Origin of the sequence: Paraflavitalea pollutisoli (assembly GCF_029360705.1) — a bacterium.
GTDB lineage: Bacteria > Bacteroidota > Bacteroidia > Chitinophagales > Chitinophagaceae > Paraflavitalea > Paraflavitalea pollutisoli.
The window spans coordinates 519,042-576,712 of the sequence record NZ_JARKMX010000004.1 but is presented as its reverse complement, the minus strand read 5'-3'; the positions used below and the strand labels follow the sequence as shown (position 1 = coordinate 576,712).

The 57,671-nt window shown below is 51.0% G+C and carries 46 protein-coding genes (2 of these 46 cut by a window edge); 14 read left to right on the top strand and 32 right to left on the bottom strand.

Going from position 1 to position 57,671, the window contains the following annotated elements; genetic code table 11:
- From P2W70_RS12205 to P2W70_RS12195, 3 genes are all read right to left on the bottom strand, one after another.
- Positions 1-1,581, bottom strand: the 5' portion of a protein-coding gene (locus P2W70_RS12205; RefSeq protein WP_276481743.1) for a TonB-dependent receptor. It extends 789 nt beyond the left edge of the window; 1,581 of the gene's 2,370 nt are visible here — the first part of the coding sequence; its start codon is at positions 1,579-1,581; its stop codon lies off the left edge, out of view.
- A 177-nt stretch (positions 1,582-1,758) separates the two neighbouring features.
- Positions 1,759-2,559, bottom strand: coding sequence for a LytR/AlgR family response regulator transcription factor (locus P2W70_RS12200; protein ID WP_276481742.1), 801 nt, complete (start codon positions 2,557-2,559; stop codon positions 1,759-1,761).
- Positions 2,537-3,568, bottom strand: a complete 1,032-nt coding sequence (locus P2W70_RS12195; RefSeq protein ID WP_276481741.1) for a sensor histidine kinase — start codon at positions 3,566-3,568, stop codon at positions 2,537-2,539. The genes P2W70_RS12200 and P2W70_RS12195 overlap by 23 nt, the downstream gene beginning before the upstream one ends.
- A gap of 335 nt (positions 3,569-3,903) precedes the next feature.
- Here P2W70_RS12195 and P2W70_RS12190 point away from each other — a divergent pair, with 335 nt between their 5' ends.
- Positions 3,904-5,934: a hypothetical protein gene (locus tag P2W70_RS12190; protein ID WP_276481740.1), complete on the top strand. Its 2,031-nt coding sequence runs from the start codon at positions 3,904-3,906 to the stop codon at positions 5,932-5,934.
- 99 nt (positions 5,935-6,033) lie between these two features.
- Here P2W70_RS12190 and P2W70_RS12185 read toward each other — a convergent pair whose 3' ends face one another.
- Positions 6,034-6,630, bottom strand: coding sequence for a nitroreductase family protein (locus P2W70_RS12185; RefSeq protein WP_276481739.1), 597 nt, complete (start codon positions 6,628-6,630; stop codon positions 6,034-6,036).
- Positions 6,631-6,846: 216 nt separating this feature from the next.
- Here P2W70_RS12185 and P2W70_RS12180 point away from each other — a divergent pair, with 216 nt between their 5' ends.
- Positions 6,847-8,115, top strand: coding sequence for a retropepsin-like aspartic protease family protein (locus P2W70_RS12180; RefSeq protein WP_276481738.1), 1,269 nt, complete (start codon positions 6,847-6,849; stop codon positions 8,113-8,115).
- Positions 8,116-8,126: 11 nt separating this feature from the next.
- On the opposite strand, the gene P2W70_RS12175 is transcribed toward P2W70_RS12180, so the two are convergent.
- Complete coding sequence (locus P2W70_RS12175; RefSeq protein WP_276481737.1) at positions 8,127-9,665, bottom strand: hypothetical protein; 1,539 nt, start codon at positions 9,663-9,665, stop codon at positions 8,127-8,129.
- Between the two features lie 471 nt (positions 9,666-10,136).
- Between P2W70_RS12175 and P2W70_RS12170 the strand changes: the two genes are divergently transcribed.
- Positions 10,137-10,997 (top strand): hypothetical protein, encoded by an 861-nt coding sequence (locus P2W70_RS12170; RefSeq protein WP_276481736.1) that lies wholly within the window; start codon positions 10,137-10,139, stop codon positions 10,995-10,997.
- Between the two features lie 81 nt (positions 10,998-11,078).
- On the opposite strand, the gene P2W70_RS12165 is transcribed toward P2W70_RS12170, so the two are convergent.
- From P2W70_RS12165 to P2W70_RS12135, 7 genes are all read right to left on the bottom strand, one after another.
- A complete protein-coding gene (locus P2W70_RS12165; RefSeq protein ID WP_276481735.1) occupies positions 11,079-13,640 on the bottom strand; it encodes a TonB-dependent receptor in 2,562 nt (853 codons plus the stop codon).
- A 251-nt stretch (positions 13,641-13,891) separates the two neighbouring features.
- Positions 13,892-14,416, bottom strand: coding sequence for a hypothetical protein (locus P2W70_RS12160; RefSeq protein ID WP_276481734.1), 525 nt, complete (start codon positions 14,414-14,416; stop codon positions 13,892-13,894).
- Between the two features lie 136 nt (positions 14,417-14,552).
- The gene (locus P2W70_RS12155; RefSeq protein WP_276481733.1) at positions 14,553-15,128 is read right to left on the bottom strand and encodes a DUF4256 domain-containing protein; all 576 of its coding nucleotides are present in this window, start codon (positions 15,126-15,128) and stop codon (positions 14,553-14,555) included.
- Between the two features lie 30 nt (positions 15,129-15,158).
- A complete protein-coding gene (locus P2W70_RS12150; RefSeq protein WP_276481732.1) occupies positions 15,159-15,536 on the bottom strand; it encodes a DoxX family protein in 378 nt (125 codons plus the stop codon).
- Positions 15,523-16,011, bottom strand: coding sequence for an SRPBCC domain-containing protein (locus P2W70_RS12145; RefSeq protein WP_276481731.1), 489 nt, complete (start codon positions 16,009-16,011; stop codon positions 15,523-15,525). Before P2W70_RS12145 ends, P2W70_RS12150 begins: the two co-directional genes overlap by 14 nt.
- Positions 16,012-16,018: 7 nt before the next feature.
- Positions 16,019-16,342, bottom strand: coding sequence for an ArsR/SmtB family transcription factor (locus P2W70_RS12140; protein WP_276481730.1), 324 nt, complete (start codon positions 16,340-16,342; stop codon positions 16,019-16,021).
- 280 nt (positions 16,343-16,622) lie between these two features.
- Positions 16,623-18,848 (bottom strand): NHL repeat-containing protein, encoded by a 2,226-nt coding sequence (locus P2W70_RS12135; protein ID WP_276481729.1) that lies wholly within the window; start codon positions 18,846-18,848, stop codon positions 16,623-16,625.
- Between the two features lie 210 nt (positions 18,849-19,058).
- Between P2W70_RS12135 and P2W70_RS12130 the strand changes: the two genes are divergently transcribed.
- Positions 19,059-19,820 (top strand): LuxR C-terminal-related transcriptional regulator, encoded by a 762-nt coding sequence (locus P2W70_RS12130; RefSeq protein WP_276481728.1) that lies wholly within the window; start codon positions 19,059-19,061, stop codon positions 19,818-19,820.
- Between the two features lie 108 nt (positions 19,821-19,928).
- On the opposite strand, the gene P2W70_RS12125 is transcribed toward P2W70_RS12130, so the two are convergent.
- Both P2W70_RS12125 and P2W70_RS12120 read right to left on the bottom strand, forming a co-directional pair.
- Positions 19,929-22,064 (bottom strand): elongation factor G, encoded by a 2,136-nt coding sequence (locus P2W70_RS12125; RefSeq protein ID WP_276481727.1) that lies wholly within the window; start codon positions 22,062-22,064, stop codon positions 19,929-19,931.
- Between the two features lie 160 nt (positions 22,065-22,224).
- Positions 22,225-22,596 (bottom strand): hypothetical protein, encoded by a 372-nt coding sequence (locus tag P2W70_RS12120; RefSeq protein WP_276481726.1) that lies wholly within the window; start codon positions 22,594-22,596, stop codon positions 22,225-22,227.
- A gap of 334 nt (positions 22,597-22,930) precedes the next feature.
- Here P2W70_RS12120 and dnaG point away from each other — a divergent pair, with 334 nt between their 5' ends.
- Positions 22,931-24,916: a DNA primase gene (dnaG, locus tag P2W70_RS12115; RefSeq protein ID WP_276481725.1), complete on the top strand. Its 1,986-nt coding sequence runs from the start codon at positions 22,931-22,933 to the stop codon at positions 24,914-24,916.
- 6 nt (positions 24,917-24,922) lie between these two features.
- Here dnaG and P2W70_RS12110 read toward each other — a convergent pair whose 3' ends face one another.
- Together P2W70_RS12110 and P2W70_RS12105 are read right to left on the bottom strand one after the other, a co-directional pair.
- The gene (locus P2W70_RS12110; RefSeq protein ID WP_276481724.1) at positions 24,923-26,176 is read right to left on the bottom strand and encodes an NAD(P)/FAD-dependent oxidoreductase; all 1,254 of its coding nucleotides are present in this window, start codon (positions 26,174-26,176) and stop codon (positions 24,923-24,925) included.
- A gap of 69 nt (positions 26,177-26,245) precedes the next feature.
- Positions 26,246-26,869, bottom strand: coding sequence for a hypothetical protein (locus P2W70_RS12105; RefSeq protein WP_276481723.1), 624 nt, complete (start codon positions 26,867-26,869; stop codon positions 26,246-26,248).
- A 170-nt stretch (positions 26,870-27,039) separates the two neighbouring features.
- Between P2W70_RS12105 and P2W70_RS12100 the strand changes: the two genes are divergently transcribed.
- Positions 27,040-28,128, top strand: coding sequence for a serine hydrolase domain-containing protein (locus P2W70_RS12100; RefSeq protein ID WP_276481722.1), 1,089 nt, complete (start codon positions 27,040-27,042; stop codon positions 28,126-28,128).
- A 43-nt stretch (positions 28,129-28,171) separates the two neighbouring features.
- Positions 28,172-29,563 carry a WG repeat-containing protein gene (locus tag P2W70_RS12095; protein ID WP_276481721.1) on the top strand — a complete coding sequence of 464 codons (1,392 nt, stop codon included), beginning with the start codon at positions 28,172-28,174 and terminating at the stop codon, positions 29,561-29,563.
- Between the two features lie 428 nt (positions 29,564-29,991).
- Here P2W70_RS12095 and P2W70_RS12090 read toward each other — a convergent pair whose 3' ends face one another.
- From P2W70_RS12090 to P2W70_RS12075, 4 genes are all read right to left on the bottom strand, one after another.
- A complete protein-coding gene (locus P2W70_RS12090) occupies positions 29,992-30,954 on the bottom strand; it encodes a hypothetical protein (protein WP_276481720.1) in 963 nt (320 codons plus the stop codon).
- 68 nt (positions 30,955-31,022) lie between these two features.
- Positions 31,023-32,681 (bottom strand): hypothetical protein, encoded by a 1,659-nt coding sequence (locus tag P2W70_RS12085; protein ID WP_276481719.1) that lies wholly within the window; start codon positions 32,679-32,681, stop codon positions 31,023-31,025.
- A gap of 2 nt (positions 32,682-32,683) precedes the next feature.
- Complete coding sequence (locus tag P2W70_RS12080) at positions 32,684-33,196, bottom strand: hypothetical protein (protein WP_276481718.1); 513 nt, start codon at positions 33,194-33,196, stop codon at positions 32,684-32,686.
- Positions 33,197-33,318: 122 nt separating this feature from the next.
- Positions 33,319-33,903, bottom strand: coding sequence for a hypothetical protein (locus P2W70_RS12075; protein ID WP_276481717.1), 585 nt, complete (start codon positions 33,901-33,903; stop codon positions 33,319-33,321).
- 208 nt (positions 33,904-34,111) lie between these two features.
- Between P2W70_RS12075 and P2W70_RS12070 the strand changes: the two genes are divergently transcribed.
- The gene (locus P2W70_RS12070; RefSeq protein ID WP_276481716.1) at positions 34,112-34,321 is read left to right on the top strand and encodes a hypothetical protein; all 210 of its coding nucleotides are present in this window, start codon (positions 34,112-34,114) and stop codon (positions 34,319-34,321) included.
- A 58-nt stretch (positions 34,322-34,379) separates the two neighbouring features.
- Here P2W70_RS12070 and P2W70_RS12065 read toward each other — a convergent pair whose 3' ends face one another.
- The 3 genes from P2W70_RS12065 to P2W70_RS12055 form a co-directional block, all read right to left on the bottom strand.
- The gene (locus tag P2W70_RS12065; protein ID WP_276481715.1) at positions 34,380-34,802 is read right to left on the bottom strand and encodes a VOC family protein; all 423 of its coding nucleotides are present in this window, start codon (positions 34,800-34,802) and stop codon (positions 34,380-34,382) included.
- A 118-nt stretch (positions 34,803-34,920) separates the two neighbouring features.
- Positions 34,921-35,685 (bottom strand): response regulator transcription factor, encoded by a 765-nt coding sequence (locus P2W70_RS12060; RefSeq protein WP_276481714.1) that lies wholly within the window; start codon positions 35,683-35,685, stop codon positions 34,921-34,923.
- 1 nt (position 35,686) lies between these two features.
- Positions 35,687-38,869, bottom strand: coding sequence for a ligand-binding sensor domain-containing protein (locus tag P2W70_RS12055; protein ID WP_420832393.1), 3,183 nt, complete (start codon positions 38,867-38,869; stop codon positions 35,687-35,689).
- A 147-nt stretch (positions 38,870-39,016) separates the two neighbouring features.
- Between P2W70_RS12055 and P2W70_RS12050 the strand changes: the two genes are divergently transcribed.
- The 5 genes from P2W70_RS12050 to P2W70_RS12030 all read left to right on the top strand — a co-directional run bounded on the left by P2W70_RS12050 (position 39,017) and on the right by P2W70_RS12030 (position 49,159).
- The gene (locus tag P2W70_RS12050; RefSeq protein WP_276481712.1) at positions 39,017-40,501 is read left to right on the top strand and encodes a glycoside hydrolase family 43 protein; all 1,485 of its coding nucleotides are present in this window, start codon (positions 39,017-39,019) and stop codon (positions 40,499-40,501) included.
- 97 nt (positions 40,502-40,598) lie between these two features.
- The gene (locus P2W70_RS12045; protein ID WP_276481711.1) at positions 40,599-41,699 is read left to right on the top strand and encodes a glycoside hydrolase family 88/105 protein; all 1,101 of its coding nucleotides are present in this window, start codon (positions 40,599-40,601) and stop codon (positions 41,697-41,699) included.
- A 31-nt stretch (positions 41,700-41,730) separates the two neighbouring features.
- The gene (locus tag P2W70_RS12040; RefSeq protein WP_276481710.1) at positions 41,731-43,563 is read left to right on the top strand and encodes a sulfatase family protein; all 1,833 of its coding nucleotides are present in this window, start codon (positions 41,731-41,733) and stop codon (positions 43,561-43,563) included.
- 292 nt (positions 43,564-43,855) lie between these two features.
- Complete coding sequence (locus P2W70_RS12035; RefSeq protein ID WP_276481709.1) at positions 43,856-47,128, top strand: SusC/RagA family TonB-linked outer membrane protein; 3,273 nt, start codon at positions 43,856-43,858, stop codon at positions 47,126-47,128.
- Positions 47,129-47,155: 27 nt separating this feature from the next.
- Positions 47,156-49,159, top strand: coding sequence for a RagB/SusD family nutrient uptake outer membrane protein (locus P2W70_RS12030; RefSeq protein WP_276481708.1), 2,004 nt, complete (start codon positions 47,156-47,158; stop codon positions 49,157-49,159).
- A gap of 146 nt (positions 49,160-49,305) precedes the next feature.
- Here the strand turns inward: P2W70_RS12030 and P2W70_RS12025 are convergent, their stop codons facing one another.
- Genes P2W70_RS12025 through parS form a run of 3 tightly spaced genes read right to left on the bottom strand, consistent with a single transcriptional unit; the run spans position 49,306 to position 50,947 of the window.
- Entirely contained in the window at positions 49,306-49,959 is a 654-nt protein-coding gene (locus P2W70_RS12025; protein ID WP_276481707.1) for a hypothetical protein, read from the bottom strand.
- A 35-nt stretch (positions 49,960-49,994) separates the two neighbouring features.
- Positions 49,995-50,453, bottom strand: coding sequence for an RES family NAD+ phosphorylase (locus tag P2W70_RS12020; protein ID WP_276481706.1), 459 nt, complete (start codon positions 50,451-50,453; stop codon positions 49,995-49,997).
- A complete protein-coding gene (parS, locus tag P2W70_RS12015; protein ID WP_276481705.1) occupies positions 50,453-50,947 on the bottom strand; it encodes a type II RES/Xre toxin-antitoxin system antitoxin in 495 nt (164 codons plus the stop codon). The genes P2W70_RS12020 and parS overlap by 1 nt, the downstream gene beginning before the upstream one ends.
- A gap of 295 nt (positions 50,948-51,242) precedes the next feature.
- Here parS and P2W70_RS12010 point away from each other — a divergent pair, with 295 nt between their 5' ends.
- Positions 51,243-52,292 carry a sensor histidine kinase gene (locus P2W70_RS12010; RefSeq protein WP_276481704.1) on the top strand — a complete coding sequence of 350 codons (1,050 nt, stop codon included), beginning with the start codon at positions 51,243-51,245 and terminating at the stop codon, positions 52,290-52,292.
- An 11-nt stretch (positions 52,293-52,303) separates the two neighbouring features.
- On the opposite strand, the gene P2W70_RS12005 is transcribed toward P2W70_RS12010, so the two are convergent.
- The 6 genes from P2W70_RS12005 to pnp all read right to left on the bottom strand — a co-directional run.
- On the bottom strand, positions 52,304-52,831 hold the full coding sequence (locus P2W70_RS12005) for a class IV adenylate cyclase (protein ID WP_276481703.1): 528 nt from the start codon (positions 52,829-52,831) through the stop codon (positions 52,304-52,306).
- Positions 52,832-52,952: 121 nt separating this feature from the next.
- Positions 52,953-53,417 (bottom strand): hypothetical protein, encoded by a 465-nt coding sequence (locus P2W70_RS12000; RefSeq protein ID WP_276481702.1) that lies wholly within the window; start codon positions 53,415-53,417, stop codon positions 52,953-52,955.
- A gap of 166 nt (positions 53,418-53,583) precedes the next feature.
- The gene (locus P2W70_RS11995) at positions 53,584-54,393 is read right to left on the bottom strand and encodes a M48 family metallopeptidase (RefSeq protein ID WP_276481701.1); all 810 of its coding nucleotides are present in this window, start codon (positions 54,391-54,393) and stop codon (positions 53,584-53,586) included.
- 161 nt (positions 54,394-54,554) lie between these two features.
- The gene (gene plsY / locus P2W70_RS11990; protein ID WP_276481700.1) at positions 54,555-55,223 is read right to left on the bottom strand and encodes a glycerol-3-phosphate 1-O-acyltransferase PlsY; all 669 of its coding nucleotides are present in this window, start codon (positions 55,221-55,223) and stop codon (positions 54,555-54,557) included.
- Between the two features lie 81 nt (positions 55,224-55,304).
- Positions 55,305-56,132, bottom strand: a complete 828-nt coding sequence (gene prmA, locus P2W70_RS11985; protein WP_276481699.1) for a 50S ribosomal protein L11 methyltransferase — start codon at positions 56,130-56,132, stop codon at positions 55,305-55,307.
- 107 nt (positions 56,133-56,239) lie between these two features.
- Positions 56,240-57,671: the 3' portion of a polyribonucleotide nucleotidyltransferase gene (gene pnp / locus P2W70_RS11980; protein WP_276481698.1), read on the bottom strand. It continues 740 nt past the right edge of the window; 1,432 of the gene's 2,172 nt are visible here — the last part of the coding sequence; its start codon lies beyond the right edge, outside the window; the stop codon is at positions 56,240-56,242.

Sequence of the window (57,671 nt, the reverse complement as noted above, 5' to 3'; positions counted from 1 at the left end):
CGGCTGCTGCTGGTGGTGCATGCAATAACTGAGGGTGATGGTTTGATTGGACGCCAGCTGGTAACTCAACGAAGCCCGAGGCTCGATTGCCGATGTCTCATTCATACCGTACCAGATGCCATGCAGGCCTGCATTGAGCGATAGCTTTTCCGTAAAGCGGTATTTGCCCTGCACGTACGGCTGCAACAACCAGGCATTGCCATCATAATCACGAACCGTTTCCCAATCGGGTCGGTCCTCACGCGTCAGCATCTTCGTATTGAGCCCGATCAACTCGGCCAGCATCCCCCCACGCAACGTAAAGCGGGTATTGATCTTAGAATTGATGAAAGAGGAGAAACGCAGGCCGGTATTGACGGTCGATTGGTCGGTCATGTACTGCCTTTCGGGCTGCCCTTCATTGTATTTATAGATATCGCCTTCGTTGCTGACATACGAGTAGGAAACAAGGGTCCGCAGGTAGCTGTTGCGCCCCAGATCGAGCGTGTGTTTTAACCCCACCAATCCGATCTTCGATTTATAATAGGTGTCTTCGTCTTTGTTGGCGAAGAGATCGGTGGAATCGATGTCGGCCCCGATCATGTCGATGCTGCTGGTACCGCCCATGCCAAACAAACTAAACTTGCCCAGTTTGCCTTTGGCAAAATTGAGGTGGAAGATCAGGTCCTGGTATTTAGGAACGGCGTCGGTACCGATGTCGAACCCGAGCGACTGTCCGATCTGCGCAAAGGAATACCGGTAGCCTACCAGGAAAGACGAGCCATTCCCCTTTTTACCCAGCGGCCCTTCGAGCATCGCTTCCAGTCCGCTGAACATGTTCAGCTGGATAGTCTTCTCCAACTTGTCTTTGTTGCCGGTACGCAAACCGATATCGAACACGGCGCCGGTAGCGTTTCCAAACTCAGCCGGAAAAGCGCCGGTATAGAAATCGGAGTTCTTGAGGGCGTTGGTATTGAGCGCGCTTACCGGGCCTCCGGTAGTACCAAGGGTTGAAAAGTGATTGGGATTGGGGATTGGAATTCCCTCCATGCGCCAGAGTACCGCGGTGGGTGAATTGCCCCGTACCACGATATCGTTGCGTGAATCGTTGGTGTTGGCAACGCCGGCAAAATTGCTCGCGAGCTTGGCGGGGTCGTTGCGCCCGCCAGCGTAACGCGTTACGTCATCCATGCTGAAAGAGCGCGCACTACTACCAGCAAATTCATTGGATGCCATACCCTTGCGCACCTTACCTGCAGTAACCGTTACGGCATTCAAGGCAGCAATCTGCTGATCGAGGGGCACGTCGAGGACCACCTGCTTTCCGCTGGTGACGAGCACTTCGGGGATGGTAACGGTCTTGTAGCCCACGTACGTAAAGCTTACCTGATGACGTCCGATCGGAACGGATGGCAGCACAAATCGACCCAGGGAATCGGTGGAGGCGCCGATGCGCAAGCCGACGATGCTGACCGACACGTTGGTGAGTGGCCGCTCGGACGCTTTGTCGATGACGGTGCCAGAGACCGTCTGGGTGTTGTTTTGAGCAAAGGATGACAGGCTGGCTACCAGGAGTAGCCAGGCGATGAGTGAATATTTCATATTTAGGTTGGTATTGCTGGTCTAAAATAGCCACGGGTACATCGCGCTAAAAACGAAGTATACGAGGCAGACCAACAATGCGACATACGCGGGTAATGTGTAGACAACGGAAGCGGCCAGTACCCCTATGGGGGTGGCAGAGATTTGAATGGACGAGGGCATGGAAACCGGATACACCTATAGTATCTTTTGCGGATCGATGAGGCGGAACAGGTCGTCGCGATAGGAGTCGCTGATGGGAATGATATGTTGCTGCAGGTAGATGCGGTTCTTGCGGATGGAGCTGATCTTATCGACTGCGATGATGTATGACTTGTGGATGCGCACGAAGCTATTGGGGGGCAGCTTTTCAGCGATCGACTTCATCGGTAAGCGTGTTATGATAGGCTTATCCACGCCCTGCTTGTATATCTTGATATAGTCCTTCAACCCTTCTATGAAACAGATCTGACTGATCTCGATCTTCACCAGGTTGTATTCTACATTTACAAAGAGATAGTCTGGGATGAAGGTTGCCGCGGGCGCCAGGGTGATGGATGGAGACGATGCGTTGGCGGCCAGCGTAGGCGCGGTAGCAGCACTACCCGTCGCTGGCAGATAAACAGCCGTCTTCAAAGCATGGTATTCGGCGGCCTTGTTCACCGCTTTCAGGAAGCGCTCGAAAGCAACGGGCTTTACGAGGTAGTCGAGCACATCGAGATCGAAGCCATCGAGGGCGTACTTTTTATAGGCCGTGACAAAGATCACCATGGGGCGCGCGGCCATCGTAGACAGGCTTTGCAAAAACTGCATGCCTGTAATGCCGCCCATCTGAATATCGAGAAAAATGAGGTCGACGGGCTCACGGCGCAAGATCTCCAGCGCTTCATAGGCATTGAAACAGCGCCCCACGAGGTGCAGGAACGGGATGCGCCGGATATTGTCTTCCAGCAGCTCGAGCGATAACAGCTCATCGTCAACAGCCACACACCGGATCATGCCATTGTAATTTTAGGGATGCATTGAAATAGTCTCCTTCTTTTTTCAGGTCGATGTGGTGCTTTTGCGGATAGAGCAGCTTCAGCCGCCGCTCCAGGTTGACCAGGCCGATACCTGACGAATTATCGCGCGCTTCGCGCACCGTATCATTGTATTTATTATGTACCGATAAATGCAGTTCCTGCTGATCGACCAGCAGGCGGATATCGATCTCCGGCTCGTGGATCATGCCGATGCCGTGCTTGAAGGCATTTTCGATGAGCGGGATCAACAACATGGGTTCGATGGAAGGATCGCCGGGATGCGGCTTCTGCACATTGAACAGGATGCGCACATTGTGTCCGAAGCGCAGGGTTTGCAGGTCGATGTAGCTCTGTATATAGTCGATCTCTTTCGAGATGTTGACCTTCTCCTGGTCCGATTCGTAGAGCATGTAATGCATCAGGTTGCTGAGCTCGATGAGGGCGGGCTCGAGCTTATCGCTTTTCTTCCGCGCCAGCGCCACCATGCTGTTGAGCGTATTGAACATGAAATGCGGACTTACCTGTGAGCGCAGGAACGATAGCTCCATCGTCATACTTTCCTTTTGCTGGCTTTCGAGCTTCATCACGTCCATAACGAAGCGATAAGCTGTGCCAGTACCAATCACGAATAGCACGATAAAGAACTTCACGATGATATGCGCCCAGATAAAGGCGGGTGGATCTGGCATCAGCAGGTTGGCAATACCCGATAAGACGGCAATTAACAGGGAAATTCCCAGCGAAAAGCCGAGATAGGCGGCAATCTTCTTGCGGAGCAGGAACCGCGGATACAAAACATAGGCGCTGGTGTAACAGGCGATGGTAGCCAGGGCGGTCAGCAGGATCACCGGGAAATTGTAGAAGTCACGCTGGCCAGTGATCGCCGATTCCTTGAGCGGCATCAGGAAAATGGGCACCAGGATGATGATCGTAGTAAATAATATGTGCAGCAGGAGGTTGACCCACTGTTTCCGGGATAACTGCATAGTCTTAACAAAAATACCCTTTTCGGAACTGCGGCGGTGCCGGGCGGGGCTTTCAAGCGTGATTTTGCGACAAGATGACCTAGTGTGTCGACAAGAGGCGGCATAGGCGTGATCAGGATTGACCTACTGCCCGGAAGGTAAGGGCGGGCATGGATCGGTAAAATCTCGGGGTGCGGCCAGTAACGAGTTCATTAGAAACTGTTAAACCCTGGCGGTGGAACTACGTATTGTTTCGCCAGCTATTGACCGCCAACCGAAAGAGGGATATATTTGTCGGGTATGGCTTTGTCCAACCGCCTGAACCTTATCCCATTGCAATTATTATTAATACTATAATGAAGTGTAGATTGATCCACCTTATTCTTCCCCTGGCCCTGGCAGGCTGCGCCGCCGAACCTGCCGACAGCAGGATTCCACCTGCCGGCTCCCAACTCATCAAGGTTTCGCCCGGTCGCGATCTCTGGAATATCACTGGTCGCAAGAACCCCGAGCTGCTGTTTGACAACAGTGTGGCCGAAGGCAACAAGATGGACCAGGAGTACTTCATGAACAATGTGTTTGCCAGTCCGATGACGTTTTTCCTATCGCTGGGCGATAGTTGCTATAATAATATGTCCATCGATTACTTCCACGGCTATGGCGCCAGCGACTGGACCATTTCGGTATATGACAGTAACCGGGTGGAAAAAGGCAGTTTCAAAATTACCGGTGGCAGTAACAAGTGGGAATTACTGCAGGGTAACCTGAGCAGCATTGCCGATCCCATCCGGTTTATCAAATTTGAGACACTCAATCCCAGTTCGGATGTACGCGAGATCCGCCTCTACGGCAATCCCGTCGCCAAATGCTCACCGGTCGTACCCAAGGCGAAGGCCGCGCCACTCCCCGACCCCGGTTATCATTTTCAGGGTGGCTCGGCCATCGGCGGTAAAGATCCCGCTTATATGAAACTGAGCAGCGGATTGCCCCTCTATGGATCCTTCCGTTCTCCTTCGAATGTATTTGTGTGGGTGCATGACCTCAAAGCGCCGATCGACAAGCAGTCGTTCGAGATCGATAAGTTTGGCGACTTTGCCAAGAATACGCTTCAATACCAAAAGCAACTCGGCACGCCGGTAATGTTGTATATCAATGGTGCGAACGTCAAAACCGTACCGACGCTGAAGGATGCGAATGATTACAATGCGCTGTCGCAGACAAATAATTATAAAGACATTCCGCCAGGATCAGATAGTACGGCGTACGAGCCCTGGACCAAGAGCCATGGCCGTATGTGGAAGGTGATTGCTCACCTGTGGGCCAGTAATAAGAGCAGCCAGCTCGGCCCCGACTACCGGGTATATGGTACTACCAACCCCAACCTGTCGGCAGGTCAGGACCTGATCAAGGTGTTTGAGATCGGGAATGAAGATGACAAGAACTGGTTTGGCCCTACGGCTTATCACTCCCCTACGGTGATCCTGCAAAAGCTGAAGGTAGCCTGGGATTCGATCAAGTCGGTGGACCCAAAATCGAAAGTCTATGTGGGCGCCATGCTGAGTGCCGATACGGTGAAATGGAAGGCCCTTTACTTCCTCAACTACTGGAAATATCCCGGTCAGCCATTCCCCGCCGATGGCTTTTGCTTCAACCAATACATCAGCAATAATTATGGTGGTCAGAGCCATGGTACCGAAGCCGATGCCGTGAGCCCTGAGCAGTTTCAGGTAACGGAGCGCATCAAGGCCTACGCCAGCTTCCGCGACCGGCTGTTTCCCGGCAAGGGTTTGCGGTGGACGGAGATCGGCTATGCCGTTGGTAACAGCGACTACAATGTAAAGGCGGTGCCCGGCATCCCGGATACGGTTGTCACAGCCAATTTCATGGTGCGTACGCTGGAGCGTGCGGCCGCTGTGCCGAATGGCCTGGAGACGGTGTACAACTATTTCCATACATCCGATGGGTCGGGCACGTTTGGGACGATGTTTATGGTGGCGGAGCAATTTGACAAGACTACGTATGCTTATAGCGGATCTAAGAGGCTGCCACTATGGTGGTGGTATGCGGCGCGTATGAATGTGTTGCACGATTACAAGGGCTGGTCGACCATGATCAAAGATGGGGACAGCACCGGGGTGACGGTGACGCGCTATGACCATGTGAGCAACCCCAAGCAAAAAGTATATTATGTGGTGCGTGGCACTTATAATGGATCGAGCTCCAAGAACTATGCGGTCAATGTGGGCAAGGCGACGAGCGCGACGTTGGTGACCATGGCCATCGGTAAAGAAGAAGGTACACGCACGCCGCTGGCGGTCAAGAATGGCTCAGTAACGGTGCCGGAGGTGAATGAGGGCCCTCAATACATTATCGTGACGGAACAGTAACAGCTGTTTCACTTACATAAGCAGATCGCCCCGCCGGATTCGGTGGGGCGATCTGCTTTTATAGGTGTGTTCCTGCGAGCGCGTATGATGGCAGGCCATCTATTTCAACCAGGTTACTTTCTCTTCTATATTGCCGCGATGCCCATCGCCGGAGGGAATGCGTACCTGGCCTACGTAGAAAAAGCCCATCAGTCTATCTTCGGGCGCGAGGTTGAAGAGCGCTTTCGCTTCTTCAATAAAGGTAATACCGCCCGTGCTCCAGTAGCCACCTACGCCGTAAGCCTGGGCAGTAAGGGCCATATTCTGTACGGCGCAGGCTACGGCGGCAATCTCTTCCATTTCCGGTACGGCCAGGTTGCGCTTCATGGCAATGGCAATGACGTGCGAACACAACATGGGCAACTGCTTCAACTGTTCGTATTTGCCTTGCTTGAATTTGTCCCCGGCATATGCTTTATAGATAGCAGCCTGTTGTTCGGCCAGGGTCTTCCGGCTTTCGCCGCTGAATACGGTAAAACGCCAGGGTTCGGTACGCTTGTGGGTGGGCGCCCAGTTGGCATTTTGCAGCATTTGCCAGATGACCTGGTCGTCGACCGGTTGGCCGGGGTCAAACTGCTGGGTAAACACGCTGCGGCGGGTACGGATCACCTCATTGATGGTGGCTGGTGTGGACGGTATGGATGGCACGTCGATCATACTTATCAATTTGAGCAGCAAAGATAGAATGCCGGGGTTCGTAACATTTACGCATTCAGGAAAAGCTGGGGCCGGAACGGGTTATAGGTTGCCTGGGCGGGTTTGTTTCAAATTATCAGGGTACAATTCATGACTCTTTTAACACAATTCACAATGCCTTAACTAATATCCTGCTGGTATGTTATACTACTTTGCATCTTTGAATAAGCCAATTATATGAGAGTATTAATCGTTGTAGCTGTGCTGATGGCTACGTTTGCCTTACACGCCGAGACCACACCCATAGACAGCCTGTTGCAGCAGCGCGACTATTTTCGCTTGCGGTCGGCCCTGGCCTCCCCTGCCGAAGCATCTTTGCCACAGCATCGGCGGTTGTATTACGAGGCTTATGTCCATAATTTCTTTCATGACCTGCCGGCCTCCAACCGGGCTATCGAAACCATCTTCAAGAAGTACCGGAAACATTTTACCGATAAGGAACTGGGCCGCCTACTGGGCAAGAAGGCCGATAATCACTCGAAGCTGTACGAATACCGGGAAGCGTATGCGACCAACCAGTTGTTGCTGTCAAAATACGGTAGCAGTTTATCGGAGGAAGACCGGAACGATGTGCTCAATACGAATCTCATCTGGAAGGGGTTGGCCGATGTGCCTGCGCAGCGTACCACCATTGCCCGTGACAGCCGGATCGCCTATAAAAGAGACAAGGCCGGACTGGTGAACGTTCCGGTGTCGTTTCGCGATAGCACCTATGATTTTGTATTCGATACCGGGGCCAACCTGTCGGTGATCACGGAAAGCTATGCTGCTAAAGCTAGTGTCGATGTGCGCCCGGTGGTGTTCAAGGTGCGGGCTATTACGGGCATCGAGGTAGATGCCAGGCTGGGCATTGCCCGCAGTTTGAAGCTGGGCGATGTAGAAGTGCAAAATGCCGTGTTCATCGTGTTTCCGGATAGTGTGCTCTCCTTTGCCGGCGGGGCGTATACGATCAATGGCATCATTGGTTTTCCCGTGATCGAGCAGCTGGGAGAAGTGCGAATCGACAAAGCGGGCTTTGTTTCAGTACCCCAGGTAGCAGTGGACAAGCCGATCCACAATTTTGGCATCGACGAGCTGATGCCGGTGATCAATATCCACGTCAACAACGATACGCTGCCTTTTACTTTCGATACCGGCGCTCAGATCACCGACCTCAACGAGCCTTTTTATGATCGCTACACCTCACTGGTGGAATCGACGGGAAAGGCCATCGAGATGAAGCAGGGCGGTGCGGGTGGTTATGCGACCAGCAAGGCCTGGCAGTTACCGCTGACCCGGTTTACGGTGGGTGGCGAAACGGTCAACGTACCCAACCTGAATGTGAAGACGCACAGCGCCAACAGCAAGGACCGGTTTTACTATGGCAATCTGGGCCAGGATGTGATGTACCAGTTCCGGGAGCTGGTGATCAACTTCAAGTATATGTATGTGGATTTTGTGCAATAAGGGTATTGCTGCTATTCGAATTTGTAGATCAAACCAGCAAAGATGCCGTTCACACCACCGATATCGCCATCGTCGCTTTGGCTACCGCCTACTATTACGAATCGATTGTCTGCGGTGCGAATGATCTTATAGCCGATGTCGAACTTTGAACCACCCAGTGGATTTGACCATTTGATATTCCCGGCCAGGTCGAGGTTGGCCAGCCAGATATCATTGTCGCCACGAAACCCGGGAACACCTCCTTCATAGCTGTCGGTCTGCAATACGGCGAAATAACCTTTTCCGCCCGGTTGAACAATCATGGTGTGTGTTATTTCGTCATCGTTGCCGCCGTATGTTTTTTCCCAGACTTTATTGCCGGCTGCATCGGTCTTGATGAACCGTGCATCATAATACTGAGTTTGGGGACCATCCTGGGAATAACTCATCAGGTAGCCTCCATCTTCGGTGGCTACCACCGGTGCCGTCGAGGGCACCAGCACCCCGGTATCAAATCTTTTCTCCCACAGGATATTGCCAGTCGGTGTTATTTTGACCAGACAGGCTACTGATTCAACACCATACATGGCTGACCTGAACCCTCCCACGATGAAATTGCTATCGTTGGTCGCTGCCAGGTTTCTGAAAAATACATTTCGTGTCGAATCTTCTATAATAGTACCTCCCTGCAAAGCTCCTGCTGCGTCGACCGTTGTGATCCAGGTCTTATAGTAGCTGGAGGGCGCCGATACAGGGACGTCGCCTTCCATGCTTTTCGTATTGCAGAGCATCAGGAAACTGCCGTTGGGCAAAGCACCCAGGCCAAAAATGTGATCGCCCAATTTTCCACCAAAGCATTTGTTCCAGATGATCGTTCCGGACTCATCAAACTTGACGGCCCATACATCCTGTGCTCCGTGGTTGCCGATTACATCGCCGTTTTTGCTTTGTGATTCTCCAACGGCCACATAATTACCATCTGACGTCGCCACTATGTCCATGAAATCATCTACCTGCGAACCTCCCAGTTGTTTCGCCCACACCACTTCACCAGTGGCAGAAAGCCGTACGATCAATCCGTCGTACGCCAGGTTCCCCAGCACGCCCTTACCGGTAATCCCCACCACGATCAATCCACTGTCGGGCGTGGCGACTGCATTGTGGAACAACACATAGTCATTCCGTTCGTATAGACGGATAAATACTTTCGTTGCGGTAACGTTCCTGACCACCCTCACGGTAACGGGTGGCTGACCGGGGTCTGCGGACCGGATGGTCAGGGTAGCTGGTGCGGCCGTTGCGGTGAGTTCTTTGGTCGTTCTGACAACAATCGTTTTGTTGTTGGTGCCACTATCGACATCGACCTGCAGCCAATCGGTGGCCGAATCGACCTCGATGTACCAGGCTTTGTTGCTGGTGATCGCAAAGCTATCCACGGCGCCGATAAACCCACCGAGGGTGAGTTCGTTTTTGTCAACAGACAGTTCGGTCACCATTTCAACCTCTTTCTGGCAAGCTACAAAAGCAAGGACGACCATTGCCAGGAGGCAGGAAGTGAACCATTTTTTCATGTGGTGGCAGGTTATGGGTTTAACGACGGGTTATCGATCTGCACCTAAAATAATGCTGGCAACCAATATTTTAAAGCAATCCGCGGCATTTATTTTATTGCGTAGCCGGACAAACGAAGTTGGGGGGTGTGTTTTAGTAAAATGCGCCTTTACTACGCCGTATCTATACAGCATCCTGCCGGCATCTATACAGTATCCATACAGTCAGGTGCGGGCAGACCCTTCGAGTCGGTGTTTTAGGAAAATGCGCCTTTACTAGGGTAGCGGTACGGGAGCGCTACGGGAGCGGTATTAATGCGCCCCGGGGAACGGTATGCCAGCGACTGATGACTGGCCTGATCGCTCGTTTTGTAAAAGCAACTATCGGATCTGCCGCATGTCAGTCTATTTTGGTTCATTTCGGCTCAAAATGGCTCAAATACTTGGAATCGCTTTTTGATATTTGTAAATTTGCTATATAACCTATATCCCATGGCAAAACAAATAGCCGGACTCTGCTTTCTCGAGGGCACGATCGATGACCTCACTTTCTACAAGATGGATGGGCAATACTATTGCCGCACCAAAAGCTGTCTTACCAGCGAACGCGTAAAAACCAGTCCCCGTTTCAGGCTGACAATGATGAGTGCCCGGCGTATGGCCCGTGCCTCCCGGATTGGCGCCGCTATTTACAAAGCCCTCCCACCCCGCTGGCGGCAGTTCTGGATGTACCGCTCCTTTACCGGCGAGGCTTTTACCCTGCTCAAACATACCTCCCTGACCGAGGAAGCGATCACGGCTCAACTCAGTGTGTGTTATGTGGCGTATTGGGAGCAGCGCCGGGCGGCCGATCCCGACAATATCATCTGGCAACCAGTGCCTGTCAGGGTTCGCAAGCGGCGGCAATACAGTGCTGAAACCATTCAAAGGCGACTGAAGGCTTCGCGATCGAGGGCCGAGATCCGGGAGGATAATAAGCGGGCCGAAGAAGAACGGCGGCAAACCTGGGTCGAGCAACTGGCTGCGCGAGCCGCGGCGAAGGCGGCTGTGATTGCGCTGCAGGAAGCTGAACGCGGGGCGCGGGCTGCAACCTGGTTGACTATTGAGCGACCGGCAGTAGTAGATAAGCCAGCAAAAGGTAGAAAACGCGCTTGGCCGACGCGGCGGCGGACATTGGCCAGGGGCAGACTCACCGTACCAGTATACGGCGATTGGGCCATCAATCAACACGGTATTCAACAACAACAACAACGCGTGCCGGCCGTCACACGCAAAAGACGAACCGGCACGCGAACTATATTGGGTGGGCGACAACCAGCAGTTGCTGTTTGCCAACCCTGTGATTCTTCTTAACTCCCATGCCTTCGAAGGCTACGCCGGGGCGAAGTGCAATGTCCAGGTGCTTTCCATCGGAAGCATCCTGCCCACCGATGCCTATCCCCTATCGCCACCACCTTCGTCCATTCCACCCCCTTCGCCACCTTTGCGCTTGAAGAGGTTGAAGTCGGACTTACCGAATTTATAGGTAAACGTTACCCGGAAACTGCGCACGTTACGACGGCGGTAAGAGTCCTGGTAGAAGTTATCCGTATCATAAATGGTACCCCAGCGACGGCTATTGAATACGTCGTTCACACTAAACGTGAGTGTACCCTTGTTGCCTTTGAGAAAATCTTTCCGCAGGGCCGCATCCAAGCTCAACTGATCTTTGCGCTTGCCCTGTGGCAAAATCTCGGGCGATTCGTATTCGCCGATCGCCTGCAGGCTCAGCTTGTTCAGGATCTTCGATTTGCTGGCCAGGCGGTAGTTGGCAATCAGTTTCGCCTCCCAGTTAAATCCTTCATTGCTCAGGTCAACCTTATCGAGCAAGGCATTCACCTTGGTATACTGCAAACTCACGGTGGGGGTGAAATCAAAGTTCTTGCCTACCCGCTGTTGCAGCGTCAATTCACTACCCCAGGTATTGGTATTGTTGGCGTTGATGAAGGTATTGACGATCGCATTGGGATCAACCGCTGCATTGTTCAACTGCTCGTATTGTGCTGCCGTGATGGTATCGCTAAACTGGGTTATATCCCCTTCCGTGCGGCGGTAATACACCACACCGAGGAAGCTGCCAGAGCTATAGGTTTTGTTGTAATTGAACTCAAACGAGTTGGTAAACTGCGGTCTTAAGGCAGGATTACCCTGACGCAGGTTGAGCGGATCGTTGATGTCGACAAACGGATTCATCTGCCAGAAATTGGGTCGGCGGATCCGGCGTGTATAATTGATCTGGATATCTTCTGACTCGCTCAGTGCTTTGGTGATGAATACGCTGGGAAACAGGGCATCGAACAGGTTGCCGATCTTATCGGGATAGGTATACCCAAACTTCTTGGCGCTGTCGATCAGCTCACCGTCGAATTTGGAGATCTCTGCGCGCAAACCCAGCTGGTATCTGAAGTCACCGAGTTTGTTGCTATAGGTACCGTAGGCGGCATTCACCATCTCGCGATACTTGTAGTTGTTGCTGAGGGGCAGCTTGGTCTCAGCTCCGTTGGCCACTGAAAACGCATTAAAATTACTGCGCGAATCGTTGATGAAGGTGCGTAAGCCTGCTTCGAACTTGGAGTGATCGCCATTGGGATCAACATAATCCATCTGGATGGTCAGCTGGTCGCTGTTATCTCCACCGTCATTGCGCACCACGTTGGTGGGTGCCGCTACTGTTCCATCCGGATTGAAATAGCTATTGGTGATCAGCGAACGGCTGCTACCGCTACCTGTATTGAAAGTAACATCGGCATTCAGTTTCTTGCCTGCTTCCGCAAACTTATGTTCCCACAACAACTGGGTATTGCTGCGGTTGAAATCGTTCTTGCTGTTGGCCAGTCGGTCGCCGTATTGGGTCAGGTCATTGTTCAATGTGAAATAACGCTGTGACTGGGTTTCATCGTTGCGGTCGTTGCCGTTGACGAAGTTTTGCGACAGGGTCAATGTATTGCGGTTGTCGAGGAAGTAATCGACGCCAAAGCGCACGGAACCGAACTTACGGAGTCGATCTGCATCGGATACCTGGTTGAAGTAATTCTGTGCTATGCCTGCCTTCCTGTTTTCCCGGAATGACTTGCTGGTAGCGATACCGCCCGACTGGTTGTAGTTGCCGCTCACAAAGAAGTTGAACTTATTCTGACGGAGGTTCAGGGTCAGGTTGCCATTGAGGATATCGGGATAACCGGCACCTAAGGAAGCCAGGCCATTCAGTCCGAGTTTCTTGTTCTTTTTGAGGATCACGTTGATCACACCGCCTGTGCTCGACGCATCGAAGGCGGCTGAGGGGTTGGTGATCAATTCTACTCTTTCAATGTTATCGGCAGGGATCTGATCGAGTGTGAGGATCGTAGGACGACCATCTACAAAGATCTGCGGGGTATTGTTACGCAAGGTCACGTTGCCATCTACATCCACATTCACGGAAGGAATGTTCTTCATCACATCTACACCAGTACCACCTGCTGCGGTCAGACTTTTATCTACATCGAAGAATTTGCGGTCGATGCCCATTTGAAGGGCTGGTTTGGTCGCGGTGACGGTTACCACATCAAGGGTATTGGCTTCCTGCTCCAGTTTGAAATTGCCGAGGTCGGTTTCGTTGCCGGCCTTGCGGTTGAAGGCCACTTCCTGGTCGATGGCTTTGAACCCGATCGCGCTGATAGTGAGCCTGAACCTAGCAGCTGTGGAAAGTCCTTCAACACTGAAGTCACCATTGGCTTTAGAGAGCATGCCGCCCACCAGGCTGTCTTTGGGTGCACCCATGGCATCTTTTACAATCAAATATAAACGCACGGAGGCTGCTTCTATGCCTTTATTGGTCTTATCATCCAGTATGCGTCCATATAAACGTCCTTCACTGGCGCCTGCACCTTCGGGCCTTTGACCACGGCCCTGACCGTCCTGCGCAAACAGGCTGATCGATAAAACCAGCAATGCCAACAAACTTCCAATCTTTTTCATCACAATAATTGTCGTCTTTAATGATTTGATTCTCTTAGGGATATGGTTAGACGACAGCTGGTATACATCCTTTCGCCCGCGGGGTCGCCGGGTGGTCTTTTGGCAAGTCTTTAACATTTGCCGGCGCAACAGAAAAGTGATGGAGATGGTCGCGTTGTAGATTGAGGAAACAAGGTCGGGTATTTTGAACCAAAACATAAACAGCCGGCACCGCGTGGATGCCAGCTGATTTATCGCTTTGAAAAGTTTATTTACCGGGGAATGCGAATTTGCCGGGAATGTTCGAACATATTCAGGTTTCCGTCTCTATAATAATTATCGTAATCCAGGCTTTTATTTTTATACCTGATATTATCCCAGGTTACCGTAAAAGTGGCCGGTGTATTTGAAAACAGAATGGTCAGCTTGGTACGCGCTTCGTTGGAAAAACTCCAGGTGACAGAACGTTGAATACCACTGTTCTCGACATAGGTTGCTGTTCCATTGGAGCCAAAGCTGATATGTTCGTTATCCAAACTCTCTGTATTATTGTTTCCTCCACGCAGATAATAACGGTTACTGTTGCCGAGGACACCTCTCATCTCCTGCATCTTCCAGGCATTGGCGGTTAAAATATCTACGGTCAACGCTGTGTCCTTGATAATAATGGTGTCTTTTTTTATGACTGTAACCGTGTCATAAATGGTGGTTTCTTTTTCGCAGGAGGTCAGACTCACCTGCATCATAAAAATAAACGGTAATACCAACAAGGAAAATACACTGCAGAATTTCTTCATTTTCGTGGTTTTAGGGGTGCGAGTTGCAATTTGGGGCAAAATAGGCAATTACCCTTAGATATACTAACTGCCACCAGTATTGTTTTTTTTTTCGCAAACAGAACAAGCCCCCCTCAACCATCATACGCTGTAAACCTTACACACTCACCTTCCCCCTAAACGCTCTCGCGCCGTAGTAAGAGTCGGCACCATTGTGGTAAGTGAAGATGTGTTCGTAGCGGCGATCGCAGAAAATGGCGCCCCCGTGTTTGCGGATCTCGCCGGGTGTCTTCACCCAACTGGAAGTTTTCTGATCGAATTTGCCCAGCTCCTGCAACGCGCGGTATTCTTCTTCATTCAGTATTTCAATACCCATCTCTTCGGCCATGTTGATGGCACTGTCAGCAGGTTTGTGCTCTTTGCGGGCTGCGAGTGCTTCGCCGTCATAGCAAATACTTCTACGCCCCTTAGGACTTTCTGCCGAGCAATCGTAAAACAGGTATTCACCGCTCTTCTTATCATATCCTACTACGTCGGGCTCTCCTTCCGTCGACTCCATGGCATTCAGCGACCACAGTTTCGCGGGGCTCGCAACCAGCTTCGCCTCTACATCCGTCCAGGCAATGCCTTTATGACGTGCCATATTCTTCTCGAACCGTGTTTTCAACGCCTTGAGCAGGACTGTCTGCTCATCGGCGGATAGCTTTTTCTTTGTATGGGTGGTTTTGCTCATGGTTACATTCTTTTAAATAAGTAAGGTTGTTTATGCGAGGGCCAGCTTTCGATCGGCTGGCCGGAAATACCAGGATACTATCGTCAATACCAGCAGCAATAATGCCGGAAATATCTCCACGACGGGCTGCCCTGCACCCAGCTGTGAAAAAATAGCGCCTGTCATGGCAAAAGCAAAGCCGGCATAAGCCCATTCTTTCACCAAAGGGAATTTCGGGATCAATACCGCTACTACACCGAGTATTTTAAACACGCCCAGTATGGTCACGAAGTAGGAAGGATAGCCCAGTTTGGTGGCAAAATCATCCTGTCCTTCAAACTTGAACATTTGTACCATGCCGGTGGCCGTCATGCCGAGGCAAAGCCAGATGGTGGCGATCCAGTAGATGATCTTATTACGCTTGCTCATGGTTGGTTGTTTTAAGGTTTGCGACTACTTCCTGCAGGCGGTCGTGCGCCATATTGACTCCGTATGAGAAAGGCAGTTTGAGGTTCTCGTCTCTCAAAGCGGGCGACTTATAGACCACGTGCATCGTCAATTTACTGTTGTCTTCGCCCATAGCTTCAAACGTCAGGTATTCCATCGTGATACCAAAAGGGCCATTCTCCATTTCGAAGGTGCGGGTGATGCGTTGGTTGGGCACAAATTCATGAATGGCCCCATTGGCCCGCATCAATACATTCCCTTTGGGGTCGGATGTTTCGAACACATATCCGCCGTGGTTCCTGTTTTCAAGCTTCAGCACTTTGGTGCCCATCCATTGCGCCACGATGTCTGCGTCTTCATAGGCTTTGAAGAGTAGTTCAACGGGCAATTCAAACTCCCGGGTGATCAACAGGTCCTGCTTGCCTGTTTCGGCTTGTATTTGCGTTTTTCTTTCCATAGTATGGCTAATTTTTAGGTTTGTAATTTTTCATGATGTCTTCCAGCTTGTTGAAACGGTCGTCCCAGAATTGCCGGAACGGCTCGATGAACTCGGCTATGTCTTTCATCTTTTGGGGATTGAGGTGATAAAGTATTTCGCGACCGTTTTGCTCCTGCTTCAGCAGTTCGCATTCGGTGAGGATGGACAGGTGCTTGGACACGGTGGGCCGGGCTGTATCAAACTGGGCGGCGATAGCGCCTGCTGTCATGGCGTGGGAGGCTACCAGTAAGAGGATCGCCCGCCTGGTGGGGTCTGCAATGGCCTGGAAAACGTCTCGTCGTAGGTTCATTGTGTAGCTATTTGACTACAAATTTATATGTAGCTATTTAACTACGCAAATATTTCTTGGCAGCAGGTGGCATTTTGGCCGCTAAGTGATTGATTTGTAGCTATAAAAAAAGTTGATCCCCGGCCTGGGCCGGGGATCAGTAGATTAATAAGGCTGTGTTGCTATGTCAGTGAGCTTTTCAAACGGCACGTTTTAACGGGCGATTTGTACAGCCATACCGGCTGGCGTGTATGCACGATGCTATAGGATAAGGTTTGCTGGTATGATGAGCTTTTATCATTTACGGCAGCAGCCATTTAGTAACGCGTCCATTGCCGCTTTCCAGGATGTAGATCGATCCCTTGCCATCAAGTTTGATGCTGACCGCGCCCCAGAGTTCACCCAAGGCATTGCCGTAGGGAGTACTGGCTATTTTTGTTCCGCTGGCGGCACCTGCCTTCCATACCGACACCTGATTACCGCCTGCTTCAGCGATGTACAAGTTGCTTTGAGCATCGAGTACGACCTCTACAGGGCCAATGACCTGGTTATCGGCTGCACCTTTGCCGTTGCCTCCGGCAACGGTAGTGCCGCTGGTGGCGCCGGGTGCCCATTTTTGGACGCGGTTGTTATCGTAATCGGAGATGTACAGGTTTCCAGCTGCATCGATCGTTACGCCCTCGGGCCTCGAGAGTTGGTTGGCTGCACTGCCTTTTCCGTTCCCTCCAGCTACGATCGTACCTGTTTTTGATCCGAGTGCAAAACGCACTACCTGGTTTTTGTCATCACTAACTATATACAGCTGACCGGCCGGACTGATGGCCATGTTTGAGATATAACCATACTTTTCCAAATCTTCGAATTTATAGACCGTGGTACCATATGCGGCGCCCGGTACCCAACGTTTAATATGTCCATCTGCATTCAGAATATATAAGCTGCCATCGGGCGCCATGGCCATGCCATAGGGGCTGTTGAGTTTATTGGAATCGGTGCCTATGCCATTACCGCCTGCAATCGTAACGCCGGTTGTAGCCCCTGGCGTCCATCGCTGCACCCGGTTGTTGAATTTGTCCAGAATGATGAAATTGCCGGCCGCATCGATGAGCAGTACCTCGGGCGTTTGAAACTGGTTAGCCGCACTACCGTACCCATTATTGCCTGCAACCACAGTACCGATAGGTTTTACCTGGTACAAGGCTTTTATCTTTTGAGTAACTGTTACCCCCAGATTTGGGTCAGTAAATACGACATCAAACGTGAAGGCCTTATCTGCTTTGAGACTCGCACTGGCAGCCTTTATCGACAGGGTGGTATCTGCCGTTGTAAAAGTTATTCTGACGGCTGTATCTGATACATTGCTAAGCTTGAGTTTGCTGCCAGCCATCGGGTAACTGATGGTAGTTTTGGACGTTTTAATTGGATTGGTATATGCAGGAAAAACAGGCGCCAGTTTTTTAAACCATTTAGTGATCCTGTCGTAAGCAGCTAACATACCAGCATGTATTTTGCCAACACTTTTTTCGGCCGCGAAGATATCTGCTATCACCGGGATCTTAGAGCTTTGATCCGTTTGGATCACCGGACGGTAGCTGGCGCGAAACGATACCGTTTTCGCCACATCTTTATAAAATTTGAGCTCTTTATCCTCCACGCCGAGCCGGGCTGTAAAGTCTGTCAATTGTTCGGCAACACCTTTCAGGGTGCCTATCTCTTCTACTTTGGCAATGGCATCTACCAGGTATACTGTGCCGGTTACAAACGAGCCGAAGGCCAGCAACTTGGTAAACAGGTCGGGAGAGGGCAACATCGCGAGCCCGGTACCGATTCCCAGAAAAGTGACTGTACGGATCACGCTGTTCTTGAATCCGATGGCTACTTTGAACAACCTTTCGCCCGGGTCGATATCGAGCTGGTTGACCCGATAGAACAGCGGATTAAGCGTATCCACAGCAAATGCTGCCGGATCGGGTTGGTTATTCTGCAGAAAATACGCGAGCGTCAACTGATCGGCCGGGCTCAGCGAGGACTGGTTTTCCGTAATCGTCTCCTGCATATACCGAAGCGTTGTGATGTAGCCGGTACCGAGGTTGACTGCTTCATTGTCCAGCTGCTTTTCCAGTACTTTAATTACCTGGTCAATATTGGTGGTAAAGCTGGCAATCGCTTTATCAGCCTGCGTGATCGCCGTGTAAGCATTGATGGTTAGCGGGAGTTGCTTGGGTGCACCGATGGAACTGTAATCAACCGTGACCTTTCCAGCAGGCAATACAGGCATGATGAAAATGACCTGGTTTGAATCGTTGGCGAAAGCCGATACCCGCTGACCATTGACGATGAGATGGGTGGTATCGGTCACCAGGGGTTTGAAGTTGGCTTGCGCAATCACTAGTTGACCGGGCAAAGTAGTGTTGCTGACCAGTTCTATGGTTTTGTTTTCTTCTACGGGCGGGGCGGGTTTGTCGTTCTTACTACAGGCGCCCAGCAAAGAGAGGGAGGCCAGCAGCAAAGGCAGGTGGGGTTTCATAACAATTTTTTTGAATTCAAAAGATATTGGGATGCCGTACAAAAGTATTTTTAGCCGGCTGTGCAGACAATACTCATTAATAAGTATGGGGAAGGAATTACCCCGAAGATTAAATCCTGATAGAGACTTGTTTGCGCGCCAATAAAATGCCGCTCCGCACGTTTTACTTATCAAGAATCGCATTCTCCACTAATCCGACCAAAACAGCTTATGGGATTGGTTATTTATGACGAAGCACAGAAGATCTGGCACACGACATGGCTTCAAGGTAATGAGGTCAATAAACAGGTGGAGCTTCACGGCTACAAACGCCTGCAGCAGCTCTTCCAGGCCGGCGAATCGTATTACTTTATCTTCAATGTGAAATTATCGGTCTTTGAGTTTATCAGCCCGGAGATGAAATCCGTGTTGGGCTATGATGCCGACAGCATGGACATCACGTTTTTTCTCAGTTTGATCCATCCTGATGACCAGCCTTATTTCCTTAATTTCGAACGCGCCATTCAGGAGTTCCTTCAGCCGTTGCCGACCGAGCGGGCCCTCAAGTATAAGTTACGCTATGACTTCCGGATCCGCAATGCGCAGCAGCAATACATTCGATTACTACACCAGATGATCATCCTCCAACTCGACGAGGGGATCAATTACAAAACACTCGGCTTTCACAGCGATATCACTTATCTGAAAGAGCTGGGCAAACCCGTTTTATCATTTATTGGACTGGATGGCGAACCGTCTTATACCAATGTCGACGTAAAAGAGATCTATTCATCCCGTAAAGGAATATTAAGCAACCGGGAAAGCGAGATCGTTTGCGCCCTGGCCAATGGCTTACAGAGCAAGGAGATTGCGGAAACGCTCTTCATCAGCAAAACGACGGTCGACAAGCACCGCAGAAATATCCTCGCCAAAACCAATACCGCCAGTACTGCCGAGCTGGTGGCGAAAGCCATCCGGGAAGGCTGGATATAAAAACAGGCCACCAGTATTTTCTGGCGACCTGCTGCACAACACTGGTAAGCACCACTTTCATTCGGGGCCACCATGGTATGGCGGGTTGAATGAATGGCTGGCCGTTTTTCAAACTTCCTCTTTGGCGTATTTGTGGTAATCTTCCTGTAATCTCTTTTGTATTTCCCCGGGAACGGCTGCATAGTCTTCGAACTGCATGCTGAATTTGGCCCGTCCCTGTGTAATGGAACGCAGGGCTGAGGAATAATCATGCATCTCGGCGAGTGGCACTTTGGCCAGTATCTTGGTGAAATGTCCTTCCGTATCCATGCCTTCTACAATCGCCCGGCGTGTTTGCAGATCACCGATGACGTTGCCGGTGAGGTCATCCGGACACAGCACATCGACATGGTAGATGGGCTCCAGTATCTGTGGATCGGCCTGGGCAAAGGCCTGTTTGAAGGCCATGAGTCCTGCGATCTTGAAGGAAATATCGTTGGAGTCGACCGGGTGCATCTTGCCATCGTACACCGACACCCGTACATCCCGTACAAAGGAGCCTGTTTGCGGACCTTCGTGCATTTTCTCCATGACGCCTTTCAGGATGCTGGGCAAAAAGCGGGTATCGATGGCTCCGCCCACGATGCAATTGAGGTACACGAGTTTGCCACCCCATTCGAGGGGATGTTCTTCGCGCCCCCGCACGTTGAGTCCCTTCGGATCGGGCATGCCTTCGTACCAGGGTTCAATGCGCATGAACACTTCGCCGAATTGTCCGTTACCGCCGGATTGCTTTTTGTGCCGGTAGCTGGACTCGGCCATGCGGCGGATGGTTTCACGATAAGGAATGCGTGGCCTGCTGAACTTCACTTCCACGCCATGCAAGTGCTCTATGCGCCATTTGATCACCGACAGGTGCAGTTCGCCAAGGCAATGTATGATCGTTTGTTTGAGTTCCTGCGAAAATTCGACCCGGATGGTGGGGTCTTCTTCCGGCAATTGGTGGAGGGCCAATGACAGCTTCTCCTCCTCCCCTTTTTTCACCGATTCGATGGCCATGCTCATGTTGGCCTGCGGGAACCGGATGGGCTCCAGTTCGAGGTTTTTACCCTTGTCATGCAGGGTGTTGTTGACATGTGTGTTCTTGAGTTTGAGTGTTGCGCCTATATCGCCAGCCACCAGTTCGTTGACGTTGACCCGTTTGTTGCCTTCCACTACAAACAGCTGGTTGAGCTTTTCGGATACACCGGTGGTTTCGTTCACGAGCTCCATGCCACTTTTGATGGTGCCGGAATAGACTTTAAAGAAGGAGAGTTCACCGACATGCGGTTCTGCGACTGTTTTATAGATAAAGAGGCAGGCGGGTCCACTGGCATTGCAGGGAAGCTCCTGCCCGTATTGCATGAGTTTGGCGGACTGCATTTCGTTGGCGCTGGGGCATACATTGTCAATAAAGCCCATCAGGCGACCACTGCCCATATTGCGTTCGGCGGAGAGGCAAAACAGGGGAAACAGGTCGTGTTGGATCATGGACTTTTTCAGTCCCTCTTTCATTTCGTCTTCGTCCAGTTCTCCTTTGTCGAAATACTTTTCCATCAGCGCCTCGTCGTTACCGGCGATTGCTTCCACCAGTTCGCGGTGCAGTTCGTCGGCACGCGCTTTCTCCTCGTCGGGTATGGGCAGTTTTTCGGGTTTACCGCCGGTATCCTTGAACTTGTACATCGTCATGCGCAGCACGTCGATGATCTCGTGAAAACCGGCGCCCTGCTGGCGGGGATATTGTACGACGACCACTTTGCTGCCGAAATGGTTTTTGGCTTCCCGTACGGTATTATCGAAGTCTGCATTGTCATCGTCGAGTTTGTTTACGGCCACGATCATGGGTGTTTTGAACTGCTCGGTATAGTCCCAGATAATGTCTGTACTGACCTCTACGCCCATTACCGCATTCAGCAGCATCACCCCTGTATCGGCTACTCGTAAGGCCGAGACCACTTCGCCGGCGAAATCGTCATAGCCGGGGGTATCGATGATGTTGATCTTGTAGCCGCGCCATCGGGTGTGCAGTAAGGTGGAGAAGATGGAATTGCCCCGTGCCTGCTCGAGCTCGTGGTAATCGGAAACGGTGTTGCGCTCCTGTACGGAGCCGCGGCGGGTGATGAGGCCTGCTTCGAACAGCATGCATTCCGCCAAGGTTGTCTTACCGGTGCCGGCGTGGCCCAGCAAGACAATATTTTTTACGTGTGAGGTATCAAATTCCGGCATAGCAATCTCGGTTTAAATGTTGTTTGATAGGATTTGCTGAGCGGATTTCACGGGGCGCAGAAGGTCACTACACCGTACTGCTGCGTATGGTGTAGGAAGTGGTGTACCGGCTGAAGCTGCCGGCAACATCAAGGTTGTAAAGGCCAATGGGCGGCCTCTATCACGTTCGTCCTACAAAGTCTTTGAATTCCTGCTTAACTTCTTTCAAGGTGTTTTCGAGGCTCTGGTACTCGTCGTACAGTTGTTCGTGGTAATTAGCGGTGTCGTCGTTGATGGCCCCTTTGGCGGTTTCGGCCTCGATCTGTCGGAAGTGGGTCTTAATGGTGTGCTTGAGGTCGTGGATGTTGATGAGCTGAATGTGAAGCTGGTTTTCGAGGTGATCTACTTCGAGCAGATCTTCTTTGGTGGTTTGCCTTGCGGCTATGTCTACGAGGTTGTTTTTAAGCTGGCCAAACTCGTCGCGCCAGGAACGCAATGTCTCCCTCCAGGCATTGCATTCGCGTGATAGCTGTGCTACATCTGTTGTAACCATGGGAGGTAAATTTAGGTGAAGAAATAAATTAAAGAGCTGTGGGATGCGGGGACTGGACTGGTGACGGTTGTTCTTATTTCTAAATTAGGACTATTTGTGCAGAGCGCCCGTTTATTTCCATTAAAATTATGCACCCGTAGCGCAGGTTTAACATTCGGTCTTTTCCGGGCTTTTTGGGGAAAACCAGGACCGGCCGGTTTGGCTTTTTTGGCGTACATTATCTGGGTTAAAAGCCTAACTTTGCCACCCTTTTTCTGAAATGCCGGGGGCTGCCAACCAGCAGCGCAGCCAGGCACCAGGGGGCAGCATCTTAACCATCGTAAATCAGCTTTTTTTGATCAGTCAACAAACGATACAGCAGATCCTTAGCCGGGTAGACGTCGTGGAAGTCGTGGGTAGCTTCGTAAAGCTCAAGAAGCGCGGGGTGAACTATATCGGTCTATGTCCTTTTCACAACGAAAAATCGCCCTCCTTTTCGGTATCGCCAACCAAGGAGATCTATAAATGTTTTGGCTGCGGTAAAAGCGGCAACTCCATCAGTTTTTTGATGGAGGCCGAGAAGTACTCTTATGTAGAGGCGCTGCGGTGGCTGGCCAACAAGTACAATGTAGAGATCGAGGAAACGGAGATCAGTCCCGAGCTGAAGGCCCAGTACCAGGTGGGTGATAGTTTGTACATCATCAACCAGTTTGCCCAGCAGTATTTTTCGGACCAACTGTTCAAATCAGAGGAAGGCGATGCCATTGCGATGAGCTACCTACAGGAGCGCGGTTTTAACGAAGACATCATCCGCAAGTTCCAGATCGGTTATTGCCTGCAGGACCGGGATGCTTTTGCCAAGGCAGCCCTGGCGGCCCAATACAATGAAGAATACCTGCAGAAGTCTGGCCTCGTCGTCGTACGCGACGGAAGGGCCTATGACAATTACCGTGGCCGGATCATTTTCCCCATCCATAACCAAAGCGGTAAAGTGCTGGGTTTTGGTGCCCGGGTGATCGGCAAGGTAGAGCGGGCTCCCAAATACATCAATACGCCGGAAAACGAGATCTACCACAAGAGTAAGATCTTGTACGGCTCTTATTTCGCGCGGCAGGCCATCGACAAGAACGATGAGTGTTTGCTGGTAGAAGGCTATACCGATGTGGTGTCGCTGCACCAGGCAGGCGTCGAAAACGTGGTAGCTTCGGGTGGTACCTCGCTGACCCCCGACCAACTGCGGTTGGTGAAGAAGTACACGAAGAACCTGACCATCATCTACGACGGTGACGGTGCGGGCGTGAAGGCGGCCCTGCGTGGTCTGGACCTGGCCCTGGAAGAAGGTCTGAACGTAAAGCTGGTGCTGATTCCAGACAACGAAGACCCCGACAGCTATGTGAACAAGATCGGTGCCGAAGCTTTCCGGGATTTCGTGAAAGCCAACAAGAAGGACTTTATCCTCTTCCAGGTGGAGATCCTGTCGAAGGATGCGGGTGATGATACCAACAAGAAAGCGGCGCTGGTGAACCAGATCGCGGAGACCATCGCCAAGCTCAATAAAACGGAAGATTTTACCAAACAACAGGATTATATACGTCGATGCTCGGACCTGCTGCGCATCGATGAGATAGGCCTCAACAACCTCGTCAACAAGTTCATCCGCGACAAGCTGATGAAGCAGGAATTGAAGGACCAGAAGCAACAGAATCCCTTTGGACAGTCGGACGGTGGACCCGGTTTCGGTCCGCCCATGATGGGACCTGACGGCTTTGAAGAACCGCCCATTTTTGTACCGGGCGAAGAAGACGCCGTTCAGCTGTTCAATAAAGACGAGGCCAATGAGCGGGCGATGATCCGCTGCTTACTGGATTATGGCCTGAAGCCCTGGGATGAAGGCCGCCGGGTGGCCGACTACATCTTCGAAGAATCTGTGGAGCAGGGCATGATCGATAACAAAGAGCTGGTGCGCATCATGGATTATTACAAAGGCTGGTATGACGAAGGACTGGAGCCTACCTCCAAAAACTTCCTGTACCATGAGGACCAGGGATTGAGTGCGATAGTCGTTTCGGTGATGGATTTTGCCTACGAACTCAGTGCCAAATGGAACCAGCATTTCGATGGTAAGATGCCGACTGTCGAAGATATTTACCGCAATGATGTACGGTCTGCCATCAATTACCTCAAGATCCGCAAGATCAGGCGGCTGCTGGACGAGAACCAACGCGATATGCAGAAGCCGCACAACTCCGACGAACTGATGGTGCTGTTGCAAACGCATATGGCCCTGAAGAAAATGGAGCAGGATATGATCAAGGCGAATGGAACGGTGATCCTCAAATAAGCAGGGTTACGATGGCCTATTCAGCAATAGCTTGACGTAGAAGGACGGCTGGGCCAATTTCTTCCGGATGTCGACTTCAAAAAACATCGAGGATACAAGTTCCTGCAATTGCTTATTGCGGCTGCAAATTCCAAACACTTTATTGACGAGCCAGGGGAAGCGCACCATCTGCAGCAAGCGCTTGCTCAGTTTCAATTCTGCCCCCAATACACGGTACACTTCGCTGTCATAGGCCGCCAGTTGCGTGGCGGAGAAGTTGTTCGCCTTGATCGCTTCAGCAGCCTGTAAGGCGGCCATACGCCCTGCATACATGCCATTGCCGATGCCTTCGCCCGTGAAAGGATCGATGAGGTAGGCAGCATCCCCCACCAACATATAGCGCTCTCCGGAAATCACCCTGCGTTTGGTACCGAGGGGCAGCCCATACCCTTCTACCGGGCTGATGCGTTTCGCGTCCTTAAAACGGTCCTTCAATATGGGATCGCTTTCGATGATCTCCTGCAGCGACCGCTTGAGGTTCATCTTTTTCTTCCGCACATCGTCACTCAATACGGCCACACCCACATTGGCCTGTCCATTGGGTAGGGGAAATATCCAAAAATAGCCGGGCAGTAATTCCTTCAGAAAATGAAGTTCGATGAAGTTGTCGGCGTTGTTGCCGGTTACGTTTTCATAATAGGCACGTACCCCTGCCGAATAATGCTTCGGCTCCATGGTGATGTTGGCCACCTCTTTGGTAAAGGAAGCGTGGGCGCCATTGGCCACGATGAGCAGTGCTGCCTTGACCTGAAATCCGTTGCTGCCTGAAATCAGGTAGCCATCGGGCTGTAGTTCGTATTTGTCGATGGTCACCCCTTCGTGTAGCTGTATTTCGGGGCGGGCTTTCATTTCGTCTACCAGAAAATTGTCGAAGTCCATGCGTTTGCATACATACCCGATGGGCGCTTCTTTGTGCTGGCTGTTGGTGGAATCGAAGTCGGGCCGGTAGCCGACCTGCAGCGCGTGCCTGCCGGGAGACACAAACAGTACGCCCCAGCTGTTGAGCTTATCCTGCCGTGCCCGTAAACGACCAGCCATGGCGGCATCGATGCGGTTCAACACGGTGATCACCTTACCACTCAATCCATCACCACATACTTTATCACGGGGAAAAATGGCTTTGTCGACTACGATACATTCAATGCCCAATTGGGCCAGCTGGAGGGCAGCTGTGGCTCCGGCAGGTCCTGCCCCTACGATACATACTTTTGTTTGTTTCATGGCTTCGCGGTAAGAGGGTGTAAATTAGCGAAATCGTGGAAGGCGCCATGGAAAAAGCTGGAATGGGAGTTATTGTTCGTCCTGGGAGCGGTAACGGGTTGGGGCAGCTAGTTTCTTTTGCCGCAATACGCGGCCGAATTCATTGCCTTGCGGAAGTATTTTTAGTATCCTGTTGGCCGGTATGGAGTTGGATAGGACGATCTGGTAATCTTCAAAAGTGTATCTCATAAAATCCAGATCGTTCATGCTATCTATGAATGTCTTGGGATTCTTTTCAATTTCCGCTTCGGCCACACTTATATAAGTATCTCTTGCTCTATCCCAATCAGCGAGGCTCATATCCGGATTCCGTTGATGGACCAGGAACTCTCCCATACGCCAAAGTATGGATTCCCTAAAGCCCGTACTCAAAGACTTCAGATTGGTTATTTCGTTCTTGAGATCGGACCGGCTGCTGGCATTTACCCAATGCCCGAAATAGGCTGGCATGTCATCCTCCTGAAGCCGAAATACAATACCATTGTACTGTTTTCTATGACTCACTCCACATTGGTTAAAGAAATAAACCCACCACCGGTCGAGGGATTTGTGCCCCGTTAGCGGGAAGCAGAACAGTCCCTTTTGAGACCTGGTAATCCCATTCTTCAGGATGTGTTTGGTGTTGTTGACGGGTGTCCAGTGAACGGCTAACATGATGGTATAGGGCCAGGTTAGGGCTGGGGGTCAAATATATTGATCTTTCCGGGTGGAGACTACAGGTTGCCGATACAAAAGTTGAGTTTACACGCTCTCAGCCCTGGTTGACCGATATTATTTCGGAAGGCTGCTGTTTTCGGGCAATTTGGCGTAAATTTCAATCAGCCATGAAACTTATTGCCACCCTCCTGTTGCTCTGCGCCAGTATTGTTGCGTCGGCCCAAACGCCAGCGCCCATCCGCGATAAATCGTACAAAAAAGCCATAGAAGCCGCCCGGCGCTTCATCGACTCATTGCGACAAAGCCAGCATCTGCCCGGTCTGTCCGTGGCAGTGGGTAACCGCGACAAAATACTTTGGGCCGAAGGGTTTGGCTACGCCGATCTCGAGAACCAGGTGCCTGTCAACATCCATTCAAATTTCCGGATGGGCTCCGTTTCCAAAGTCATCACTACCCTGGCGGTCGGCCGACTGTACCAGCAAGGCATGCTAGACCTGGATGCGCCGGTACAACAATACCTGCCAGCCTTTCCCGCGAAGCCCTACCCCATCACGGCGAGGCAACTGGCCGGGCATCTTGCTGGCATCCGGCATTACGGACCTAACGATCCTACCAATGTTCCCAAACGTTATAAAAGCGTTCAGGAAAGCCTGTCCATCTTCAGTAGCGACAGCTTGCTGTTCAAGCCGGGCACCAACTACAATTACTCCACCTATGGGTACAGCCTGCTGAGTGCCGTAGTGGAGTCTGCCGCACGCAAGGATTTCCTGTCGTACTTGCGTGACAGTATCTGGCAGCCACTCGGCATGTTGCATACAGCGCCAGACTATTCCGACAGTATCATTGCCGGGCGCGTGCGCTTTTACGAAGTACTGAAAGATGGAACCGCGATCAATGCTGCCCAGGTAGACAACAGCTATAAATGGGCCGGTGGCGGCCTGCTTTCCACGCCATCAGATCTCGTATTGATGGTGCAAGGTTTATTGCAGCACCGCTTGTTGGATGCGCCCACCCTGCAACTGTTGTTCACGTCGCAACAGCTGGAGAATGGGAAAAAAACCAATGTAGGCATTGGCTGGCGGATCAATGAGACCAGGGAAGGGGTGCGCTACATTCACCATGGCGGCCTGATCGACGGCGGGCGGACCTTCCTGCTCTTCTTTCCCGATAGTGGCCTGATCTTCGCCGTTGCCTCCAATACACACAATGCGCAGTTGAATATCAATGAGGCTATGAAAGTGCTCGCCATGTTTTGAAATACGGGGCCAATAAATATCTTTACACCCGAATATCCTATCCATGAAAAATATCGCTTATCTGTCGCTGGTATTGCTTTCCCTGACAAGTGCTGCACAAACTCCCGTTTATCCTTATTCTGATGGCCATCGCTGGGGCCTGATCAATGCCAACCTGCAAGTGATTGCCCCACCACAATTCGACACGTCCGTATTCTTTGGCCGTGAATCATTCGCCATCGCCATCAAGAATAAAAAATACGGTGTCATTGGCAGCGATGGTAAAAACCTGATTGATTTCAACTACTATAGACTGGACCACTACCAGGAAGAATTCGGACGGGGCTACACCCGGTACGACGGATATACCAAAGAAGGCTATCCCATCATCAAATTCGTATTGCTCAATCTCGCCACCGGCAAAGTGGTATCACCCGTTTCGTATGACGTGCTCTGGGATTATTGCGATTGCCCCGACAAGGTATTCAGCATCAGAAAAGATACACAGACCGTATTTGTAAGTGGTATCACCGGCAAGCAGTTGGGTAAAGGGTATGGCCCTGGCGAGGTACTGTTTTTGCCCGAACAACGCGGGTCCGGCAACAAGGCCATTGTACAGCACAATGGCCAATATGGCGTGATCGATGCCATGACCGGCGCCTGGATCGTTCCCGCTCAATACGAAGCCATCAGCCAGACTTATCGCCATAACCAGATAACCGTGGAAGCCGTTGCAAAAGGCGTCAAGCAATACTTTGACTACAATGGTAAGCCGATACAAAAACCCAAACCGCAACCAGGGAGCAGTAAGGAGTCGACCAGTAGCCCCATGGTCATGGAAGCCGCGGTCCCCGACCAGCAATGGTATGCCAAGGATCTGTACGTACGCAACCTGGGGGATGGTAATTGGAAGCTGACGGTTGAAACCCGTGGCACCGGCAACAACCAGGTACACCAGACCTATGAACTGAAGGGCTACACCAACGTGGAAAAAGTCGCGTATTATGATGAGCAACACAAACTACCCGCGCTGCTCAAGGCCGTCAAAGACGGGAAAACGGGCATCGTCGACCTCAGCGGCAATGTGCTGGTGCCGTTTATGTATGACAATATCGAATCGTTGAAAGTCCACAACTTCTACCTGCAAACCTCGCTGAACAACAAAATAGGTGTTTTGAGAAGAGATCTGACAGAGCTCAGCAAACCGGTCATGAAGCAGGTAATGGCTGATGAACCACGTCTCAAGGACTGGTATGTAGAAATGCCCAATGGCTACCGGGGTTATATGGACGTTGAAACCGGAAAGATCTTTATACCGGGGGAGAGTGACCTCTTATTTCTTAAACGCCAGTTTACCAATACCAATAGAAACAATCGGATCGGGCCAGGTTTCGTAGCTCATCAGGCCCGGGAAGACCGGTACTACATTCGTAGACACCCATTTTTCGGGGCGTAGCAAAAAGATATTGGCCTGGTAAGTCAGGTGCCAGGCAAATGGATTTTTGACAGCCAGCATCATCAGTTCGTGCTTTTTGTTATTGACCGATTGCGTAAAGGATAGTACGATGGTTTTTGCAGAGTCATTGATGGCTGCTACCGCGCGAAACGAATGGACGACGCCATCCGTTTGATCGACCTCGATGTTCACCGTTTCTCCCGGATAGAGCATGATCGTTTTGTCGGGCAATACATACGGTCCTTCGGGAATCGCTTCCTCGTACACTTTACTTTTGCTGATGGGCATCTTCAGCGTATAGGCTGCTCTTTTGAGCGGCGCATTGTCCTGGCCGTAGGAAATAGCTCCCAGGCATAAGGCCAGGAGTAGTAGCAATATACGTTTCATGGGAATTGAGTTCAGGTACATTAAAATGTTCAGCCAACGGTTCAACAGACAGTCAAATGGCCCCTACCACCTTTACCACCTTGTACAACCGCATCACTGATGCGGAACAACGTATTATCCTGGGCTTGAACCAACGCCGATTCACCTGCAAAATGTGCGCTAAAATCCTCCAGGCTGCTGCCCACCCCCATTGACCCGATGGATCTATATTCTTCTTTCAGGCGTAGTGTTCCAATTTTCTGCAACTCGTGTTTGAACGAAGCCAGGTCGTTGTGTGACACCGCGACCATACTGACACCAATCTTGAAACTACCGGTTCGTTCGGCCTCCCGCTGCATAATGGCCTGAATTCCTCCCTGCCGCATGATCTCTTCCATACCCATGGCCATGAAATGCTGCAGGTCTCCACCCAGCCCAAACGGGATCTTACGCCCCACGAGCCCGCCCTCATAGATGGTCTTCATATCCGGCTTTGCCTCACCTGCCAATGAGATTATGCCGAAACGATAGCTACATTCACCACGGTATTGGTGTACTTCCAACAGCACCGTTGCTGCATAAGACGACTTACCCGGAAGTTGAAAGACCAGGAGATCATCGGGCTGAAAGTGCAAATTAGTCACCAGTTCGTATCGCTTCCGTGGCCGTATGGCGGGATTGGGTTGGGTTATTTGTGTCCAAAGATTGTCCAGTTCTGCCTGTCTCGCCTTACCCGCCTCTTCTCCGTAGTGAGCGGTCCACTCCGCCACGCATGCACCAGCCTTGATAACGGCTTGTACTTCCGCCACCACGTCGTCGGTTACCCCGCCGATCTCCCACAATGCAAAGGCATATGCTGTCACGTAAACCTCATAATGAAAGGCATCGAAGTGATCATCACCAGGAAAAGGGAATGTGTACCTGATCGATTCCAGCGGCTCATCATTGTCATACATATCCATGATGCCCCAATAAATATCATGTGCGGTATCTCCGTCAATAATTTTAACACCATCAGTCGCCATGGCAAAATTCGGTTAAGGGTTTGAGGGGTAAAATACGCTGTTTTCTCCAAGACAGCAATATGCCAACCTCAAAATTGTTGCGGTCCGACGCCATGTGACGATCCACTTCGGACTGTTCGTTCCTTCATCTTGCTTTTGTAGTATTCCTGCAACGCCTGCAGACTTTGGTCGGGGTAGGCAGCCGTAGCCTTTTTAAACGGGTATTGGTAGGTCTTGGGAAACTCGCTTACCATACCACGGATCGTTGGCTCCCATCGCTGCGTCACCCTTTCGGTCAACAGCCAGGCTTGCCATTGCTGTTGTAACTGATCTGCCGTAAGATGAGCAACCTGACCAATAATCGCGATCTGCCCGGTATCTGTCAAGGCCGCCCCATCGCGAATTTGCCTGTATATCGCGGCAAGTCCATCTTTGCCCGACTTGTCATGCAGAAACTTGCAGAAATACCGGCTGTACCCATGCAGTAAGTTATAGGTCGTTTGATCGGCCCCTTCATATTTTGCGGTTCGGATCAGGTCGCGCCAATCGATGCAATACTGATCACGCGCTATCGCTTGTTGTATCAATATCAGCCGGTAATTATTGACAGGCATGCCCTGCTCATTGGCTTCTTCGTGCAGGGAAGCCATCCCTTCGTTCAGCCACCAGGGCGCCTGGGGAAAATCACCCGCCATCAAGGCATGCACCAACTCATGCACCAGGGTGCCGCCGCCTGAAGAGGCCCATGCCACAATGCTATTGTCGAGCGGCATGTAATACGCCACCTTCTTCCAGGCCCTGTAATGGATCTGATTGCAGAACGACAAAAAGTCTTTGACTCCTGTCTGACTATAATCACCACCCGCCAGGTATACCGGTATCAGTTTATCAGTAGCGTTGTACTTATCAAAATAAGTCTGTTGTATTGCCTGGTAATGTTTCTGCATAAAGGCATTATAATCGGCCAACATAGGCGCTGGCGCGCCTGTCTGTGTATTCAGCGCCAGGTTCTTCTCCCATTTGATTGGAACTGACGCAAAGGCACTCCCCGTTTGCATCAATAAAAAGGGAGGCGCCAATAAATACTTGTCCTGCCCCGAAAGCTGCCTGACCCTGGCTACATCGATCGTATCGGCTGCCCATACCGTTCTCGCCATGATTTTTTCGATCTCGTCGGGCAATAAGGGTGTTTCGTTATACGTACCCTCAGCTACCTGGGCAAATACGTTTTTCACAAAAGCGTTGCCTTTTCCGTCGTAGTCCAGGGAATAGCCGTTGGAGTTAGCCGAGCCCTCCACCTGGGGCCGGTTGCAATTGTACCTGCCGATGACCTGCGCATAGGTACCTGCGGCCCCTATCCGCTCCGTACCACAATGCGGATTACCCAGGCACAGGTCAAATGATTTACGGGCATCGTCACAAGCATAGGCCTGCAAATAGAGTTTACCCACCAGGTAGTTATTCTTCAGGTATCCCACACTGCCGGCTGCTACCGCCTGACTGGCGAAACAACGGGTAGCGATGGCTGCTCCTTTTTTGGATTCGTTGATGTATTGCTGGTAGAGCTTCTTTTTACGCTCGGGTTTGGTCTCTGACCGGTTCTGATCATAGATGGTTTGCAGAAAGGCCAGGTGCCGATCCAAAGAATCACAGGAGGTTTGCCCTACCGCCGCCAGGCTTATTCCTAACACGATCAGGCAGCCCAGTACCTTGCCTGCCCTGCCTTGTATGAAATGATGCTGTTTCATGTTTACTTGGTTGAATCCTTCAATGGGATGGTATCCTCCCGAAAGTTGTAGTCGGGGGTCGGCAACGGATCTTCAATCGTGCCTTGCGACGTGTTTTGTTGCGGTGGCTGGGTGGGGTCGCCCTGAAATTTGGCCGAATAATCGATCCGGAAGGTAGCGCAGAAAATAATGATGACCGTTGCACACAGGATCACAAAGATGCCCGGCGACATGCGAACGATATTGACCTTGGCACTTTTGTAATCCAGCGAACCTTCTATCTCTCCTTTCGCCTGGATGAGGAAAAGGGCAAATCCCAGAAAGCCAAAGGACATGGCCACAAAGATGCCGGTAGACAACAGGACCATGCGCCGTTCTGCGCTAAAGCCTACCATGGTCTCTACCTTGATCAACTGCGGATCGGATTTGTATAAATAATAAAACAGGTAACTGGAAGAAGCTATAATGCCTACTATGGCGAGCACGATCGCCGCCTTGTATCCCCATGCGAGAAACTTGTACTCCCGTTTGTCCATCGTGTAGCAGCTATTGGTGGTAGATTGGATGCCGGTTTTCCGGGTACGGAGGGTTGTTGCGAAGGCCTTTGGAGGCCTCCTTTTAAAGATAAGCAATTAAACAGTACCCGGCGTTGTGCCGCCTAGAGCTTCACTTCCGGCACTTTGTAATTGGCCATGGCAGTGATATAGCCCGGGCGGTCCTTCTTGATCTGCTCCAGGAAGGCCGTGCCGGCATTGCCATAGGCACGCTTGCTAAAACCCACGAGTAACACGCCTTTCGCACCCGATGTTTCTTTCAGGGTGATGTACCGGTACACATTGTATTCCACAATGCTGGCAGCACCTGTACCCTGACTCACCACAAAGTCGATCAGGTGATCGCCCGTCGTGGGGTTTTTAATGACTGCATAGTTGGTGGTGGGGTCTGTTCTTTTCCGATTGTCCAGTTCATTCGTTTTCTGCTTGACCACATCGGCCAGCACAAAATTGCCCGTCGCCACCTCGAGCATCACCATGCTGTTGTATTTGTTGGTGGTTTGTCCGGCTGGCAGGTATTCCTGCTTATAGTAGGTGGCGCTGGGATGCGCGCTCCAGGACAGGCGAAAAGCTTCGTTGTTGAAGGCCAGTGGACCGGGCACCTGGAAATAATCCTTTACCGGGGGCTTATCCCCCGTCGCGAAGGCCGTTAGTAGGGTTATGAGGCTGAAGGCTGTCAATATTTTCATGGCTATGCTGTTATTTCCCAAAACTGCCTAAAAAGGGGGCCACCAGCAAGGATTAATTAGCCAACGGGGGGATTTATTGAACGAAGGGCGGTTTACTGCCATTTTACTACACTTTATTGGCGATTGCCGACCAGTTACAAGGATTCATTATGACGGCCGCCGTTTCCTTGTCATCTTTGTTTCCTCAACCACCCTGCAATACGTCAATATGAACATGAAAAACAGCCATATTCGCCAGCAAATGGCCGCCCGAACCGGTAAATTGATCCTGTCCTTCTATCAATTATACACCAAGCTATTTGTCAGGAAAGAGGATTTCCAACTCCCCCACCCGCCGGTTCGGCACCGGGAGATCATCCTGATCCGGAAAACCGGGCACGGATACCGCGCTATGGCGGATGTAGTGTCGCTGAGCTAAAGCAACAAACCCTTCAGACTGTGTGGCCGGAAGGGGCTACGCATTAGGGCGGCTTCGACTATCCTGTAAACTCCACCATCCACTGCACGCCGTACTTATCGGTAAACATACCGAAATAAGCCCCGAAAGGGCCATCATTGATGGGCATTTCTATGCTACCACCGGCAGACAGACCATGAAACAATTTCCCCGCTTCTTCCCGGCTCTCAGCACTGATGGAGATCGTATTTCTATTGTCGGCTTCCGTTACCTCGCCCATCACCGATAATACATCACTGCCCAGCAACATACTCCCCTTACCGATCGGCAAGGAAATATGCATCAGCCTGTTGATGTCTTTATCTCCAATGGGAAACTGCTCACTGGCCAGGTCTTTGTACCACATCACTTTGCCAAACTCGCCACCAAATACTGATTTATAAAACGTAAAGGCTTCTTCGGCATTGCCATTGAAATGAACGTAAGGATGGAGACTTGCCATGTTGTTGTGTTTTTAGGTTGTGTGCCATTCGCTGGCACCCCACAAATCTCGGCAACTGGCGGTAACCTCACGTAGTGCAGAAGCGACAATCGTAGTGGCTGAATACGACCTGTATCCCCTATTTCTTCGGCAACGACCTGAAATACTCCATCGGCGCCATCTTGAAATACTTCTGAAAATTGCGGCTAAACAAGCTTTGCGAGCTGTACCCCACCATACGCGAGATCTCGTTCAGCGAGAACTCATTTTCGGCGATCAGGCTGGCGGCCTTCTTCAACCGGGTGATATCGATCAGTTCCTTGGGAGAAAGAGAAGACAGCGATTTGATCTTGCGGTAAAAGGTGGTGCGGCTCATATACATATGCTCCGCCAGGGTATCGATCTCTATGTTCGGATCTTTGATGTTCTCTTTGATGTATTCGTCCAGCTTCCGCAGAAAAGCCTCATCCGTTTTGGAATGCGCCATCACCGCCACATCGTCAAAGGGCGAACTGGCAAAATGCTCCTTGATCTTGCGCCGGTTCTTGAGCAGGTTCACGATCTGCACCTGCAACAGCTCCGACGAAAAAGGCTTTTGTATATAGGCATCCGCGCCTACTTCCAGTCCTTCGATATGTGCCTGGTAGGTATTCTTGGAGGTCAGCAAAATGATCGGAATATGGCAATACTCCACATCCGACTTCACCTTGCGGCACAACTCAAACCCGTCGATACCCGGCATCATGATGTCTGAAATGATCAGGTTCACCACTTCCTTGTCGAGTATCTCCTGCGCAATCTCTCCATTGGCAGCGAGGTGCAACGTATAGGTATCGCCTAATACCACCGACAAAAACTCCAGGATATCTTCGTTGTCGTCGATGATGAGTATACTGTCTGTCATACTATTCTATCTTTTTCCAGCTACTTAATTGAAATTCTATGTCCTGGTGCACCGGCAACCGCAGTTCGAAAACGATCAGGTCCTGCGCGCCCGAAGCCAGGGAAAGGCTGCCATTGTGCAACTCCGTCAGCGACCTCGCCAGCGACAGGCCGATGCCTGTACCCGGCTTATTGTTACCCCGCACCCGCACAAAGGGCTCAAATATCTGCTGCCTGAATTCATCGGGAATGGCTTTACCATCGTTGATGAACTGCAAGGTAAAGTATTCATCCCCCTCGGCCATCGCCGGCATACGTACCACCACACTGGCCGCCGCATACTTCACCGCATTGGATAACAGGTTGGTCGTTATTTTGATAAACGCTTCCCGATCCACGAAGGCCGTAAACGGCCCGGTAGGCAATTCAACGTCCAGTTGGAGCTGATTGGTGGCCGCCTGCCCTTTGAAACCGGCGACAATATCGGTCACTACCGCTACAATATCCGTTTTCACAAAGTTCAGGCTAAACTGGCTCGCCTCGGTAGCCCGGAAATCCAGTAACTGGCTCGTCAGCTCCACGAGCCGCCTGGTATTCTTATCAGCGATCAACAGGCTCTTATTGATCTCCGGCATATGCCCAAACTTCTTCAACAACCACTCGATGGGCCCTGCTATCAGCGTCAGCGGTGTTTGTATCTCATGCGTGATATTGGTAAAGAACTCGATCTTCGCCTGGTAGATCTCTTTTTCTTTTTCGTGTTCAAACAACTGCAACTTGCGCAGGTTCTTCCGCTCCAGGTACTGGCGATACATACGGGTGGCAAAAAAGACCGCCCCCACCAGCAACAGGATATAGATAAAATACGCCGTATTGCTTTTCCAGAAAGGCGGCAATATCCGGATGTACAACTTACGCTCCTGCCCTAACCAACTGCCGATATTGCTTTCGGCCTGCACAATGAACTCATAACTTCCAGGGGCCAGATCGGTGAAATAAGCTTTCCGGTTGGTGTTGAGGTAAGTCCAGGATTTGTCGAGCCCCTTCATCAGGAATTTATACCGCGTCACTTCCGGTGCCGAATAATTCAACGCGGCAAACTCGATACTGAAATTGTTTTGGGTATGGTCCAATACGATCGTGTCGGTATACAGTATGGAGCTTGTGAGCGGACTGTTGGCCGTATCGGGCACCACCTCTTTGTTGTTGATCTGGAACCCGGTGATGTAGGTGGGCGGACTTGGTTCCTGCTGATCGAAACTAGCCGGATCGAAGGCGATCATGCCTTTCACCGAACCAAAATACATTTTGCCGTCCGTATGCTTGTACGCCGAATTGTAGTTGAACTGGTCGGTGATCAGTCCATTGGCCTGCGTATACACTTTCACGGCGCCCGTAGCGATATTTAACCGTATCAATCCTTTGAGCGAACTGATCCACAAATGCTTCGATGCATCTTCCAGGATACCATACAGCACATTGGTGGGCAAGCCATCCTTCATGGTATATCGCTTCATCGTTTTCCAGTCTGCGCTCAACTTGATCAGCCCATTCCCGGTGGTGGCAAACCACAAGGCATGATCGCTGTCTTCAAAGATGTTGTACACCGCAAAATCATTCACGATGCGTGCATTGACGGTATCACCAAACTGAAAATTACCGTGCGCGCCGGTTTGGGGATGAAAGTAGAAGGCGCCGCGGTTCACGCTGCCGGTCCAGATATTCCCTTTTGAATCTTCAAAGATGTCGAATACATACGTGTTCTTCGGTATCTCCGGTATACGCTTGAATGTTTTTTGTTGGGGATCAAAGCGAAATAAACCAGATGCACGGTAAGCCGACCCCACATACAAGGTATTATCCCGGGTACGGTAGATCGCGTGCACAAAATCGCTTTCCCGGTCACCCTCTTCACCGATCAGGGGAAACCGGTCGGTGATGATGCCCTTGCTGATATCCATGATCTCCATGCCGAGGAAGAAGGGGCCTATGTACAATTTGTCGTTCCAGGCCAGCAAGCCATGTATATTGGGATATGAAATGGATCCTTTGTTAGCCGATGTGGTATAGTTGACAAATTGCCCCGTTTTCAGATCAAATCGATTGATCCCAGCGTCCTCCGTGCCGATCCAGAGATGCTGGCTGCTATCGGCGCATATTTCCCGGACTGCCTGCCCGGATATGGAATTGACACCTGGCCGTGGATAATACTTTTCAAACCGGGCATTGTCTTTCGAACAGTAATTAACACCACTGAAGAAGGTCCCGGCCCACATGCCTCCCCGGTTATCGCGGGTGATGGTGTACACGGCATTGTCTGCCAGCGCATACCGGTCGCCTGTTTGCCTGGTCAGGTTCTGGCTGGTACGCCGGACCGGGTCGTATACATAGATGCCCGATTCGGTAGCTACCCAATACTGCCCCTCATTGTCTACCGCAATGTCCCGCACATAAACATCGCTGTTGTCGGCGCGCAGCGAAAAATTGGTCACCTTACCTGTTTTCGTATGGTAGCTTTTGAATCCCTGGCGGAAACAACCAATCAGCAGCTCATGAAGGCCGATCGGATATAGCTTGCTGATGGAACGGGCATTGACCGGAATATCAGCCGCTACGATCCTGATCTTTTCAATGCTCGCGTGATGGGCATCATACCGGCTGATATTGCCATCATTGTCGCCTATCCACAATTGCATGGCCGTATCCAACGCTATGCAGGACGCGCTGATCTTCAGATTTACAAATTGATTGGCGGCTGGTGAATATTTACACAGGGTTGAGTTCACCAGGAACCACAGGTTGTTGTGGTCATCGATGAGCAGGTTGCTGGAGTATTCTTTGGGGGTGGCTTCTACTTCGAAAAATAGTTCTTTGAAAGGGTCATATTTAAAAATGCCCTTACCAGTGCCTACCCAGATCATGCCATTTTTATCTTCCGCAATGGTATTGATGATGTTGTTGCCGATACGGCCAAAGCTGTCTTTCGCATACGCACAGCTCTTGAAGGAATAGCCATCGAAACGGTTGATGCCATTGCGGGTACCGATCCAGATAAGCCCTTTGCTGTCCTGGATAATGGAGGTCACGGCATTGTGCGCCAGTCCATCATCGACCTGGTAATGTTTAAAATAATACTGACCGAAGCACGACGATGCGGCAAGCAACAAGAACCATCCCGCAATGACTAATTTATTCAACAAGCGCATAGTTACCTCGGCCAAATATATTGAAATCAGGAATATCCTGTTGCTACTTCCCAAAATGGCCATCGCCAGCCTGGCACGATTCAGCAAAATAATGAACAGGTCATTTGCCACCTGTTTATTTATTTTGACGCTTTACAATACCGGAACATGATACGATTGTTTTTGCCCTTGCTGCTGCTCCTCTCTTTTTTCCACAGTCAATCCCAGCAACTGGTGTTGCCGGGCGACAATCCCGATCCCTCTGTTGTTAAAATAGGCAATGAATACTGGGCCGCCGGCACCACTTCCAACTGGTTTCCCGCGTTTCCCTTGTACCGCTCCACCAACCTGGTCAACTGGCAACCTGCGGGGCATGTATTTACCAAAATGCCCGACTGGGCCGATTATTACCTCTGGGCGCCTGAGATCACTTACGAAAATGGCAAGGTTTATCTCTATTATACAGGACATAAAAAAGGCGGCAACCTGTGTATTGCGGCCGCTGTAGCCGATAAACCAGAAGGTCCTTATACCGATCTCGGTCCGCTGATGTGCGAAGCCGATGGCTCCATCGACGCTTTTCCCATGCGTGATGAAAACGGTAAGCTGTACATGATCTGGAAAGAGGATGGCAACAGCAAAGGCAAGCCCACGCCCATCTGGGCCGCGCCCATGAAGGAAGACCGCACCGCGCTAATAGGCGAGAAAAAAGAACTGTTTCGCGGTGATGCTCCCTGGGAACGTAACCTGGTGGAAGGCGTATCGATCATTCGCAAAAACGATTATTTCTATGCGTTCTATGCCGCAGCAGCCTGTTGTGGCCTGAAATGCAATTACGGAACAGGTATCGCCCGCGCTAAAAACCTGCTGGGCCCCTGGGAGAAGTTTTCGGGCAATCCCATCCTGACAGGTGATGCCGATTGGAAATGTCCCGGTCATGGCACACCCGTCGAAAAGAATGGCAAGCACTATTTCCTGTATCATGCCTATAGCAACCACGCCAGCACCTACGGCGGCCGGCAAGGGCTGCTGAACCAGTTTGAGTTTACCCCCGATGGATGGGTAAGGTTTACCAACGACAAAAGCTATGGTAAAGTAAAGAAGATCGAAAAGATCGCCGACAACTTCCCCGGCAAACAACTTTCCGGCAACTGGCATTGGAGTGTTTTTCAAAACATTCAATATAAGGTCGCCAACAACACTGTACAGCTGAATGCGCTGTCCAGTCCCTCCGGGGCTTATATTGGTCAGTCTGTGTTGGCCGTAAATTATGAAGCCACCGTAACCGTGCAAAAAAACTCCAGCGCACAAGCCGGACTGGCCCTGATCGGCGATGACAAGAACCTGGTGTACGCAGCCGTAGCAGGCAATGCGCTGCGCGTGATACAGGTGAAGAAAGGCGAAACGCTGGTGTTGGCCGAAACGACCCTTACCTCCGCTTCGAATGTTACCCTTAAAGCCACCGTCAGGAACAATACGGAACTCAGCTTTGCGTACAGCATCGCTGGCGCTGCCTTCACCACCCTGAATCCCCAGCCAGCCGATATGACTTACCTGCCACCGTGGGACCGGGCTGTGCGCGTAGGCCTCGTATCTAAAGGCGATACAGACCAGGCTGCCTTCTTCCAGCACTTCCTGCTCCAAAACCGATGATCCCAATGACCGGCAACCTCAAAACCTATCTATATGAACCAACGATTGCTTGTATGGGTATTGGGTGGCGCTAATCTTTGTCATTCAACTGCACATCATGAATAAAAAGCTATTGCTAGCGCTCTTGCTGCCGACCCAATTGTTGGTGGCCCAGAAAAACGACCTGAAGAAATTTCCCAAAGGATTTGAACCCGAAACCGTGGGCAAACTGATTGCCTACCGTTTTGTGACGGCCAAACACGCCTTACACGCCGGTAAATGGATCGGCTATCCCGAAACCTTTTTTTGGAACGGGACACTTAGGTATGCCACACTCGCGAAAGATAAGAATCTGCTGGACCTGATGGAGAAACGGTTTCAACCGCTGTACAGCACAGAAGCGGCCCTGCTGCCCCCAAAAAACCACGTAGACCTGAATATGTTTGGCAGCTTGCCCCTGAACCTCTACGGCATCACCAACAACAAACAATACTTCGACCTGGGTATCCCCTATGCCGATACGCAATGGCAGGTGCCCGACAGTGCGAAACCACAGGAGCAATACTGGGCCAAACTCGGCTATTCCTGGCAAACCCGGCTGTGGATCGACGACATGTACATGATCACCATCGTACAAACCAACGCCTATAAAGTCACGAAAGATCCCCAATACATCGACCGGGCGGCTAAAGAGATGGTATTGTACCTGGACACCTTGCAACGCCCCAATGGCCTGTTTTACCATGCGCCCGATGTACCTTTCTACTGGGGTCGTGGCAATGGCTGGATGGCCGCTGGCATGGCAGAACTATTGCGCCACTTGCCCAAGGATCATCCCCATCGCGCCCGCATTCTGGAAGGCTACCGGAAGATGATGAAGAGCTTAAAAGAATTTCAAACACCGGGAGGCATGTGGAACCAGCTGATCGATGAAAAAGACAGTTGGGCAGAAACCTCCGGTTCGGCCATGTTCGCTTATGCGATCATCACCGGGGTGAAGCAGCATTGGCTCGATGCAAAAGAATACGCACCGGTTGCCCGGAAGGCCTGGCTGGCGATGGTACCTTATGTAGATGAGAAGGGCGCTGTATCTGAAGTCTGTGTGGGTACCAACAAAAAGAACGACAAGCAATATTATTATGACCGGCCACGCAGCAAGGGCGACTACCATGGGCAAGCTCCCTACCTGTGGTGTGTAGGTGCCTTGCTCGAAAAATAAGAGCAGGCCACATCTTTGTATCTTGTGCTATATGCGGCAAATCCTTGTTCTCCTCCTGTTATGGTGTTCGGCAACGCTTTCACAGGCGCAGGAGCCACCCAATATCATCATTTTCCTGGCCGATGACCTCAACCAGCAAGATGTTGGTGCGTACGGCAACAAGCAGGTAAAGACGCCCTATATGGACCAGTTGGCGGCGGAGGGCATGCGCTTTACCAAAGCGTATGCCGCCTCTCCCATGTGTACCCCTTCGCGCAGTGCTATGTTCACCGGGCTTTACCCGCACCGGAACGGGGCGCAGATGAACCATTTCACCGTGCAGGCGGGTATTAAAAGTCTGCCCCATTATTTACAGCAGGCAGGCTACCGGGTCGTTATTTCGGGAAAGATCCATATGGCGCCATTGGCAAACTTCCCGTTTGAACATATCGGGAAGGAATTTGGCCAATACGAACCGGTTGCCAACCGCCTCGATAGCAAGAAAGAAACCGTCAACGCCATAGAAGCGCATTTCAGATCGGCAGTTGCCAAACCACTATGTCTCGTCGTAGCTCCCTGGGTACCGCATGTACCCTGGTTTCCCAACAGGGATTTTGATCCGGCTGCCTTGCCGCTACCGGAGTACCTGGCCGATACCAAAGAAACGCGCCAGGCCCTGGCAGCCTATTACCAAAGCATTGGTGAGGCCGACAAGATGCTAGGCGAAGTGATGGGCGCGATCGATAAAGCTGGCAAGAAAAACAATACCGTATTCATCTTTCTCTCCGACCAGGGGGCGCAGTTTCCCGGTGCCAAATGGACGGTCTATGACCAGGGACTACGCGTGCCACTGATCGTTCGCTGGCCCGGCAACACCAAGCCCGGTTCGGTGTCGGATGCCCTCGTATCGTTGGTGGATATGACACCTACGCTGATCGACCTGGCAGGTGGCCGGCAAATTGATAGCCTGGATGGTCGTTCGTTTGCCAGGGTACTGAGGGGTAAAACCAGTAGGCATCATTCGTTGGTGTTTGCGGAAACTTCAATGGAACCCCATTTCTGGTACAATTATGTGCCGGCCCGTTCGGTCATTACCGACGATGGGTTTCACCTGATCAAAAACTACCATCCTGGCTTGCGCTTCATCACCCATATCGATCAGGTAGAGCGCAACGAATTCTATTTCGACTCCTGGGTGGTGAAAGCCACCACCGACCCTGTCGCAAAGTTTCTGCTGGATCGCTACAGCTATCGTCCTCCCCTGGAACTGTTTGACCTGAACAAGGACCGTGTTTCCTTTCACAACCTGGCCAATACCCCTGCGCACCAGGGCAGGCTGCGAGTCCTGCAATCACTGCTGGCTAAAGAGCTGGCGCGCCAGGGTGAATCGGAAGCCAGTATTCTGGCCGGCACCTTGCCGCAGTTTGCGCACAATAGCTATTCCCTTTCCCAATACGGCAGTGCCATGGACCTGTCGTTTAACAGGAAGCTGTGGAATCCCGACACCCTTCACATCACCGGTTTCCTGAAGGGTATCGACCAGGGGGGCATTGTGTGCGATTACTTTGGCCAATTCAAGCTCTACGCTTACCAGGGCCGGATGGGCATCCAGCTGGCTGATGGCACGGTAAAAGAAAGCGAACTACTGAAAGATAACACGGGGCATTTATGGCTGACCCTGGCGGCCAATGGCGCACTCACCCTGCGTTTCAACAACACGGTGGTGGTACAAAGCAGCGTCGGCCGCGATCTCACGAAGGTGAAAGGAGGTTTTGTTACCTGTGGTAAACTGCAGGGCCAGGAGCAAACCGGCCGCCTGCGCAGGTTTCAGGGCTACATCACCGACCTGCGCTTCAGCATGAATACATTGCTCCCGTCACCATAATTACCCCGGATAAGAGATTAAAATTTACCGATTCCGGCCGCCGAAAGGTGACCGGAATCGTTTTCGGTACAATTCGACAAAAAGTTGAAAAGAACATCTAGCGGATGTTCTTTTTTTTTACACCGAGGATATGACTCAAACGATTGCGCCTGAATAGCCTGTATTATTTTAACCGACTAGCTGCTATCTACAGTTCCCACCGTTTGCGATTACTCCTTTTTTCGATCCTGGTTCGGTAAAAAACAAACCAACTATATACTGCTATGCTATGCATCTTAAACGATTGACTATTATGAAGAAAAATCCTACACAAGTCAGGGGAAGGCTCTCCTCTTCGCCGTTCGTGCAACGTATGTTGCCCCAATTATTTTCCTTATTGCTGTTGTTGCTGGCGTCCATGACCGGATCTGCGCAGGAGAAGGTCATCACCGGAAGGGTCGCCGACTCGTTGGGTGTTGGCGTGCCCGATGTGACCGTTACTGTCAAAGGCACCAACAAGAGTACCCGGACCAATGCCCAGGGTGTTTTCAGCATTACTGCTGCCAATGATGCTGTGCTGCGTTTATCGCACGTAGCCTATGTGGCCAAAGAAGTACGCGCCGACCAGGCCGTATCGGTGGTTATGCAATCTTCCGCTACCAGCTTCGACGACGTCGTCGTGGTGGGTTATGGTACCATGAAGAAAAAAGACCTTACCGGAGCGATCGCACAGATCAAGCCCGATAAGATCGCCAATGAAAACCCCAAGACGGTACAGGACATCCTGCGCGGTACCCCCGGTGTGCGCATCGGCTTTGATCCCTCTGCCAAAGGTGGTGGTGGTATCGAGATCCGCGGCCGCCGTTCGGTGTACAACGATGGCGGACACAACAACCCGCTCATCGTATTGGATGGTATGCTGTTTTATGGTGAATTGTCGGAGATCAACCCCGATGACATCGAGCAGATCGATGTACTGAAGGATGCCTCCGCCACTGCAGTATATGGCTCCAAGGCTGCCAGTGGTGTGTTGCTCATCCAGACCAAGAAAGGTAAATCGGGCAAACCTGTTATCACCGCTACCATGAACCTGGGTGCCACCCAAAAAAGCATCATCCGTGAACGATTCAACACGACCGATTACCTGCAGCACCGCCAGGATTGGCTGATCAATACCAGTTATGATGTAAACCCCCAAACAGGTGTTTACGAGGCATATCAGAAAGGCGAGTTTGTCACCAAACCCGCTTACTTCACCAAGCCTGAGCAACTGCCCTCCAACATATCCCTGGACACCTGGCGCGGGTACACCTCCAATACCGCCAACGAATCTGACCTGAGCATTTGGGCCAGAAGACTCGGTTTCACGGGCAATGCTTTGCAAAACCTGCTGGATGGAAAAGTCACCAATTGGAACGATAAAACATTCCGTACCGGTATCAACTATGATCTCAATGCCAGCGTAAGCGGTGGCGGCGACCGGGTAAACTATTACTTATCCATGGGCTACCTGAAAAACGAAGGTGCTGTGGTGAGTGATAACTACCGGGCGATACGCTCCAACTTCAAGATCGACGCCAAGGTCACCAAGTGGTTTGAAGTAGGCGCCAATATCAACTTCCAGGACCGTTCCGATGGCAATGTCGACATCGACATGGACCAAACCATGCGCAACAGCCCTTATGCTGATTATTATGATGCCAACGGCCTCCCGATACAATTTCCGCTGAGTGAGGCTTACAGTCAGCGTGGTTACAACTACGATTTCCAAAAGCAGTACCTCGAGTTGCAAAAAGGCTACACGGTGCTGAATACGATCGTGAACGCCAAGATCAAGCTGCCGTTCAACATCACGTATTCTTTTAACGCTTCGCCCCGCATGCAGTTCTTCTACGACCGTTACTTCATGTCGGCTGCGTTGCCTGGCTCCAACCCCACGACAAGAGGTGCCAACCGCGAGCAGTCCAAGAGCTTCAACTATTCGCTGAACAATACGATCAACTGGGACCAGTATTTCGGCGACCACCACGTGATGGTGACCTTGGTACAGGAAGCAGAAGATATGCGCTCCTGGACCGACCGCATCGAAGCCCGTGCCATCCTGCCTTCGGATGCCCTGGGTTTCCACAACACCAAGAACGGTAGCAAAGAGTACAGCAGCTATTCCAGCAACGACTCCCGTCAAACCGCCGATGGTTTGCTCGCCAGAGCTTTCTATGCGTACGACAACCGTTACATGATCACGGCTTCTATTCGCCGGGACGGTTATTCTGCCTTTGGCCAGTCTAACCCCTATGCAACCTTCCCGTCTGCAGCCGTAGCCTGGACCTTTACCAATGAAAAGTTCTGGAAATGGAACAATATCCTGAGCACCGGTAAACTACGTTTCTCGTATGGCGAAAACGGCAACCGGTCACTGGCCAACCCCTATGTGGCATTGTCTAACCTGTACGAAGGTGCCGGCAGAATGCAAGGCTACCTCAATTCGGCCGGTCAGCAGCAACTGTACCGCTACCTGATGGCTGAGCGGATGGCCAACCCCAATCTGAAGTGGGAAACCACTACTTCCTACAACCTGGGGCTTGATTTCGGTTTCCTGAAAGACCGCATCACCGGTAGCCTGGAGTATTACAACATGACGACTAATGACATGATCATGTTGCAACGCATCAACAGCTTTACCGGCTTCCTGAACATTACCACCAACCTGGGTCAGGTAGACAACAGTGGTGTGGAATTGACCCTCAATACGGTCAACATCCGCAAACGCAACTTCGAGTGGAATACCACTATTGGTGTGTCGTACAACAAAAACCAGATCACGCACCTGTACTATGACCAGGAGGATATCAAGGATGCCAATGGCAATGTGATCGGTAGCAAAGAAAGGGACGATATCAGTAATGGCTGGTTTATCGGCAAGCCGATCGGTGCTATCTGGGATTATCGCGTTACCGGCATCTGGCAGACCAACGAGGTAGAAGAAGCGAAGAAATTCGGTCAGCAACCCGGCGACCCGAAAGTAGCCAACAACTACACAGCTGATGATGTGAAGAATGCCAACGGCACCGTGACGCCGGTATACAACGACAAAGACAAAGAGTTTCTGGGACAAAGCATCGCGCCCTGGCAGTGGTCCATGCGCAATGAGTTTATTTTCTTTAACAACCTGAGTGTTTCCTTCAATATGTACTCTTACATGGGGCATAAAAGCACGAATGGTGAGTACCTGAACAACGATGATGATGGTGGTCGTATGGCCTATGCCATGGCTAACCTGCCTGCCAAGCAATATTGGACACCTGAACATCCGACCAACGATTACGGACGGATACAAGCCCGTGGCCCTGTAGGTGCATCCGGCGTTGGCAAACTGTATGACCGCTCCTTTATCCGCCTGGATAATATCGCAGTAGGTTATACACTGCCTGCCGACTGGACCAAGCGCATCACCGTGAACAAGGTGAAAGTATTTGGTACCGTACGCAACGCGGCGGTATGGTCCAACAATTGGAAACTGGGTGATCCCGAAACCGGCGGCTGGGCTGCCCGCGTGTACAACCTTGGTGTTAACTTAATTTTTTAATGAATTAGCTTGAATGATATGCAACATATGAATAAGACGCTGAAGCGAGCATCGAAGGGCCTCACCCTGTTAGTGGGCGGTATGGTATTGCTGAGCAGCTGTAAAAAGAGTTTTCTGCAACCGGAGCCCCTGTCTTTTTATGAGCCGGGTGCCACTTTCAATACCGAAAACGGTTTGATGGCCGCCATGGCCATCTGCGACCGTCACCTGAAGGGCTACTGGGCGGTCGATCACAATGAAATGCTGACCCTGGGCACGGAGTATATCTTCTCCGAAATGATGGTGGCTGGGGCTACGGATAAGCGCAACATGTTGTGCGATGTGGCGAGCATGTTGACCCCGACCAGCGAAACGGTTTACCAGAACCTTGACCGTACCAACAGTATCTGGTACCTGTGGGAAGAAACCTATAAAGGCGTTATGTACGCCAACACCATCATTCAATATGTGGATGGGGTGAAGGAACTGAGTGAAGCCGTCAAGAATGCCTACAAAGGCAGGGCTTATTTTCACCGGGCTTTCCGTTATATGGCGCTCACCATGGAGTTTAACGATATCCCGCTGGTGACGACCGTGGTCGGTGTGCCCAAGCAGAACTTCCGCAGCACTACCCGTGATGCCATTCTGCAAATGATCACCGCCGATATGGAAAAGGCGGTAGAATGGGTACCCGATCAAAAAGACATGCCGCTTACCGGCCTGGTCAACAAAGGCGCGTGCCGCATGTTGTATGCCAAATGTTTGATGGCTACCGGTCAATACGAAAAGGCGAAAGAGCAAATGGATATCCTGATCAACCAGTCGGGTTATTCACTGATGCAGGGCAATTTCGGCACCTTCAACCCAGGTGGTGAGCCCAATACCTGGCCCATTACCCGCAATGTGATCTGGGACCTGCACCGTCCGGAGAACAAGCTGATCGCTTCCAACAAAGAAGTGATCATGGGTATGCCCAACCGGGGTGCCGATGTGGAAGCCTTCATTCCCATGCTCACCATGCGTATCCTCTATCCGTTTGTATTCGACAACCGGATCCAGACCAAGGACGGCAAACAAGCCTTGCTGAACATTCGCCGCAGCGATGTCAACAACTACAACAACAAGTACGATTACATGCGCGCCTTTGGCCGTGGTATTGCTACTTTCCGCCCCAGCAGTTTTTCCACGAAAGACATGTGGGCAGTAAATGGCACGATCGATGCTACCGACCTGCGTCATAGCTCTACCCATGGCAACTGGATCCGTATGGAAGATTATAAGGTCAACAACAAGGCCTCTACCGAATTTGGCAAGCCGCTGTCCCTGCGCAACAACAATGGAGCGCTGCTATGCAGCGATACCATCCGCCGCTGGTTCGATGTGCCACACTACAAGTTCTTCCTGAATGACCCGATCAATGAAGCGAATATTACTGGCTCTGATGGTCTGCGTGGTGCCACCAATGGCGGTATCGCCGACTGGTACCTGTACCGCCTGGCAGAAGCCTACCTGTTGCGCGCCGAAGCCAAGTATTACATCAATCCCGGTGATGCGACCATCGCCGCTGACCTGAACGCCGTTCGTCAACGGGCACAATGTTCACAGCTCTATAACGGTGCCGTCACTATTGGCGATATCATGAACGAGCGTGGCCGTGAATTGTATTGGGAAGAATGGCGCAATGTGGAATTGAAACGCGTATCGCTGTGCCTGGCGCGTAGCGGCAAACCGGATGAATGGGGTAATACGTATTCACTGGAGACCTTCGACAAGCAGGCAGGCACCGACAACGCCGGTGGCAGCTATTGGTACCAGCGAATCGTACACTACAGCATGTACAACAAAGGCCCGATCTCGATCAACTCCACGGGTAACGCTACGCCCAACTATACCATGGATAAAAAGAACATGTACTGGCCCATTCCCTATGCCGCCATTACCTCCAACAACAAAGGACGGTTGTCGCAAAACTTCGGTTATGATGGTTATGATGCAGGTGTTCCCAAATGGGATAAGTGGGAAGATGCCGTGAAAGACGAAGCTACTTACTAGGCAGTTAGAAACGTTGAATATAGCATGCAGGCCGGCTGATCTGCTTCTCCGGCAGGAAGCAGGTTAAAGGCCACACTTTAAAGCCCCCTCGGATCGAAAGATCTGAGGGGGCTTTGGTTTTACAGCTCGTTACATTACCGACACGGTCAACGCTTTTCAGCGTCATCCTTTGGCTCCTGCGCGCCGTCGTCTTCCGCATCATCTTCCTCCTCTTCCCATTCGGGCTCATACGGCTCCAGGTCATCCTCGTCAGGCTCGTCTTCCACCACCGAGTAGCGGTAATTGCCTTCACCAGCGTACTGCTTCAGTTTGGCCAGCACCGCCGTCTGCAGGTTGGCAGGCTCTACCACCAAATGCGGCAATCCGTTTTCGTCTCCTGTATGGATATCGATCAAAGGAATGTTGTCGCTGTCTTCTTCCAACAGGAATTGCGTGATCTTCTCAAAGTCTGGATACTGAGGAATATGAAATTCCGCAGCAAACTCATAGCCGGCAAAAATGATGTTGTGCACCAGTCCGTAGTCGACTTCGTTCATGTCAATCTCTTCCTTGTTCGCCTCCAGGTAGCCTTTCAGGTCTTCGGGCGATACATTGAATTCATAAAAGGTATCCCGGATGCCGAGGCACAACAGATCGACCCAATAACCGGCGAAGGTAAAGTTGCCATTGCTATGTTTGCGGATCACGAGCGCAAAGGCCAGGCGTTCGGTTTCCCAATCTACACTTAGCAGGCAGCGGTCTATGGGAAGCGTTCGCGCACGCGTTTGGATATACTTTTCGGCTGATACGGGCTTTGTCATGCCGCAAAAATACAGATAGTTAAGTTGCCCCCTCGCTATTTAAAGACTCGCTTATCGAATGGGAATTTTTCCACCTCCAATATTTTGATCCTGGAAAACTCTGAATGCTTGGGGTTGATCAATAGATTAAAGTCCCCGCGAGTTACTACAGAAGGTATTTGCAATACGCAGTATTGATTTTCAGCGATAAATTTATCGCCAACAGCCTGAGTTGCGTTCGGATGCGGGAAAATGTTCCAATCTATTGGTAAGTCACCAATATTTAATTTTAACAGCGAAATATTGTCGGGAATAAATAGTGTCATCATCATATAATCCACAGGAAGCGTAGCCAGGGTGAAATGAACTGCCACTTCCGCCATTGCGAGAGATCGGTTACTCGCAGTATAAATCATTTCTACTCCAATTGAATTCCACCGGGCCCCTTTCATAGCAGCACCTTTCCCCGACAAAGTAGAAGCATACATTTCTCTTGATAAACGATATGCTTCCATTATACTAAAATTCCATGATTGATCCTGGTCAGTTCGCCGATGACTAACTCTTTTCCATAAGAATCCATCAACAGGTCCATTGGCTTTAAATTACCCAAAGAGAAGTTAGGCGTATCCAGCCATAGCTTGAATTTTTCCATATCTCCGAAAACATCAAGTCCAACGTTGGTCACCTCTGCCATTTCAATTATTTTCTCTGATTGAATCGGCTTGAAACTTTTTGAGGTCTGCTTATATCGATGTAACGACTTAGTAGATAGGTCCAGGAACTCCGCCCAGTTATCCTCAGTAAAAGGTGTAAGACTTTGAATGAGGTGAAATAGGGTATAAGGAACTCCTGACCTGATCATCCAGATCATTAGCATCTTATCGGCCAAAAAATCAGCGTAGGTGATATTCTTCCGAGTGGAAGGAAATTTTTTATCAGCCTTTGCACGTTTCACTATATTGGTGATCTCTCTGTCTAATTTATTGGTAATTTCAATAGGTGGCATTTTTCCTCCTTAGACTTTTGTCCCTAAAAATAAGACATTTTTCCAGCTTTGGCAGTAGTTTGTATGTTAAAAGCCCAACCTTCGCCCGGCCTACTATTGTGCCTTAAGAACCAATAAATTACGAGTAAGTCAGCAAATTAATCCACATTAGGTAAGTAGGGATTGGGCACGCCGGTCACCGTCCTTCAACTCATCCCGTATTTTATACACTTCATGCAGTCAAACCGGTCGGTTACCGGCTTCTTAACAGCGTTGTAGGGCGACTGGTACTACATTTGCGCCCAGCCCTTTCTACATGATAGCCAAGATGTCTTCGTTTTGTAAACCCATCGACCGGCGGTTGCGCCTGGTGGGACCCCTCGTGTTGTTTTGCGTGGGGGCCGTGTTTTTCCGGCTGCAGTTGTACCTCAATACCCCCTCCCAGAAATTGCCCATCCTCATCTTCGTCGCCATCAGTTGTGGCATGGCCGGCTGGGAAATGGCGCGTTTTGCCGCTCTTTTTCTTCAGCAAAAACTGCCTGGCCTCACACGCATCCGGCAACGGCTTTTTTACCTGCTCATAGCGCTGGTACTCATCGCACACATTGGTTTCCTGTTGCGCAACCTCGTTCATGCCGCACTCGGCACCTACCACCTCGTGTGGCCCACGCTGGTCGACTATTCATCGGGCATGGGCGTGCTCATCTTTTATGCAACGGTGACGCTGTTCGTGTACGAGGGTGGTTATCTGTGGAAGCAATGGCAGCGCACGGCCACGGAGAAAGAACAACTGATCGACCAACAATGGCAATCGAAGTTTGACCTCCTCAAAGCGCAGATCAATCCGCATTTCCTGTTCAACAGCCTCAACTCATTAAGTACACTCATTGCCGACAACCCGGTGCAGGCCGAGCGCTTCACCAATGAGCTGGGGAAAGTGTACCGTTATCTCCTGCACAGCAGCAACCAGGAAATGGTGCCACTGGCCGAAGAGCTGCAGTTCATTGAATCGTACGCGCACCTGCTGCGCATCCGCCACAGCGATCATTTTCAATTGTCGGTAGACGTGCCTGCCTCCTATCGCGGGCACCTCATCCCTTCCCTGTCTTTGCAGTTGCTGGTGGAAAATGCGGTCAAGCACAATGTAGTGTCGAAAGATCAGCCACTGGAGATCTGGATCAAATGTCCGGCAGGCGATGTACTGACCGTAGAAAACCGCCTGCAGCCCAGGGCCATGCCGATGCTGTCGAGCGGTATCGGGTTATCGCATATCAACAACAAGCTACGCTTACTGCAACTGCCGCCAGCCAGGATCTTTGCAGACGAGCGTGTTTTCCGGGTAGCTGTGCCCATCGTCGGCCAATAGCGGACACCCTCCTACTTTGCAGCCGCTTTTTCCAGCAGCAAATCACTGTAAGAAAACTGAACCAGGTCATCATCCCCAACGCCAAAGGCCAGCCGGTACTGCTCGCATTGCTCCCTTAATCGTTCTACCGGGATATCTTCAATCTTATTGCTGGCCTCTACCTCCACAAAATGGCCCAGCCCTTCCAGTACGTCGAGGTGAAACTTCACGTTGCCGATAAAATAGATCTCGCGCCGTTTTACCACGGCGACTTTTACGCCCAGGGCATTGGTCAGTGATTGCTTAAGGGCAACGGCATCCGCTACCGGTGTCAGGATGAAATCCGATTGTTTGGGCCCGGCCTGGTTGGTGCGTTGGTACCAGATGAGGTTGTTTTCGATATTGCCTTCCCGCAGTTTGAGGCGGCCGTGGGCCACGTTGAAATAAGTATCCGTTTGCGCATCCGTGCCGCGGCTTTCAGCGCCGTGGTCGATCAGGTATTGCCGGATGCGGTCACTATGTAGGGTGCGGGCTTTGAATTCGATATTGATGAATGACATGAGAAGCGGTTTTTGCAACGGCAAAGTTCGCCCGCTCGTCATTGCGATTACGCCTGGTGGATAAAAAAAACAGACCCCGGTAAGTGGGTCTGTTGCAATAAATTGAAAGTGTCGGTGTGGTTTAATCTGCCATAGCTGCTACGCGCTTACCGGGAACGGGCGCTCTGCGAGCTGGTTTGGTCGGTGTCGCTACAGGTGCAGGCGCTACTTTGCTGAAACGCATCGCAGTCCATACATGATCGAGGGCTACTTCATCGGCGCCTTCAAATCCGGCATTCCGAACGCAGTCCCAGCTGCATTGACGATTGAGATTGGTGGCGATCTTAGAAGAGGTTTTCGGATACGCGATCCAGAATTTACCTTCTTCCTGTAATGCCGGGATCACGTCCTTCATGATACCTGTCAACTGGTTCTCATTGACCGCAAACACCAGTGCAAAGTCGATTTTGCGCGACTTCAATAAAGGCGTTACGTTCTTTGAAAAGGCTAATTTGATAAATTGTTTTTCGATCGAAGAAGGAAGTCCCTGGATCAGTACATTTTTCTCTTCCTGAAGCTGAAGCTTATCTAATAAGTTTTGCGACATGCCTGAGAAGTTTTTTTAGTAAGTAACTAAGGATTAGTTCAAACGGGATTGCAAAGGTAAGGCAAATTGAACATGTTTTGCCACCTTTCGCATTAAAAAACCCGCCATGGGCTTTAATTGGCCGATGGCGGGTCTGCAAAAAACTGTTATATAATTTCCCCTTAATCTATTTCCCAACTGGTTTATAGTACTTAAGCGCTTCGGGCATGAGCTCGCGCAACTTTTCTATACGGGTCGCTTCTGCGGGGTGTGTACTCAGCATTTCCGGTGGTTTCTGACCATTGCTCGCTGCTGCCATACGCTCCCACAGGGGAATAGCCTGTTGTGGATCGTAACCAGCCATCGCCGAGAAGATCAATCCAAAACGGTCGGCTTCCAACTCCTGCTTACGCGAGAAAGGTAACAAAGCGCCTACCTGCGAACCGATACCATAAGCACTCATGAACAGGTTTTGCGCGGCGGGCGTCTTGTTGGCTATGGCTACAGAGAGCAATTGACCACCCAATTGCTGGGCACTGGCCTGGCTCATCCGTTCGTTGCCATGCTTGGCCAGGGCGTGGGCGATCTCATGGCCCATTACAACCGCAAGAGCGGCCTCATTTTGTGTGATGGGGAGTAAGCCCGTATACACCACGATCTTGCCACCAGGCATACACCAGGCGTTTACCTCGTTCGAATTAACCAGGTTGTACTCCCATTTGTATCCATTGAGCTCTTCCGATAAGCCCTGGGTGGCATAATAGCTCGTAATAGCAGTCACCAGCCGTTGTCCGATACGACGCACCATTTCAGCATCCTTGCTGGCGCTGGCGCTCACCACTTTATTCTGCGTCAGGAACTGCTGGTATTCGGTGGCTGCCATACTTTGTATGTCGGCCTCATTGAACAAAGACAACTGGTTCCTGCCGGTAATTTTATTTTGGCTGCAGCCTACTAGGAGGGCTAAAGTGGCGGCTGCAACAAAGACTCTTTTCATGGAAATTTATATTTGTGTCAAAAATAGTTAAACAATCTTTGTACCAGCTACTAATTTGATACCAGTGTTGGTCAATATCCATTCAAACTGAGGCTGGTACAAAAAAGAAACATCCGCCTAGTGTGGCAGATGTCCCCAGTTTTTTATCGATGTGTTGACGATTAATCTTCTTTAGCGAGGCGGCGGCGCTCTCTGCGGCGGTCGCGGTGCTTCAAAATAGGCACTTTGCTTTCACTGCCCCGCAGCAAGCGGGTAATGTTCTTCTGGTGGGTAAGTACCACCAGCAGGGCTACAGCAATAGCGAAAGCCCGGTACAACGGTTCCTTCTCATTGAAGATGAAAAGGATCAACACGGCAAACGCAATGCTGGCCAAAATTGAACTCAGCGATACGAAACGTGTCAGGTACAATACCAGGAGAAACACGCCTACACAACAGATGGCTACGATCGGCTGGATCGCGAGGATCATTCCGAATAAAGTGGCCACCCCTTTACCGCCTCTGAAATCGGCCCAGATGGGAAATATATGCCCCAGCACGGCAGCCAGGCCCAATCCCACCATCAGGTTGGTACGGTCCCATTCATTGGTAGAATCTGCGTAAAAAGGTAGTAAAAGATATAGACTGGTAGCGGCAACGCCTTTGAGTACATCCATCGCCATCACGAAAGTGCCCCAGCGGGAGCCGAGCACGCGGAACGTGTTGGTGGCACCGGCATTACCGGAACCATATTCACGAATATCGATACCAAAGAACCCTTTGCTGACCCAAACAGCAGTAGGAACAGAGCCGATCAAATATGCTATTACAATGACGAGCACTTCTTTCATTGCATAGTTGGTTGAAAGTTGGAAAATTCAAATATAAGGGAAAAACATGTCAATATCGTGTCTCTCACCCTTTTATTCTGTTTACTGAGTAGTAAACTGTAGGGCGATCCATGCCTGATGTTGTTTTTCGTCCACAAATTGAATTCCATTTGTGCTTGCCGAATGTAGGATATCAGACCGGTCGCCTGCCAGCAGGCCACTCATGATAATAACGCCGCCTGGTGTTAAATGTTGTTGCAGACTTGCCATATTTGCCAACAAAACATGCTTGTTGATATTGGCTAATATGATATTAAATCTGCCATATTTTTCTAAACTATCAGCCTTCTCCAGCACGATCTTTGTGGCGCCGTTGACCGCGATATTTTCCGCCGCATTGTCGATACTCCAGTCATCATTATCGATCGCCATCACCGTCGACGCCCCTTGCTGCTCTGCCAGTACTGCCAATATTCCCGTGCCCGTACCGAAATCGAGTACTGATTTCCCAACCAGGTCAAGATGCTCCATATACTGCATCATCATGTACGTGGTACTGTGGTGCCCGGTACCAAAACTCATCTTGGGCGTAATGATGATCTCGTATTGCACATCGGCGACCGGCGCATGAAAATGAGCCCGCACGGCACAGAATTTATCAACCACGACCGGTTCGAAATTCTTCTCCCACTCTTCATTCCAGTTGCGCTGGGCAATCGTTTCGGAGCTGTAAGTCACCGTCATCGATTCGGCCAGCTCTACCAGCGCCGCTTCATCCAGTTGCTCTTCGGGAATAAAGGCAGAGAGGTACTGTGGTCCCTCTTCAAAACCTTCAAATCCTTGCTCATTCAGCAGGGCGATCAGTATTTCCTGTTGCTCTTTCGTCACCGGGTGAAAACGCACGTGGGTGTAGTTGGCCTTTGTCGACATAATATGTTGTTGTAAATGAATGGTAGCGGGTATTCATGAAAAAGGGTGCGCTACTTTGTCAGCAGCGCACCCTTTATTATTTAGCTGGTATTAATAACCGTGGGGGATTACTGCTGGGGAGCAGCGCCGTTACCCTGGGGCGCTCTTGGAGGAGCACCACCTTCTGGTTTAGGCATTAATACTTTGCGGCTCAATTTGAACTTGCCGGTCTTGTGGTCGATGCCAATCAGTTTCACTTTCACCTTCTCGCCTTCTTTCAACACACCTTCCATGGTATCGAGGCGCTTGTGAGAGATTTCGCTGATGTGCAACAAACCTTGCTTGCCGGGGAGGAACTCGACGAATGCACCGAATTCCTTGATGCCCTTAACGGTAGCTTCGTATACGGAGCCAATTTCAGGCATGGCAGTGATACCCTTGATCCAGGATACCGCTTTGTCCAGACCTTCTTTCGCCGGGCTGAATACGCTTACTTCACCGTACTGACCAACTTCTTCGATGTTGATGGTCGTACCGGTTTCGCGTTGGATCTCCTGAATGATCTTTCCTTGTGGTCCGATCACCGCACCAATGAATTCCTTGTCGATGAAGAGTTTCTCCATGCGTGGTGCATGTGGTTTCACTTCTTCACGGGCAGCAGGAATACATTCGTACATGGCTTCGAGGATGTGCAGACGGCCTTTGCGGGCTTGCTCGAGGGCTTCGCGCATCGTATCCATGCTGAGACCATCGATCTTGATGTCCATCTGTACACCACAGATACCTTCGCGGGTACCGGTTACCTTGAAGTCCATATCGCCGAGGTGATCTTCATCACCCAGGATATCGGTCAGGATTGCATACTTGTTGTCGACAGCGCGGGTAACCAATCCCATCGCTACACCACCTACGTGCTTGGGTAAAGGCACACCAGCATCCATCAGCGCGAGTGAACCGGCACAAACGGTCGCCATAGAAGAAGAACCGTTTGATTCGAGTACGTCACTTACCACGCGTACGGTGTAAGGATACTCGTTACCAGGCATCATTTGCTTCAGGGAGCGCATGGCGAGGTTACCATGACCTACTTCACGACGGCCGGGCCCGCGCATCATCTTCACTTCACCGGTAGAGAATGGTGGGAAGTTGTAATGCAGGATGAATTTGGTGTAGTCGGAAGTGGCAGCACTTTCGATCAGCAGTTCGTCCAGCGGTGTACCGAGGGTAACCGTCGTCAGCGACTGGGTTTCACCGCGGGTAAACAGCGCAGAACCGTGGGGAGAAGGCAGTGCGTCTACTTCCATCGCCAAACCACGAACCTGGTCGAGCTGACGGCCGTCGAGACGTACGCGATCATTGATCATCATATCACGCACCAGTTCCCACTGCAGATCTTCGTAATATTTTTTAGCTTGTTTCTTTGTTTTGTCGTCGGCTTCTTCACCGAGGCTTTCGATCAGTTCCTTTTTCAGGGTATCGAAGGCATTGCTGCGGTCGTGCTTGGCAGAAGCGCTTTTTGCGATCGCATAGATCTTGTCTTTGGTAAATTCGGTCACCTTG

Excerpts from the sequence above, each read along its gene's own strand:
- P2W70_RS12185 (WP_276481739.1), bottom strand. The coding sequence starts at position 6,630 with ATGATCGACGTGCCATCCATACCGTCCACACCAGCCACCATCAATGAG.
- P2W70_RS12025 (WP_276481707.1), bottom strand. The coding sequence starts at position 49,959 with ATGACAAAGCCCGTATCAGCCGAAAAGTATATCCAAACGCGTGCGCGA.
- P2W70_RS12100 (WP_276481722.1), top strand. The coding sequence starts at position 27,040 with ATGAAACTTATTGCCACCCTCCTGTTGCTCTGCGCCAGTATTGTTGCG.
- P2W70_RS12010 (WP_276481704.1), top strand. The coding sequence starts at position 51,243 with ATGATAGCCAAGATGTCTTCGTTTTGTAAACCCATCGACCGGCGGTTG.
- P2W70_RS12200 (WP_276481742.1), bottom strand. The coding sequence starts at position 2,559 with ATGATCCGGTGTGTGGCTGTTGACGATGAGCTGTTATCGCTCGAGCTG.
- P2W70_RS12000 (WP_276481702.1), bottom strand. The coding sequence starts at position 53,417 with ATGTCGCAAAACTTATTAGATAAGCTTCAGCTTCAGGAAGAGAAAAAT.
- P2W70_RS12195 (WP_276481741.1), bottom strand. The coding sequence starts at position 3,568 with ATGCAGTTATCCCGGAAACAGTGGGTCAACCTCCTGCTGCACATATTA.
- P2W70_RS12035 (WP_276481709.1), top strand. The coding sequence starts at position 43,856 with ATGAAGAAAAATCCTACACAAGTCAGGGGAAGGCTCTCCTCTTCGCCG.
- P2W70_RS12175 (WP_276481737.1), bottom strand. The coding sequence starts at position 9,665 with ATGAAAAAATGGTTCACTTCCTGCCTCCTGGCAATGGTCGTCCTTGCT.
- P2W70_RS12125 (WP_276481727.1), bottom strand. The coding sequence starts at position 22,064 with ATGCCGGAATTTGATACCTCACACGTAAAAAATATTGTCTTGCTGGGC.
- P2W70_RS12075 (WP_276481717.1), bottom strand. The coding sequence starts at position 33,903 with ATGAAAATATTGACAGCCTTCAGCCTCATAACCCTACTAACGGCCTTC.
- P2W70_RS12130 (WP_276481728.1), top strand. The coding sequence starts at position 19,059 with ATGGGATTGGTTATTTATGACGAAGCACAGAAGATCTGGCACACGACA.
- P2W70_RS12105 (WP_276481723.1), bottom strand. The coding sequence starts at position 26,869 with ATGTTAGCCGTTCACTGGACACCCGTCAACAACACCAAACACATCCTG.
- P2W70_RS12065 (WP_276481715.1), bottom strand. The coding sequence starts at position 34,802 with ATGGCAAGTCTCCATCCTTACGTTCATTTCAATGGCAATGCCGAAGAA.
- P2W70_RS12055 (WP_420832393.1), bottom strand. The coding sequence starts at position 38,869 with ATGCGCTTGTTGAATAAATTAGTCATTGCGGGATGGTTCTTGTTGCTT.
- plsY (WP_276481700.1), bottom strand. The coding sequence starts at position 55,223 with ATGAAAGAAGTGCTCGTCATTGTAATAGCATATTTGATCGGCTCTGTT.
- P2W70_RS12170 (WP_276481736.1), top strand. The coding sequence starts at position 10,137 with ATGGCAAAACAAATAGCCGGACTCTGCTTTCTCGAGGGCACGATCGAT.
- P2W70_RS12180 (WP_276481738.1), top strand. The coding sequence starts at position 6,847 with ATGAGAGTATTAATCGTTGTAGCTGTGCTGATGGCTACGTTTGCCTTA.
- P2W70_RS12135 (WP_276481729.1), bottom strand. The coding sequence starts at position 18,848 with ATGAAACCCCACCTGCCTTTGCTGCTGGCCTCCCTCTCTTTGCTGGGC.
- parS (WP_276481705.1), bottom strand. The coding sequence starts at position 50,947 with ATGCCACCTATTGAAATTACCAATAAATTAGACAGAGAGATCACCAAT.
- P2W70_RS12020 (WP_276481706.1), bottom strand. The coding sequence starts at position 50,453 with ATGGAAGCATATCGTTTATCAAGAGAAATGTATGCTTCTACTTTGTCG.
- P2W70_RS12160 (WP_276481734.1), bottom strand. The coding sequence starts at position 14,416 with ATGAAGAAATTCTGCAGTGTATTTTCCTTGTTGGTATTACCGTTTATT.
- P2W70_RS12040 (WP_276481710.1), top strand. The coding sequence starts at position 41,731 with ATGCGGCAAATCCTTGTTCTCCTCCTGTTATGGTGTTCGGCAACGCTT.
- P2W70_RS12005 (WP_276481703.1), bottom strand. The coding sequence starts at position 52,831 with ATGTCATTCATCAATATCGAATTCAAAGCCCGCACCCTACATAGTGAC.
- P2W70_RS12140 (WP_276481730.1), bottom strand. The coding sequence starts at position 16,342 with ATGAACCTACGACGAGACGTTTTCCAGGCCATTGCAGACCCCACCAGG.
- P2W70_RS12110 (WP_276481724.1), bottom strand. The coding sequence starts at position 26,176 with ATGAAACAAACAAAAGTATGTATCGTAGGGGCAGGACCTGCCGGAGCC.
- P2W70_RS12090 (WP_276481720.1), bottom strand. The coding sequence starts at position 30,954 with ATGGCGACTGATGGTGTTAAAATTATTGACGGAGATACCGCACATGAT.
- P2W70_RS12145 (WP_276481731.1), bottom strand. The coding sequence starts at position 16,011 with ATGGAAAGAAAAACGCAAATACAAGCCGAAACAGGCAAGCAGGACCTG.
- P2W70_RS11995 (WP_276481701.1), bottom strand. The coding sequence starts at position 54,393 with ATGAAAAGAGTCTTTGTTGCAGCCGCCACTTTAGCCCTCCTAGTAGGC.
- P2W70_RS12045 (WP_276481711.1), top strand. The coding sequence starts at position 40,599 with ATGAATAAAAAGCTATTGCTAGCGCTCTTGCTGCCGACCCAATTGTTG.
- P2W70_RS12070 (WP_276481716.1), top strand. The coding sequence starts at position 34,112 with ATGAACATGAAAAACAGCCATATTCGCCAGCAAATGGCCGCCCGAACC.
- P2W70_RS12165 (WP_276481735.1), bottom strand. The coding sequence starts at position 13,640 with ATGAAAAAGATTGGAAGTTTGTTGGCATTGCTGGTTTTATCGATCAGC.
- P2W70_RS12155 (WP_276481733.1), bottom strand. The coding sequence starts at position 15,128 with ATGAGCAAAACCACCCATACAAAGAAAAAGCTATCCGCCGATGAGCAG.
- P2W70_RS12080 (WP_276481718.1), bottom strand. The coding sequence starts at position 33,196 with ATGGACAAACGGGAGTACAAGTTTCTCGCATGGGGATACAAGGCGGCG.
- prmA (WP_276481699.1), bottom strand. The coding sequence starts at position 56,132 with ATGTCGACAAAGGCCAACTACACCCACGTGCGTTTTCACCCGGTGACG.
- P2W70_RS12190 (WP_276481740.1), top strand. The coding sequence starts at position 3,904 with ATGAAGTGTAGATTGATCCACCTTATTCTTCCCCTGGCCCTGGCAGGC.
- P2W70_RS12050 (WP_276481712.1), top strand. The coding sequence starts at position 39,017 with ATGATACGATTGTTTTTGCCCTTGCTGCTGCTCCTCTCTTTTTTCCAC.
- P2W70_RS12120 (WP_276481726.1), bottom strand. The coding sequence starts at position 22,596 with ATGGTTACAACAGATGTAGCACAGCTATCACGCGAATGCAATGCCTGG.
- P2W70_RS12095 (WP_276481721.1), top strand. The coding sequence starts at position 28,172 with ATGAAAAATATCGCTTATCTGTCGCTGGTATTGCTTTCCCTGACAAGT.
- P2W70_RS12060 (WP_276481714.1), bottom strand. The coding sequence starts at position 35,685 with ATGACAGACAGTATACTCATCATCGACGACAACGAAGATATCCTGGAG.
- P2W70_RS12030 (WP_276481708.1), top strand. The coding sequence starts at position 47,156 with ATGAATAAGACGCTGAAGCGAGCATCGAAGGGCCTCACCCTGTTAGTG.
- P2W70_RS12150 (WP_276481732.1), bottom strand. The coding sequence starts at position 15,536 with ATGAGCAAGCGTAATAAGATCATCTACTGGATCGCCACCATCTGGCTT.
- P2W70_RS12085 (WP_276481719.1), bottom strand. The coding sequence starts at position 32,681 with ATGAAACAGCATCATTTCATACAAGGCAGGGCAGGCAAGGTACTGGGC.